A 46,110-nucleotide genomic window follows, 5' to 3' on the forward strand; every position below is an offset into this window, starting at 1 on the left:
GGGGGGCCCGGCCCCCCCCCGCCGCCCACCACTGCGAACAGGATCAGAGCCCGAGACCGCGAGCGATCAGCATCCGCTGCACCTCGGACGTGCCCTCGCCGACCTCGAGGATCTTCGCGTCCCGGTAGAACCGGCCCACCGCGGACTCGTTCATGAAGCCGTACCCCCCGTGCACCTGGGTGGCGTACCGGCTGTTCTCCATCGCGGCGTTGCTGGCGTTCAGCTTGGCGATCGCCGCGTACCGCTTGAAGTCCGCGCCGGCCAGCATCCGGGCGGCCGCGTCGTAGTAGCCGAGCCGGGCCACGTGCGCCCGCATGTCCATGTCGGCGATCAGGAACTGCACGGCCTGGTTGTCACCGATCGGCCGGCCGAACGCGGTGCGCTGCTTCGCGTACGCCACCGACTCGTCCACGCAACCCTGTGCCAGTCCCACCGCCAGCGCCGCGATCGCGATCCGGCCCTCGTCAAGGATCCGCAGGAACTGGGCGAGACCCCGGCCGCGCTCCCCGAGCAGATTGGCGGCCGGCACCCGCACCTCGTCGAACGACAGCTCATGAGTGTCCGAGGCGCACCAGCCGACCTTCGAGTACTGCGGCGCCACGGTGAACCCCGGCGTGCCCGACGGCACGATGATGGTGGACAACTCCTTGCTGCCGTCGGGGTTGCGCCCGGTCACCGCCATCACCGTGACCAGGCAGGTGATGTCGGTGCCGGAATTCGTGATGAACGCCTTCGTCCCGTTGATCACCCACTCGCCGGTCGCCTCGTCGAGCACCGCCCGGGTCGTGGTGCCGGCCGCGTCGGAGCCGGTGCCGGGCTCGGTCAGGCCGAACCCGGCGAGGGCCTCCCCACTCGTCAGCCGGGGCAGCCAGCGCTCCTTCTGCTCGTCGGTCCCGTACCGATAGATCGGCATCGCACCGAGGGAGACCGCCGCCTCCAGGGTGACCGCCACCGAGCTGTCCACTCTGGCCAGTTCCTCGAGCGCGACACAGAGCGCGAAGTAGTCGCCGCCCATGCCGCCGAACCGTTCGTCGAAGGGCAGGCCGAAAAGACCCATCTTGCCCATTTGGCGCACGATCTCGTAGGGGAAGGTCTCGCGCTCGTAGTGCTCGGCGATCACCGGAGCGACCTGCTCCCGCGCGAACTGGCGCACGCTGACGCGCAGCTCCTCGTACTCGTCGCCGAGCCGGAAGTCGACCATGACGAAGCCTCTCTCTACACAGGAGTGACGCCGTGCCGGCGCCGGGAGAACGCGCGATCCCGGCCGCGGGCCGCGGCGAACCGCCTGACCAGCTCCGCTCGCAGATCGGCCGGCTCGACGACGGTGTCCACGACGAGCTCACTGGCCAGGCGCATGATGTCGATGTCGCGCTCGTACTCGGCGCGGCGGTCGGCGACGAAGGCGGCCCGTTCCTCCGGGTCCTCGATCGCCGCGATCTTGTTGGCGTAGACCGCGTTCACCGCGGCCTCGGCGCCCATCACCGCGATCTTCGCGGTGGGCAGGGCGATCGTGGCGTCCGGGTCGAAGCCGGGGCCGGCCATGGCGTAGAGACCGGCACCGTACGCCTTCCTGACCACCACGCAGATCTTGGGCACCGTGGCCTCGGAGATCGCCGTGATCATCTTGGCGCCGTGCCGGATGATGCCCTGCTTCTCGACGGCCGTGCCGACCATGAAACCGGGCACGTCGGAGAGGAAGAGCAGCGGCACGTTGAAGGCGTCGCAGAGCTGCACGAACCGGGCGGCCTTGTCGGCCGAGTCGACGAAGAGCACGCCGCCCTTGAACATCGAGTTGTTGCCGACCACGCCGACCACCTCGCCGTTCAGGCGGGCGAACCCGACGGTCAGCTCACGGGCCCAGAGGGCGTGGATCTCGAAGTACGAGTTCTCGTCGACAAGCCCCTTGACGTACCTCCGCATGTCGAAGGCCTGGCGCTCGCTCGCCGGGACCAGCGCGGCGAGATCCCCCTTGCCCGCCTCGGCGGCGGCAGCCGACGGCGGCTGCTGCGTCCAGTTGGCCGGCAGGTACGACAGATAGTTCCGCACCACGTCGAGCGCCTCGCGCTCGGTCTTGCAGAGGAAGTGGCCGACGCCGGACTCGGTGCAGTGCACCCGGGCGCCACCCATCGCCTCCAGCGTCGTCTTCTCCCCGGTGACCATCTCGACCATCCGGTCGGAGCCCAGGTACATGCTGGCGTTGCCCTCGACCATGGCGACTACGTCGCAGAAGGCCGGGATGTAGGCGCCGCCCGCGGCGGACGGGCCGAAGAGCGCGCAGACCTGGGGGATCGACCCGGAGGCACGGACCTGGGTGTGGAAGATCTTCCCGGCGCCGCGACGGCCGGGGAAGAGGTCGATCTGGTCGGTGATCCGGGCACCGGCCGAGTCGACCAGGTAGACCATGGGTACGGCCTCCCGGTACGCCCGCTCGATGATCCGGACGATCTTCTCGACCGTCCGGGCGCCCCAGGAGCCGGCCTTGACCGTCGAATCGTTCGCCATGACACAGACGTCCCGGCCGTCGATCCGCCCGGACCCGGTGATCACGCCGTCGGCGGGCAGGCCCTCGGCCAGACTGTTCGCGTAGAGGCCGTCCTCGACGAACGTGCCCTCGTCGATCAGCAGTGCGATCCGCTCCCGGGCGAACAGCTTGCCCTTGGCGGCGTTGGCGTCGTGGTACCGCTCGGCGCCGCCGGCGAGCACCCGCTTGCGCACTGCCGCGAGCGCGTCGCTGTCCATGCGTTCCCTCCGCATCCCGGCGAGCTCGCCGGCCTTAACGGTCGTTAGAACTTAACGAGCGTTAGGCTAGCCCATCGGCGCACCCGGCGGCAACGCACGAACGGGAGCCCCCGCAAGTCGCGGAAGCTCCCGTTCGTCCTGACTACGACCAGCGCTGTGGAGGAGCGCCGGCCGCGTTTCAGCGCAGGCTGTTCAGCAGGCCGAAACCGGTGAGGCGGCTCAGCGTGGTGTTCTCCGAGGTGCGGCCACCGTTGCCGTCGCCGTACGCGGCCGGAGCCTCGTCGCCGTAACCGTCGTCCATGACGTCGGTCGGCTCCTCCACAGCGTCGGGGGCCTCGTCGCCGTAACCGTCGTCCATGACGTCGGCCGGGGCCTCGTCGCCGTAACCGGCGTCGTCGGGCAGCTCGCCGGCGTCGCCACGGACGTCACGGTCGTGGTCCTTCGGGCCGTAGCCGGCGTTGTCGCCCTTGACGTCACCGCCGGGGGCCGCCGGGCCCTCGTTGTCGCCCTTGACGTCCTGGACGTCCTGGACGTCCTTGCCGCCCTTCACGTCGGTACCGATGACGTTGGCGCAGTTGGCGCTGCTGTGCGAGGCACCGAGGAACGACAGCGAGTTGCCGCAGACGTTGATCGGGACGGTGACCGGCGCGCCGTAGTGGCCGCCGCCGAGAATCCCCAGGTGGCCGACGCCGCCCTGGTGGATGTCGTGCCAGTCGCCGCCGTGGCCAGACTTGTCACCGCCCGCGTGGTGGCTGCCGAAGTGGCCGGCCGTCGGGGCGATGTGCCCACCCGGGACGAAGTTCCCGATCCCGTGGTTGCCGCCCAGGCTGTGCGCACCCGGCACGAGGCTGCCCATGCCGTGCCCACCCGGCACGAAGTGGCCGGCGCCGTGGTTGCCCAGCACGTGGCTGCTGCCGAGGCTGGACCGGGAGCCGGTGCCGTGGGCCAGGTTGTGCGCCATGTTCCCGACGGTGTTGTTGCCCAGCAGGTGGCTGCTGCCGTCACTGGACCGGGAGCCGGTGCCGTGGGCCAGGTTGTGCGCCATGTTCCCGACGGTGTTGTTGCCCAGCAGGTGCGTACCGGTGCCGTGGTTGCCCGGCAGGTAGTTGCTGGCACCGTGGTTGCCCAGCACGTGGGTACCGGCACCGTGGTTGCCGAGCACGTGGTGGCTGGCACCGTGGTTGCCCAGCATGTGGCTGCCGGAACCGTGGTTGCCCAGCATGTTGTTGCCGCCGAGGTTGCCCAGCACGTGGCTGCTGCCCAGCGCGTGGCTGCTGCTGAGGCCGGACCGGGCACCGGTGCCGTGGGCCAGGTTGTGCGCCATGTCGCCGACGGCGTTGTTGCCGAGCAGGTTGCTGCCGCTCTCCTGCCGGACCGACTGCCCGCCCTGGTCGGGGCCGGCCTGAGCGGCAGCGGCGGGAGCGAGCAGCAGGGCGCCGGCGGCGAGCACACCGATGCTGAGAGTCTTACGAACCCACGTCTTCTTCATCAGGTAAGAAATGCCTTTCACGAATGGTCAGCAATGAATTTCCGCGTACTCAATTGCTTGGTCCTGGAACCTTGAATCCGGGCGCAGCGGTGCCCCGGCTCTTCTCGTGGTCTGACCCCACCTCTCGGCGAACGCCCGTGGCGCATCGATGAGCTGTGGTGCGGTGATGTGCTGCCCGAGCCGTCGGCCGATTCGCCGCCTGTGCGCAAGCGGTTCAGGAATCGTGACCCGGACACTCGGCGTCGAACGCCGGCGTGCGGGTGGCGGCAGCAAGCCGCCGATCCATCACTAGTCAGGTGAGACGGTCGGTTCACCGGCATCGTGCTGCCGGACCTCGACATCGTTCGCGACCGGGGACCGGTGGTCGGCCACCGCGCCGCTCGCGACCCGAGCCGGAAGAACGGCCACCGGGCCGTACTCCGGGGACGGTCCCGGCCCGCTGGCCGGGATGCCGCTGACTGTCCCGAGGTTCATCCGCGCCGGGGTGGGCCCGTCGTCGACGGGCGCCTCCTCGCGGACCGTCTCCGTGGTGGCCGGCCGGGCGGCCGGGACACGACGGTGGACAGTGGACCGGGACGCGGCCTTCGCGTGCCGGGCCGGCGACAAGCCGGCCGGAGCACGGTGGGCCCTGATGCTGTGATTCGCCGAGACGTGCGCCGCCGCCCGGGTGGCCGGCCGGACGTCACCGGCGGCCGTCGGCCGCACAGGTTCGGTCGCGGCGGCCGGGGCCGCGGAGTCTTCGGCCGGGGACGGCACGGCCACCGGCGGAAGGTCCGCCTCGGCGGCCGGCTTCGCCGGCTCGGTCACGGGTTCCGTGGCGTCGTCCGCCGGTTCGGGCCGCGTCCGGTCACCCTGCTCGCCGGCGCTGGTACGCGCGGGAGCGGGCTTCGTGCGCGGTTCCGTACCCTGCGGGTCCGCGTCGATCACGGTTCCGTAGTACGTCTCGTCGGGCAACTCCACCGGCCGGGACAGCATCCGCTCCGCTGTCGTGAGGATCGACGCCACGACGCGCCGGTGGATTTTCGGTGCGGACTCGTACTCCAGCGGCTGGACGGCCGCCTGCAGGAGTTCGCCGACCAAGGGTTCGTTGCCGGACACCGGCGCGACACTGTGCGACATGGACTCGGACAGCGAGCCGGCGGGCTCGACGTCGTGGTCCGCGGCGTGTGCGGCGGTGCCGGTGAACAGCCAGGCCACTCCGGCCAGGCCACCGATGACCAGTGCACGCAGGACCCACCGTGAGCCGGCGTGTCCTGCGCGGCGCTCCGGACGCCGCTCCACCCCCTGGCTCGGGGGCGGCATGAGCGTGGAGCTGCCGGCAGGGATCGACCGGGACAGGCGTGCCGTGCGCGTCGGGCGCTCGACCTCCCAGCCCGTCATGATCACCCCTCGTCGTCGACGCCGGCCGTTGGCTGCACCGCCCTGAACCTGTGCGAACAAGGCGATATTGGCCACTCGGTATTGGTAACGACGCGAGCGAACGAGAAGTCACGCGGACAAAAAGGAAAAATGGTCGCAGGGAAAGGGCTTCGAAATCACGCCAGCCGGGTACGCGGCCCGGCTCGCAGAACACCCGACGGAAGTTGCCGGCCGACCACCTGTTCGGCCAGTTCAGCCGCTTCCAGAAGACGATCCAGGTCGATTCCGGTGTCGATGCCCATGTCGTGCAGCATGTGGACGACCTCCTCGGTGGCGACGTTCCCCGAGGCGCCCGGCGCGTACGGGCAGCCGCCGAGCCCGCCCGCACTGGCGTCGAACTCGGTCACCCCGAGATCCAGCGCGGTCAGGATGTTCGCCAGGCCCGTACCCCTGGTGTTGTGGAAGTGCAGCAGGTCCGGCCGCACCTCGGCGAGAAGGTCACGCACCCGGCGCGGGGTCGCCATGCCCGTCGTGTCGCCGAAGGCGATGCGGTCCGCGCCGTCCGCACGCACACGCGCCACGATCGCCGCCACCCGCCCGGGGTCGACATCTCCCTCGAAGGGGCAGCCGAAACTGGTCGCGACGATCACCTCCAGCGTCGCGCCCGCCTCGTGGACCAGCGGGATCAGCCCGGCGATGTCGTCCAGCGACTCCTCGGTGGAACGGTTCAAATTGCGCCGGTTGTGCGTGTCACTGGCCGACACCACCACCTCGATCTCCCGGAAACCCGCGGCGATCGCCCGCTGCGCGCCCCGGGTGTTGGGGATCAGCGCCGAGTAGCGCACCTCCGCGTTGTGCCAGGCCTTCGCCCAGACCTCGTCGGCGTCGGCCATCTGCGGAATCGCCTTCGGATGCACGAACGAGACCGCCTCGATGCGCCGCACCCCCGTGCCACTCAGCGCGTCCAGCAACCGGATCTTGTCGGCCGCCGGCACCGGGTCCTCGTTCTGCAGGCCGTCCCGCGGGGCGACCTCACGGATGCTCACCGAAGTCATGACTCACCTCATCCGGGAAACGATGCCGGTGTCGTAGTCGCCGGAACGGAACTCCGGGTTCTCCAGCAGCTCGGCGAAGAACGGCAGGTTGTTCTTGGGACCGGCGATCTCGAAGCCGGACACGGCAGCCCGGGCCTTCGCGATCGCGTCGTCCCGATCGGCGCCGAAAACGATCAGCTTCGCCATCAGCGAGTCGTAGTTCTGGCTGACCGTGTTGCCCGCGGTGTAACCGGAATCCACCCGCACGCCGTCGCCGGAGGGCTCCACCCAGGTGGTGATCGTGCCGGGTCCGGGGAAGAAGCGCTTCGGGTCCTCGGCGTTCACCCGCAATTCGATCGCGTGTCCTGTTTGTCGTTGTTGCAGCGTGGGCTCGTCGCCCGACGCGATCAACAGTTGCTGCTCGACCAGGTCGATGCCGTGGATCAGCTCGGTGATCGGGTGCTCGACCTGGAGCCGGGTGTTCATCTCCAGGAAGAAGAACTGGCCTGTCGCCGGGTCCAGCAGACACTCCACTGTGCCCGCGTTGCGGTAGTTCACCGCCTCACCGGCCGTCACCGCCGCCGCCAGCAGCCGCTCCCGCAACTCCGGGGAGACAGCCGGGGACGGCGCCTCCTCGACCAGCTTCTGATTGCGCCGCTGCACCGAGCACTCCCGCTCGGAAAGGGCCACCACCCGGCCGTCGGCCAGGCCGAGGATCTGCACCTCGACGTGACGCACCCGGGGGAAGAACCGCTCGATCAGCACCGAACCGTCACCGAACATCCGCTCGGCGAAGGAGCGCACCTTCTCGTACTCCTTGCGCAGCTCATCACCGTCACCGGCGACCGCCATGCCCATGCCGCCGCCGCCCGCCGCAGCCTTCACCATCACCGGGAAGCCGATCTCCGCGGCCGCGGCCAGCGCGGCCTCGGCGCTCTCCGCCGGCTCCTGCGAACCCGGCGCGACCGGCACACCGGCGGCAGCCATCAGGTTGCGCGCATTGATCTTGTCACCCATCGCGCTTATCGCGTCGGCGCCTGGTCCGACCCACACCAGGCCGCTGGCCTCGACCGTACGGGCGAAGTCCGCGTTCTCACTCAGGAAACCGTAACCAGGATGGATCGCCTGGGCGCCCGTCGACTTGGCCGCCGCCAGGATCGCCTCGGCGTTGCGGTAACTCAGTGCCGGATTCGCCGGGCCGACACAGACCGCCTCGTCCGCCTCGGCGACGAACGGCAGGTCCGCGTCGGTCTCGGAGTGCACCGCGATGGTCCGGACACCCAGCCGGTTGGCGGTCCGGATGATCCGGCGGGCGATCTCCCCCCGGTTCGCGATGAGCAACGACTCGATCATTCCGCTCCTTTGCGGGTCCGCGCCCTTGTGGGGCGCCCTCGCGGCGCCGCCCGTGGTGCGGCCGGCGCCGGTGACATGTGCGAGTACGTGCGCGCCCGCGGACCGCGCCTGCGGTGCGCGCGGGTCAGTGCCCGGCCAGGGCGTGGATCGTCGCCTCGCGCAGCAGGTCGGCGCGGCGCCGGCGCTCCACCTCGCCACCGAGGAACGGTGTGGAGTTCATCAGGCCGAACGCGGCGTGCGCCAGCACCCGGGCCTCCGGCGCGGCCAGCTCGGGGCGCACCCGGGAGAGCACCGCGACCCACTCCTCGACGTAAAGCCGCTGCAACCGGCGGATCTGCCGGCGCGGCTCGTCGGGCAACCGGTCCAGCTCGTGCAGGTGCAGGGCGATCACGGCCGGGTTGGCGAGCGCGAAGTCCACATGGAAGTCGATCAAGTCGGCGAGTGCCGCCTCGGCGTCCTCCGAGTGGTGGGCCACCCGCTCCCGGCCGCCCGCGAGCAGGCTCTCGCTGACCGGGATCAGCGCGGCGACCAGCATCGCCTCCTTGCCGGCGAAGTGGTGGTAGAGGGCTGGGCCGGTGACGCCGGCAGCGGAACCGATGTCATCCATCGACACACCGTGATAGCCGCGGGAGGCGAACAGGCCGACCGCGATCTCGAGGATCTCGTCGCGGCGAGACCGCCGCCGAGGCGCCGGAGGGGTGGTCCGGTGCTGTTGTTCTACCGTCGTCACCCGGCAACTGTAACCCGACGTCAAGCCCTCACTTAACGGTCGTTCAGCTCTTTTTCGCGTCGCGTGCCCCCGCCAGAAGATCAGTTGCTGTCTGCCGGGCCTGCGCGTCGGGAGCCATCCCGGCCAGCGCCGCCTCCAGCAGTTCGACAGCCTCGTCCGGGTCACCCGACCGGAGCAATGCCTCGGCGAGCATGCAGGTCACCCGATCGGCGTCCTCGGCAGCCCCGATCTCGCGCAGCCGTTCCGGCGCACCGCGCAGATGCGGCACCGCCTCGGCGGCCCGGCCGCGGCGCATCAGCATGTTGCCGACCTCGAAAGCGAAGATCGACCGGCCCCACCGCACGCCCGGTTCCGCGGCCAGTTCCTCGGGGAGTGACGCGTACCTCTCGGTGACCGCGCCGATCAGCTCCTCGGCCGCGGGCACCTCGTCCGCGTAGTTCAGCGCCATCAACCGGCGGCGCAGCACCCGCAGCTCACCGGCCAGGTCACCGGCCTCCCGCAGCGACTGCGCGGCGGCCTGGAACGTCAGCGCCGCCTCCCGGTCGCGATCGAGGTCGTAAAGGAGGCCGCCGGCCTGCTCACCGACCTGTCCCCGCCCGGCCGGGTTGTCCGCCAGCCGCTCGATCAGCTCCCGGTAGACCTCGAGTGCCCGGTCGGTGTCGCCGATCTCCCGGTAGAGCCCGGCCAGGAGGAACCGGCAGTTGTCAGCCGGCTCCTCGGCGCCAAGGCCCACGAAGCCCAGCAGCGCCTCCTCGGCCACCTCGACGGCCTCGGCGGGCCGGCCGGTCGCCTCGTAGGCCAGGGCAAGATCGTGCCGGGCGAACACGCCGGCCTGCTCCTCACCGTGCTCGGCGCAGAGAGCGATCGCCTCCACCAGGTCGTCGACCGCCTCGGCCGGCCGGTCGAGCGCGAGCAGGGCCCGCCCGCGCTGGAGCCGGGCGACGAGTTCCGGACCGGCGATGCCGGCCGCCAGCACCTCGTCGAACGCGGCAACCACCTCGGCCGGATCGTCCGTCAGCTGCCCGACCGTGACGGCCGCGTGCCCGCTCATCCGAGCCGGACCGTGCACCTGGTAGAACTCCCACGCGACCCGCCCCGCCGCCAGCGCCTCCTCGCGCCGATCGGCCGCCACCCGGTTGCGCGCCCGCACCAGAGCATGCCGAGCCAGCCGCCGCCGAGCCGTCCCGTCCCCGCCCGCGCCGCCCTGCCCGCCGGCTGCGATGCCGCCCGCCTCCTCGGACTGCGCGCCGGGTGCGGCGCCGCCTGCCCCATCGCCGGACGCGGCGGATGCCTGACCAGCGGCCGCGCCGGCCTCATCCGCGTTGCCCTCGTCCGCGCCCGCCTCATCCACGGTCGCGCCGGCCAGGGCGTCGGCCCGGTCGCTCGCCTCGTTGGCCGCGGCCGGGTCGCCGAGCACGAGGTACATCGTGGACAGGCGGAGCAGTGCCGCGGCTTGCTCGGCAGGGTCGCCGTGCTCGTCCTGATGAGCGACGTCCGCCAGCACCGCGTCGAGGCCGCCCTCCGGGCTGCCGGCGAGGCCGCGCACCAGCGCGGAGGCGGCCCGCAGCCGGCTTGCCTCCCCCGGCTCCCCGATCGCCTCGAACAGCTCGATGGCCCGCTGCAGCGCCGCGATCTCTGCGTCGGTGTCGTCCCTCGGCTGAAGCCGTCGAGCCCGCGCACGCCAGAACCGGGCCGCAAGACGCGGGTCCATGAACTCGCCCGAACAAGCCGCGGAGCCCGGCTCCGCCTCCGCCGACGCGCCCGAACCAGCCGCGGGACCGGCATCCACCGACCCACCCGAAACAGCCGCACGGGCGGCATCGACCGACCCACCCGAACCAGCGGCACGGGCCGCATCCACCGGTGCACCGAAGCGGGCCTCGATCGCGTCCACGACGGCCGCGAACTCGTCCTCGCGATCGTCGAGCCAGAGCGCGTCCGCGAGATCCAGCAGCTCCTCGGTGGTCGCCGTGCCGGGCATCTCGACCGCCGGGGCCGCCGCGGCCCGGGTAGGGAGTGACGTCCCGGCGGCGGGCGCCGGGACCGGGGCCGGGCGGGCCGTCGGGGAGAGCCGCACCTCGATGCCGTAGGGCGCCTTGTCGATCGTGTCGCGGATCAGGCGGCTCTGATGGTCGGTGCCGTTGCGGGCGTCGAATCGGGCGGCCAGGTCGGTGGCGAACGTGGTGAGCTCGGCGGCCAGCTCCGCGGCCGTGGTGTCTGGTTTGCCCGTGCGGCGGATCGGGGCATCGCCGTGACCGAGTTCGGTGATCCGACGCAGCAGGAGGGCCGAGTCGGCGGCGAACCACATCGCGGCCGACGGCGACGGGGCGCGGTCGAGCCAGTCGATGTGCCGTTGCAGGATCTCCAGGCCGCGGTGCTCGTTGCCGCTGCGGGCACAGAACTCGATGTGGTCGCCGATGCCGCTCAGGTCGGCCAGGTTGTTCCGCTCGATCAGGTAGGACCGGCGGTGCGCATCGGCCGCCTCAGCGGGCCGGCCGGCCAGCAGGTAGGCCACCATGACCTCGCTGAGGATGCTCTGTGGCTGCTCGTTGCAGGAGAGGTGGCCGGCGAGCACCGGTTCGGCGAGTTCGACCGCCTCCGCGTACTTTCCCTGGCCGACCAGGTGGTTGGCGAGCGAGCTGGGGTCGCAGCCGGCGCAGTCGGAGAGCGAGTCGCGCGGGGCGGCCTGCCATTTCTCGAACCAGGCCTGCGCCTCCTCGGTGGCGCCGACGTGGTCGGCGACCAGGTAACGGTGCTTGTAGACCGGCTGCATGCCGTGCCCGGCCTCGCGGTAGCGCCGCTCCATGTCGTCGAGCACCGCGTAGGTCCGAGCCAGCGGCACCTCGGGGAAGTCGGTCATCGAGCTGGCCATGTTCTTGAAGAGCCAGAGCAGGTTGTGCGTCCACTGCCCGTGGTAGTCGGCCGGCTTGCGGTCGAAGTCGGCCACGCACCAGGAGAAGGCCGGGAACGATTTCACCGGCTCGCCGCCGTAGATGTACGCCGTCGTCGCGAACAGTCGTGTGTAGAACGCCAGCGCCGGGTCACCGGCGCCGTCCACCTGCCGCATCACCTGCTCGACCAGGGCGATCTGGGCGGCACCGTACGGCAGGTCCTGTGCCTGGGACAGCAGGTCCCACAGTTCGTCGGCGGTCTTCACGCGGAGGCCTCCCCGGGGACGGCCCGCTCCAGCAGGCCGAGGAACGACGTGGTGAGCAGCGCGGCGTCGGCCGGCCGGATCGGATGGTGGCCGAGCATCAGCGCCTGACCGTAGAGCGTCTCCACGGCGAGGCCGGCCAGCTCGGGGTCGGCGATCGCGGCGATCCGCCGGACCAGCGGGTTGCGATGGTTGAGCACGAGCTGCGGGCGATCGGTCGGCACGGTGCGGGACAGCGCGTCGAGCACCCCGCCCCAGAGATCGTCGGCCTGCTCGCGGCTGCTGGTGAACTCCTCCTGGAAGGCGGCTGCCCGGCTCACCAGGTAGAGCGCGGGCAGGGTGACCGGGTCGAACGCGCGGATGACGACCTCGCAGCCGAGCCGGTCTAGCCGGCGTTGCGCGGCCGCCAGGAACGGGCGCAGCAACAGCTCGGCCGCCGCGTCGACGGGCAGCAGCCGGGTGGTCAGGTCGGACGGGTCGAGCCGCTCGGCGCGCACGTCCGGGTCGAGGGCGGCGAGCCGCTCGATCAGCTCGGCGTCGTAGACGTAGCCGCCGTTGATCAGCGCCACGTCCTGCGCGCCTGCCACGGCGGCGAGCTGCCGGAACTCGTCGTCGGTCGACGCGTACCGCAGGACGCCGTGCCGGGCGTGGAACTCGGCGAGGGTGACCTCGCCCATGTTGGTCTGCATCGGGTACCACTGCTCGACCAGGCGCAGCATCTCGTCGTCGTGCAGGGCCAGCGATTTCACACCGAGATGGTGGATCCGCAGGAACTCCGCGAGGCGGCGCGGGTCGGTCGCGGACAGCCGAACCAGCCAGCCACGCAGCTGGTCGGCGATGGCGTCCCGGGTCTCGGCGAGCTGGCCGTCGTCGTAGAGCGCCTCCCGGCTCGCGGTCGGCCGCAGCTCGCTGCTGTCCACCACGCAGCGGGCGAAAAACGCCCACTCGGGGAGCAGCCCCTCGACGCGCTCGGAGAGCAGCATTCGTTTCAGGTAGACCCGGTGACCGCCGCGGTTGGCCGGGTTGACCGGGGTGGGCAGCACGAATGCGACGCCGCTGAGGCCTGCGGCCGGCACATCCAGGTCGATCACGTCGAACGGGCGGAAGCCGAGCGTGCTCTCCGCGTAGGCGAACCGATCGGCACGTGACTGCTCCCAGGGCGGGGCGCCGCCGGTCACCGCGTGGCCGTCGACGGTCACGGCGACCGGGAGCAGGGAGCCGTAGAGGGTGGCGAGCTCGGCCACCGTCGTACCCCTGAGGAACTGTTCGGCGCCGCGCCGCGGCAGGAGGGTGACAGTGGTCCCCGGCTCGCGGTCCGGCCCGGGACGCACCTCGTAGCGGCCGTCGGAGTGCCCGGTCCAGAGGACCGCGGGCGCGTCGCCCCGGCGGGTGTGCACCCGGATCTCGTCGGCGACCATGAAGCAGGAGAGCAGGCCGATGCCGAACTGGCCGAGGAACTCGTGCCGGGCGAAACCCAGCTCGTCGCGTTTGGAACTGCGGCCGATCGTCGCGAGCAACTCGTGCACCTGCGCCTCGGTGAGACCGATGCCGTTGTCGCTGATCCGCAGGCCGTCCCCGGTGACGATCTCCACCCGGCCGGCGTGATCGGGACCGACCGCGGTGATCGCGTCGACGGCGTTCTGCAGAAGCTCACGGATGTAGACGCGGGGGCTCGCGTAGAGGTGGTGGCTGAGCAGGTCGACGATGCCCCGGAGATCGACCTGGAACGTGTTGCTCACGATCGAGCACGCTACCGGGCGGCACCGACAGAAACGGTGGCGCGCCCGGCAGCGCGTCTCAGCTGAGGCCGCCCGGCTCCGCGCCGCGGGCGATCGGGGCGCGGACCAGGTTGCCCCATTCCGTCCAGGAACCGTCGTAGTTGCGGACCTGCGGGTATCCGAGCAGGTGGTGCAGCACGAACCAGGTGTGCGACGACCGCTCGCCGATCCGGCAGTACGCGATGATGTCGTCCCCGGACTCCAGTCCGAGCTCGTCGGCGTAGATCTTGACGAGTTCGTCGTGCGGCTTGAAGGAGCCGTCGTCGTTCGCCGCCGACTTCCACGGCTTGCTGACCGCGCCCGGGATGTGGCCGCCGCGCAGCGCACCCTCCTGCGGGTACGCCGCCATGTGGGTGAGTTCGCCGGTGTACTCCTGCGGCGAGCGCACGTCGACGAGCGGCCGGCCACTCGCGATGTGTCCCATCACCTGGTCGCGGAAGGCCCGGATCTCGGCGTCGTTGCGGACCGGCACCGGGTACTGCGCGGCCGGCCGGACCGTCTTGTCCCGGGTCAGCGTGCGGCCCTCGGCTGCCCACTTCTGCCGCCCGCCGTCGAGCAGCCGCACGTCGCGGTGACCGAAGAGACTGAAGACCCAGAGGGCGTACGCCGCCCACCAGTTGAAGTTGTCCCCGTAGAAGACGATCGTGTCGTCGCGGCCGATGCCCTTCGCCTCGCACATCGCGGCGAACGCGGCCGGGTCCAGGTAGTCCCGGGTGAGCTGGTCGTTCAGCTCGAGGTGCCAGTCGACCTTCACCGCACCCGGGATGTGCCCGGTGTCGTAGAGCAGCACGTCCTCGTCCGACTCGACGACGACCAGGCCGGGCGTGTCCAGGTTCGCGGCGAGCCACTCGGTGGTGACCAGTTTGTCGGGATGCGCATAGGCCTGAAGCGCCTGCGCCGGATCGTTCGGTACGGACATGGTTGTCACGCTAGCGCTTTCCGGCCCGTCCGGTTTCGGACCCGGCACGGACGACACGGAGATTCGACGGTGACGTCGGAACGGTTTCGTTCTATGATCACCGCGATCGATCAACACCGCCCCTCGTCCGGCCCATCGGCACGCTGGTTCGCCGCGAAAGGTGACGACATTGCATCTGTCCTGGCTGGCGCGGGTCGGCCTCACCCTTCTTGTCACCGGCACGACCACCGCCGTGGCCGGGCCGGCCGAGGCTGCGTCCTTCAGTTACGCGACCGCCGGCACCACGAAGGTCAACTTTGAGGCGGACCACGGCGCCAAGAACGCCGTGGTGATCACCCGGTCCGGGCGGGCCGTCACCATCGACGACCGGGTGCGCCTCAAGCCCGGTAAGGGCTGCAAGCAGGTCAAGGGCGACAAGACCCGGGTGCGCTGCACCACGAAGAAGACGCCCACGGCCGTGTCCGTCAAGGTCCACGATCGCAACGACTCGGTGGTCAACAAGAGTGACCTGCGGCTGGTCGCGGTGGGCGGCCCCGGCCACGACAAACTGGTCGGCGGGCCGAAGGCGGACGTGCTCCAGGGCGACGACAACTGGTGCGACACCAGGTCCAAGCACGGCAACGACAAGATCTACGGCGGTGCCGGGAACGACAAGATCTACGCCGACGACGGCGCCGATTACGTCTCCGCGGGCAACGGCAACGACACTGTGCACGGTGACAGCGAGTGCGTCAGCCACCGCAACTACCCGGGCAACGACGTCCTCCACGGTGGTAGCGGCAACGACAGCCTGTTCGGCGCGGCCCGCGACGACAAGCTGTACGGCGGCCACGGCCACGACTTCATCGCCGGATCGACCGGCCGCGACCGCCTCGAAGGCGGCGCCGGGAACGACCAGCTCTACGGCGACGTGAACGACCGTTCCGCAGTGGCCGATGTGATCCTCGGCGGGTCCGGCCGGGACTGGGCGGACTACGGCGCCTACAAGAAGGCCGTCACCGTCGATCTGGACGGTGCGAGCGGCGACGACGGCGCGCCGGGCGAGCGCGACACGGTCGGTGCCGACGTCGAGATCCTCACCGGCGGTTACGGCAACGACCGCCTCGTCGGCAACGCCGCCGCCAATGAGATCAACGGCTGGGGCGGTCACGACGTCATCCACGGCCGTGGCGGCAACGACCAGCTCAACGGCTGGGACGGCAACAACAAGGTCTACGGCGAGGAGGGCGCCGACACCCTCACCACCTATTCGGGCGCCGGCCACCTCGACGGCGGGCCGAGCAACGACATCTGCTCGTCGAACCCCGCCTTCACGCTGGTCGGCTGCGAAGAGCTGCGGCCCTGGTGATTCAGGGCGGGTATTCGTCGACCCCGACGTCGAGCGAGTTCAGCACGTGACCGGCGACCCGGCGGTGCCCGCCCTCGGATGTCGTTGCCGCCGGCCGCGAAGCTGACCAGATCGGGCCGCATGTCCAGGGTCGGCTCGAGCTGCTCGGCGAGCACCTGGTCGAACAACCGGCCGCGGATCGCGAGGTTCGCGTACTGGAAGGCCGGGCCGATCTCGACGGCCAGGCGGGTGGCGACCAGGTCGGCCCATCCCCGCGTGACCCGATTGCGACAGCCGGTGCCCCTTGTGGACATCACGGGTGTAATCACCGCGGCCCTCGGGTAACCGATCCGTAACTGCGACGGAGGGGCGGGTGGCATGGTCAGACTGGTCGCGGACGCGATGACCCGGCAGGTCGTCTACCTTCCCGAGGACACCACGCTCGACGAGGCCGCGCAGGCCATGCGTGACCAGGGCATCGGCGACGTCGTGGTGACACACGGCCCGACCATGGCCGGGATCGTGACCGATCGCGACATCGTGGTGCGGGCCGTCGCCGAGCAGCTGCCGCCGGCGACCACGACGCTCGGCGACGTCGCCACCCGTGAACTGATCATGATCGAGCAGAGCGCCACAGTGGAGGAGGCGGTACGCGCCATGCGCAGCCGTGGCGTACGCCGCCTGCTCGTCTGCGACGCGGACCGCAACGTGGTCGGCATCCTCAGCCTGAGTGATGTGGCCCTCCTGCCCACGTCCACCGCGGCGTAGAGGTTCCCCGCGTAGGGTCGGACCTGTGACTGACATGCCACCCAAGCTCGCCGAGATCGTCGATGAGTTCGCCTCCGCACCGCGCGAGGTCGTTCTCGAGATGCTGCTGGAGTTCGCGGACGCCGTGCCGCCGCTGCCCGGGTCGCTGGCCGGCCACGAGGGCATGGAACAGGTGCCGGAGTGCCAGACCCAGTTCTTCCTCAAGGCCGTGGTGCAACCCGACCGGACCGTGACGACCCACTTCGACTGCCCGCCGGAGGCGCCCACCACCCGCGCGTTCGCCGGCATCCTCGCCGAAGGGCTGGCCGGGGCGGACGCCGAGGAGGTCCTGGGCGTACCCGATGATCTCTATGCCCGGATGGGTCTCACGCAGGCCATCAGCCCGCTGCGGATCCGCGGCGGCACGGCCATCCTGGGCCGGCTCAAGCGGCAGGTCGCCGAACAGGTGGCCGGCGCGAAGGCGGAGTGAGTGGACATCCAGGTCTGGTCCGACGTCGTGTGCCCGTGGTGCTGGATCGGCAAGCGGCGGCTGGAGAAGGCCGTCGCGACGTTCGGCGGCTCGATCACCGTGACCTACCGGGCCTACCAGCTCGACGCCGGCCCGGTCCCCGAACCACTGCCGATCAAGCAGGTGATGGCCGCCAAGTTCGGCGGGGCGGCCCGCGCCGAGCAGATGTTCGCCCATGTCACCTCGATCGCGGCCACTGAGGGCCTGACCCTGGACTTCGACCGGGCGATCGCCGCCAACACGTTCGCGGCGCACCGGCTGATCGCCTGGGCAGCCCTGCGCGAACGGCAGGCCGACATGCTCGAGGCACTCCAGGTCGCGCACTTCTCCGGCGGCGTCGACATCGGCTCACTGCCGGCGCTCGCCGCGGTCGCCGGCTCGATCGGGCTCGACCCGGCCGACGCCCTGGCCCACCTGGAATCGGAGGCCGGCAGTGCCGCCGTCCGGACCGACCTGGCGGAGGCGCGCGAGCTCGGGATCACGAGCGTGCCGACCTTCGTGATCGACGGGAAGTACGCGGTGCAGGGCGCACAGGAGCCGGCGACGCTTCTTGCCGCCTTCGAGGAGATCGCCCGCCGAGAGGCCGTCGTCTGACGAGGTCGCCGGTTCTCACCCTCGGCGGCCGCGCTTTCGACGCTGCTCATGGGGTCGCCGCACTTCCGGTGCCGCCCATGCGTCGCCGCACTTCCGGTGCCGCCCATGCGTCGCTGCGCGTCGATGTTGTTTCACGTGGAACGACATCGAGCATCGTGACTATCCTGCTTCGCGGGCCAGTCCGTCGATCACCACGGCGCCGGGCAGCGCCCCGAGGGCCGGGCCGGCGATCGCGATCTTGCTCTGCCGCACGCCGGAGCCGATGATCACGTGCGGTGTGGCCACCACCCGGGAGTCGACCAGAATCGGCCACGATGCGGGCAGGCCGATCGGGGTGATCCCGCCGTACTCCATGCCGGTCAGCGACACCGCCTCGTCCATCGGCGCGAAACTCGCCTTCCGCACGTCCAGGTGCTTGCGCACGACGCCGTTCACGTCGGCCCGGGTGGTCGCCAGCACGATGCATGCGGCGTACCGGGTGACGTCGCCCCGGCGGCCGGCAACGATGACGCAGTTGGCGGACTCGGCGAGCGCCACACCGTACGCCTCGCAGAAAGCGGCGGTGTCCGCCAGGCCCGGGTCGATCGGCGCGACGAGCACCTGGTCGGCGTCGATCGGCGCCTCAACCGGCCAGACCTCCAGGGCCTTCGCGACCGGTGCGGCGAGCAGATCCAGGCGGGACTGTGCGGATTCGGTCTGCAGACTTCCCAACATGTCAGTAATCCTCGTCCCGGCCGGCCGGGACCCCGTCACCGGGGCCGTTCCCCGGTCCGCCCGGCTTCCTCAGATTCTGCGCGATCTTGCCGACCTTCTGGGTTTGTGGAGGACCGTCGGAGTGCACGCGTCGGGACCGTGAGTGGCCTCGCCCTGCTCACCGGCGCGACAGCCCTGGTCGCCGCCGCTGGCGGTCATCGATCATTTTTCGCGACCCTGCTGCTCGGGCTGCTCGCCGGCGGGATGGCGCACGCCCTCGTCGTGGAGATCCAGCGCCAGGCCCGGCGCGGAGCCCGCGCCTGGGGCCGGCACGACAGCGTCAACGCGATCCTGCTCGCCTGCTGGGCGGTGAGCGCCGTAGCGCTGACCACAGCCGACTCCCTGCCGGTGCGGATCCTCGGCTGCGTGCTCGCACCCGGCTACGCCGCGGCCGGCGCCTATTTCGTGGTGGAGCGCCTGCGCACCCTGGCGGCAGCATCCGCAGTCGCCGCAGACCCCGCCGGCACAGCACCTGCATCCGGCGCTGCGGCACCCTCCCGGCCCGCGGAGGGCTTTGGCGCGGCACCTTCCCGGCCCGCGGAGGGCTTTGGCGCGGCACCTTCCCGGCCCGCGGAGAGCTTTGGCGCGGCACCTTCCCGGCCCGCGGAGAGCTTTGGCGCGGCAGCCATGCCGGCGGCGGCGTCCGGGGTCGAGCCGGTCCTGCCCGCACCTGCCGCCGGCGAATCCACGGTGGACCCCGCGACGGCCGCGTGATCCGACGGGGTGGGCAGGACCACCATCAGGGGTGGCACCGGCACGCCGTTCGTCTCGATGGGCAGTTCGGGGACCGGTAGCCAATCCACACCGAGCGGCTCCGGCCCGAATCCGTCGTCCTCGCCGGCACGTGGCTCCCCGTCGGCGACCGTCACCGTGAAGACCGACGTCATGCCCGAGGGGTAGGGCATCTCGAGCACGTAGCGGGCGTCACCGACCACCAGGCCGGTCTCCTCGAAGACCTCGCGGCGCACCGCCTCCTCGGCCGTCTCACCGGGGCGCAGCCCGCCGCCCGGCAGGGTCCACCACTCGCCGCCGCCGGAACGACGGCTGCGCTCGTGCACCATCAGCACCCGGCCATCCCGGACGATCACGGCAGCTGCACGTTGTCGTTGGCTCACGAATCGCAGGCTAACCGCAGCGACCGCGGTGTGCAGGAGTGATTCATTCCTCTGTGGATGACGTCAGCCATCGAAGAACTCACAAATGCGCCTCTACTGCTTCGGAACGGTGACCAGCAGATATGTCCGCTCGACGAGCACCTGCCGGGTGAGCTGGATGCCGGTGCGGTCGGCGAGGAACGCCAATGCCGGTCCAGTGGGTTCCGTCACGTCCGTACCCCCGATGAGGCCGGCGTCCCGCATCGCGGGCACGAACTCGCCGGGCCGGTCGCCGCCCCAGCGTTCCGGGTTGCGTGAGTCGAAGTCGAGGAGCACCTGCTCGTCGCGGAGCACGAGGAGCCGTCCACGCCGGGTGTCGTCGCTGCGGTAGGCGAGGACGCTGCGTCCGGCCGACAGCGGCCGCACGATGTCGCGGGTGACGCCGAGACCGCCGTTGTCCTCGACGATGACCGTCCAGTCGCCGAGCCGGGCCAGCCCGACGAAGAACCGCCGCGACGCGTCGACCTCTCCGTTCCCGGGCCCGACCAGCTGCTGCCATGCGACCCGTTCCAGTTCGGTGCCCCCGAGCTGTTCCAACACCTGGTTCGGCGTGAGTCCCTGCACCAGCGTGAAGCAGAAGCCGGCCGCCAGATCCTGGTCCCGCAGCGGCCACGACAGGTCGGCGGCCGGATCGACGGACGACGTGACCTCCGGCACAGCGACCCCCGGTGATCCACAACTGCCCACCCCGAGAAGGGCCAACCCTAGAACAAGTGCGGAACGCCGATTCACCGAGCCAGTAGATCAAAGCCGCGCCACCCCCGGCCCCCGGCCCGCTCACAAGCCCGCTGAGCCCTCAACACCCACCAGCCACGGGTCCTGAGGGGGGAAGCGCGGACGCGGCCCGCACAGGCGGCGTCCGCCGGTCGCGTCACCGCCAGGTGAGGCCCAGCGGCAGGTCCCTCAGCAGAATCGGGTTGACCTCCGCGACATTGTTGTAGTGGAACCACATCTGGAGACCGCTGACGACATGATCGGGTGCTTCTGATCGTCAGTCATCAGGAAGTATTCGTCGGAGTCTTTGGAACTGGCGATATGGACGTCGGCCGACAAGGGCGCGCCCTTGCTGATCTCCAGGATGTCGGCCCGCTGCTTGATCAAGTCAAAGCTGCGGAACAGGATGTGGAACGCCGCATCATGCGGGAGATGTCGCCGGTGACCCGACGGATCGATCAGGTACAGCTCGTCCATCACGATGCCGTCCGTGTCGGTGATGAGCGAGCAGGCGAGAGCGGGACGCGGCGCCGGCAGGCCGGGCGCCGCCGACGCCACAGCCGGAACCAGGCCACCGTTTCGAGATCTGGCTGACCGAGGTCGCCCACATCGGCAATTCTCTGCGGCGCCATAGCCACACGGATCACCATCGCGCGGGCTTGAAAAACAACTCGGCCGCTGGCAGCCACGCGCGACCATCAGTGAGATGGTCGCAACAGGATGGGCTTGAAAGTGGAGCCCAGGGGACTTGAACCCCTAACCCCCGCCTTGCAAAGGCGGTGCTCTGCCAGTTGAGCTAGGGCCCCGCTCGCTTCGTCAGCGAAGATCGGGAGCGGTGGTCGCCTCGTGCCACAGAGCCCGCTCGTCGCTGGACTCCCTGACCTTCTTCACCACCAGGAAGGTCGCGCCAGCAACACCAGCAATGATCAGGAGCTTCTTCAGCACGAAGACTTTCCCCTCACTAGTGACGGACCAGCCAAGTACATACCAAGTACCAAGTAACCAACCGCAACCAAGCAAAGCCCAGCCGCAGCCATGCAACGAAGCGCGAGCATCCCGTCCACCGCAGCCCCCGCAACGCGGGGCGTCCGGGGGCTCGGCCCCCGGAGCAGACATGACGCAATGCCCCGGCCCGCGTTTTCTGCGGGCAGAGGCATGCGCATTGCGTGGGGCTAGCTGGAATCGAACCAGCGACCTCAGAGTTATCAGCTCTGCGCTCTAACCGACTGAGCTATAGCCCCCTCAACTGCGGACTGAACATTACCGCACCGGGTTGCGAGCCTCCAAAGCGGGGGTGGCTCACAACCCGGTGCGAATGTCAGTCCCGTTCGGCGAGAGTCAGCTCGACGCCGCCGACGAGGTCGGCACAGACGTTGTAGATGAACGCGCCGAGAGTGGCCAGGGCGGTGAAGAGCACCACGTTGACCGCTCCGATCAGCATCGACGTGCCGATCACGCCCCAGGCGGTGATCCGGAAGGACTCACCGGTGCTGGCCTCCGCGCCGCCGCTGGCGGTGACGAGGTCCTTGAGGCTGTTGTTGACCGAGCTCCACACGCCCATGGTGTCCAGGGCGAGGTAGAGCACCGAGGTCGCGACCACGACGACGATGAAGAGCACGATCGAGACGGCGAACGCGAACTTCATCACCGACCAGGGGTCGATCCGCTTGAGGTTCAGCCGGGCCCGGCGGGGTCCGCGTGCCGCGGCCGAGGAGACCGTGGAACGGGCGGAACGCACCGCCTCGGAGACACGGGCGGCACCGACCGCTGCCGATCCGGCGGCGGCCGGCGGACCGGAGCGCTGCTTGGCGGCGGTGTTCGGCGCGGCCGCCGACTGGGCCGCGGCGGGCCCTCCGGCGGGACGCTGCGGGCCGGTCTGGCCCTGGCTCGGGGTCTGGCTGCCGCCGGTGCTGGAACGTCCCTGTGTGGTCGTCCCGGGCGCTGCCCCCTTGCCCTTGGTGACGACGGGCACGGCGGCCGATCCCTTCACCGCGGACGGACCGCCGGGCCGCTTGGTGTCGGCCTGGCCGTCCGCGGCCGCTGCCGGCTCACCCGGTGGCGGGGCCATGCCCGGCGCCCGGGTGAACTTCGGCGGGGACGGCGCATCGGCGGGGACAGCGGCGCGCCCTGCGGTCTCGCGCCCGTTCGCTGCGGCTGCGTCCTTTTTCGCCGCATCGTCCGGAGTCGCTGAGCTCCCCGGGCCCCCCGACTTCGCCTGTGTCTCCGGCATCAACTAGTCCTGTTCGTCAGGCTCGTCGGCATTGCGAGCAAGCGCCACGATGGTTACACCTTCAGGGAGGTCCATCAGCTTGACCCCCATTGTGTTCCGATCCCTCGTCCGCCGTACAGGCTTCACGGGAGTCCGGATGACACCACCATTGCTGGTGATGGCAAACAGTTCATCCTCCGGGCTGATCACCAGAGCACCGACAAGTCCACCACGACGCTCCGTGATCTTGGCGGTCAGCACCCCCTTGCCGCCGCGGCCCTGCACGGGATACTCCTCGATCGGCGTGCGCTTCGCATACCCACCGTCAGTGGCGACCAACACATCCATGCCCTCGCGCACCACTTCCATCGCGAGCAGCTCGTCGTTGTCACTGAAGCGCATGCCGATCACACCGGAGGTCGCGCGGCCCATCGGACGCAGTGCCTCGTCGGTCGCGTTGAAGCGGATGGCCTGCGCCTTCTTGGAGACCAGCAACAGGTCGTCCTCGGAAGCCGCCAGCGCCGCGCCCACCAATTCGTCATCCTCCCGCAGGTTGATGGCGATGATGCCACCGCTGCGGTTGGAGTCAAATTCCTCCAGGCGCGTCTTCTTCACGAGACCATTCTTAGTGGCGAGCACAAGGTATGGCGCGACCTGGTAGTTCGGGATCTGGATGACCTGGGCGATCTGCTCGTCCGGCTGGAAAGCCAGCAGGTTCGCGACGTGCTGACCCTTGGCCACGCGCATCGCTTCGGGAAGTTCGTACGCCTTTGCCCGGTACACCCGACCCTTGTTCGTGAAGAACAGGATCCAGTCGTGGGTCGAGATGACGAAGAAGTGCGAAACGATGTCGTCCTGACGCAAGGTTGCGCCGCTCACGCCCTTGCCGCCGCGCTTCTGGGACCGGTACATGTCGGTCTTCGTGCGCTTGGCATAACCGGTTCGTGTGATGGTCACCACAACGTCCTCGCGCGCGATGAGGTCCTCCATGGAGACCTCGCCGTCGAACGGGATGATCTGGGTGCGCCGGTCGTCGCCGAACTTCTGCACGATCTCGCCGAGTTCCTCGGAGATGATCGACCGCTGCCGCTCCGGCCGGGCGAGGATGTCCTGGAGGTCGGCGATCTCAATCTCGATCTTGACGAGCTCGTCCACGATCCGCTGCCGCTCCAGGGCGGCCAGGCGGCGCAGCTGCATGTCGAGGATCGCGGTGGCCTGCACCTCGTCGACGTCGAGCAGCTGCATCAGGCCCTGACGCGACTCCTCCACAGTGGGCGAGCGCCGGATCAGGGCGATCACCTCGTCGAGCATGTCGAGCGCCTTGGCCAGACCACGCAGGATGTGCGCGCGCTCCTCGGCCTTGCGCAAGCGGTACGCCGTACGCCTGCGGATGACCTCGATCTGGTGCTCGACGTAGTAGCGGATGAACTGCGCCAGGTTCAGCGTGCGGGGCACGCCGTCGACGAGCGCCAGCATGTTGGCGCCGAACGTCTCCTGGAGCTGAGTGTGCTTGTAAAGGTTGTTCAGCACGACCTTGGCGACCGCGTCGCGCTTGAGCACCAGGATCAGGCGCATACCGGTACGCCCGGAGGACTCGTCCCGGATGTCCGCGATGCCGGTGAGCTTGCCCTCCTTGACCAGCTCGGCGATCCGCTCGGCCAGGTTGTCCGGGTTCACCTGGTACGGCAACTCGGTCACCACGAGGCACGGCCGGCCGCGCGGGTCCTCCTCGACCTCGACGACCGCGCGCATCCGGATCGTGCCGCGACCGGTGCGGTACGCGTCCTGGATCGCCTGCTGGCCGACGATCAGGCCGTACGTCGGGAAGTCGGGGCCCTTGACCAGCTCGAGCAGCGCCTCGAGGGTGGTGGCCTCGTCGACCTCCGGGTTGTCCAGGCACCACTGGACGGCCGAGGCGATCTCCCGCAGGTTGTGCGGCGGGATCTTCGTGGCCATGCCGACCGCGATGCCCTCGGAACCGTTGACCAGCAGGTTCGGGAACCGGGCCGGCAGGATCGTCGGTTCCTTGGTGCGCCCGTCGTAGTTGTCCTGCATGTCGACGGAGTCCTCGTCGATGTCCCGCAGCATCTCCATGGCGAGCGGCGAGAGCTTCGACTCGGTGTACCGCATGGCTGCCGGCGGGTCGTTACCGGGCGAGCCGAAGTTGCCGTTGCCGTCGATCAGCGGGTACCTCAGGGACCACCGCTGCCCCATCCGGACCAGGGCGTCGTAGATCGACGAGTCACCGTGCGGGTGGTAGTTGCCCATCACGTCGCCGACGACGCGCGCGCACTTGACGTAGCCGCGGTCAGGCCGGAAACCGGCGTCGTACATCGCGTAAAGGATCTTGCGGTGCACCGGCTTGAGGCCGTCGCGGACGTCGGGGAGCGCCCGGCCGACGATGACGCTCATGGCGTAGTCGAGGTACGAACGCTGCATCTCGACCTCGAGGCCGACGGGCTCGACCCGCTGGGTCACACCACCGCCGGCATCGTCCTGGATCTCGTCGCCGTCCGGGGGCTCGGGAGTGTCAGTCACTGTTAACCCTTACTCAAGGTGATACCAGGCAAGTGCGGCCAAAACCGGCAAAATGCTGTGGATAACTTTGTGGAAAGTACCCGTACGCTGTGGATACGGCTCAGATGTCGAGGAACCGAACGTCCTTGGCGTTGCGCTGGATGAACGACCGGCGGGCCTCCACGTCCTCACCCATCAGCACGCTGAACAACTCGTCCGCGACGGCCGCGTCGTCGAGTGTGACCTGACGCAGGGTCCGGGTGTCCGGGTCCATCGTGGTGTCCCAGAGCTCCTGGAAGTTCATCTCGCCGAGACCCTTGAACCGCTGGATGTCGTCCGGCTTGGCGTTCGCCTTCTTCTGCTGGCGCAGCGCGATCAGGCCGTCTCGCTCGCGGTCCGAGTACGCGTACTGCGCGTCGTCACCACGCTTGTTCCACTTGATCTTGTAGAGCGGCGGCGACGCCAGGTAGACGTGGCCCTGCTCCACCAGCGGCCGCATGAAGCGGAACAGCAGCGTCAGCAGCAGCGTCTGGATGTGCTGGCCGTCGACGTCGGCGTCGGCCATCAGGATGATCTTGTGGTACCGCAGCTTCGAGATGTCGAACTCGTCGTGGATGCCGGTGCCCATCGCCGTGATCAGCGCCTGGACCTCGTTGTTCTTCAGCACCCGGTCGATCCGGGCCTTCTCCACGTTCAGGATCTTGCCGCGGATTGGCAGGATCGCCTGGATGCGGCTCTCCCGGCCGGACTTCGCCGAACCACCGGCCGAGTCACCCTCGACGATGAACAGCTCGGTCTCGCGCGGGTCGGTGGACTGGCAGTCGGCCAGCTTGCCCGGCATCGAACCGGACTCCAGCAGCGACTTGCGACGGGCCAGCTTGCGGGCCTGCTGCGCGGCGATCCGGGCGCGAGCCGCCTGGTCCGCCTTCGTGATGATCAGCTTGGCGTCCGCCGGGTTCCGGTCGAACCAGTCGGCGAGCTGCTCGTTCGCCACCTTCTGCACGAAGCTCTTCATGTCGGTGTTGCCGAGCTTCGTCTTGGTCTGGCCCTCGAACTGCGGCTCCCGCAGGGTCACCGAGATGATCGCGGCGAGGCCCTCGCGAATGTCCTCACCGGACAGCTTCTGGTCCGCCTTGAGGAACTTCTTCTCGATGCCGTACCGGTTGACGATGCTGGTCAGCGCGGCACGGAAACCCTCTTCGTGCGTGCCGCCCTCGTGGGTGTTGATGCGGTTCGCGAACGTGTAGACCGACTCGCCGTACGACTCGTTCCACTGCATCGCGATCTCGACGCCCATGCCGGCGTCGTTGTCCTCGGTGCCGAACTCGATCACCGACTTGTGGATCGGGCTCTTCGTCGCGTTCAGGTGGCGGACGAAGTCGGCGATGCCGCCCGCGTACATGAAGCTGACCTTACGAGGCTCGCCCTCGTCCTCCAGCGACTCGGACCGCTCATCGGTGAAGTTGATGGTCAGCCCACGGTTCAGGAACGCCATCTCCTGGAGCCGGCGGTAGATCGTCTGGAAGTCGAACTCGACCGTCTCGAAGACGTCCGGGTCCGGCCAGAACTGCACGGTCGAACCGGTCTTGTCGGTCGGCTCGCCCTTGTCCAGCGGGCCCGGCACGGAGTGGTCGTACTTCTGGCGCCAGACGGAGCCGACCTTGTGGATCTCGACAGCCATCTTGCGGGAGAGCGCGTTGACGACGGAGACACCGACACCGTGCAGACCGCCGGAGACCTTGTAGGCCTGGCCGTCGAACTTGCCACCCGCGTGCAGGACGGTCAGCGCGACCTCGACGCCCGGCTTCTTCAGCTTCGGGTGCAGGTCGACCGGGAAACCACGGCCGTTGTCGGTGACCGAGACCCCGCCGTCGGCGAACAGAACGACGTCGATGGTGTCGCAGTAGCCGGCCAGAGCCTCGTCGACCGCGTTGTCCACAACCTCCCAGACGAGGTGGTGCAGGCCGCGCTCACCGGTCGAACCGATGTACATACCGGGACGCTTGCGAACTGCCTCGAGGCCCTCGAGCACGGTGATCGACTCAGCACCGTACTCCTGCTTGTTCTCTGACACCCTCGGCCACTTTCTCGCTGCGGACCCATCGGCCCCGCAGCGGGGTTGGCGGGCGCCTGGCAGCAGCCGGCCACGCACGTGTGGCACCGGGGACGACACCCGCGGGGAGAGGCGGACCACCGGTGGAACCGTGCGCGCCGGTCGCCGCGGACGGCCCGCGGATCGTGATCGGCTGAGAAAACCGCGTAGCGTGACGATGGTGTAGGCCCGCCGCCGCCGTGCACAGTTTTCCCGGTCGCTGTCGATTCTACTCCGCCGAAGCGAGTTGGCGAGGGTGCGGCACCCCTTCCGGGTGCCTGAGAGTCCCGTAGCGCGATTTGGGTCGCTACCCACGTGTTCCCCTACACGCAACTACCGCCCACCGCAATGGCAACTGATACGGCTGTCTCGCCGGCCGGGCGCGCCTGCCGGGTCCGACCGGCACTCACTGCGACACTGCTCGACAGCGGCACGGGGTGGTGTCGTAACCTCGCCCGCGCGGGCCGGTGACACCGGACGGCCGCATGACACAGTCCGAGGAGGGGTGGCCCCGATGGCTCACGACAAGGGCCTGGACAACGTCGCCGTGCACTGGCCGCGGACCAATCAGTACTACGACCCGGTGGCGCCGGCCGAGTTCGTCGACTTCGGGACGATCGCCGACCGCCCCGAGATCGCGGCACCCACCGGCGCGCTGGCTCTGCACATCGCGAAGACCGGCACGGTACGCGCGACCGCGTACACCGAGCTCGTCGATCTTCTGCTGGGTCTGGAAGGCGTGCTCTACGCGACCGACGCGGCCGCCGAGGACGAGGACCCGGTGATCGACCCGGACGGCTGCGCCTGGATCGCCGGCGGCCTGGAACGCTTCGTCGAGGGCCACGACCAGTTCGGCGACCTGGTCACCTTCGACTCGGTGGCCGCGGTCATGCGCACCGCGATCGCCGGTGGACGCCTCGCCGACCAGCAGCTGCGCTGGCTCGAACACCGCCTCACCGCGCTGCGCGACGACGCCGGCAACGCCCCGCACTGGAGTTTCGCCCGCACCGAGCTCGCCGTCCTGGCCGGCTTCTACCGCCGCTGCGCCGAACGCGGTTTCGCCGTCTTCGCCGACTACTGACCCGCCGCCTTTGCCGTCTTCTGAACCGCCGCCTTTGCCAGCCTCTGACCCGCCGTCTTTCGGCGGCTTCTGAACCGCCGCCTTACGCCGGCTTCGGACGCCGTCTTCGCCGGCTTTCGACGTGGCGTCCCCGCCGGCTATCGACCCAGCCGGCGGGTCTTCGGCTGGCGGAGCACCGGCGTCAACGCGGCCGACACGATCAGGACGACCACGCCCGTCGCAACCCAGAACACCTGCGTACGGTCGGACGCCGCGCGCTCCACCCGGGCACTCTGCGTGGGCGACGCGACGAGCAGCTCGTTGCCGCTGCACAGCGACGTGGTGCCGGCCACGGCGTGCACCCGGTAGCGCCCGCCCTCGTGGAAGCGGTATCCACAGGCCGCCTCGGTGTCCGATGTGGTCAGCGTCACCTCGGCGCCCGCCGATCCCTTGACCACGGCTTCGACGGCGAAGCGGACGTGCTCCACACCCTTGCCCCGCGACACCGATCGCACCACGCCGTCGAACGCGAGTTCCGCATCCGCGAGCCCGGCCTTGCAGGAACACGCCCAGGCCGGGCTCGCGACAACCGGTGTCAGCCCGATCACCAGGAGCAACAGAACAAGCAGCCGTCGTACGATCATGTCTGTTCCGACGCTCCGAGCCGCCAGAAGGTTGCACCCCGCACCGGATTCCGGTCGATGCCCTGCCCGGTTCACCGGGCGGCCACGGTGCTCAGCCGGAGGGGTGTCCCGATGGTCTTGTCAAGCAGCGAGTACGGGCTCTATCGCCGTTTTGTGCTGGTAGAGGTCGACTTCGGAGCGGGCCCAAGATGCCGACGCGGCGGCAGGCGCGGCGTGTTGTTGCTTGCCCCGGCTCTGTCGCGGTCTCTGGATGGTTGAGCCGCGGTCGGCGGATGGAGGCGCCGCAGTCGGCTGCGGTGGGTCTGCGCCGCGGTGTTGATCTGCTAGCGCTACGAAATCGCTGTGATCATGGGGTTAAGACCGCGATTTCGTAGCGTTAGCAGATCAACATCTCGACACCGGCGGCGTGGTCGGCGCCACCGGGGCCAAACGCGGGAACTGCGTGTGCGGGGCAGCATCGGCTGGCCCGCGATCGGTTTCGGGCAGCCGCGGTGCTCAGCCGGGGCCGGCCCAGCCACGGGGCTCAGCCGGAAGCCGGGTCCGCCACGGGGCTCAGCCGGGGGCCGGGTCCGCCATGGTGCTCAGCCGAGGAGGGCGGGGCCGGGCGCGGTGCTCGGCCGGGGCGGGCCGAGCGCGGTGCTCGGCCGAGGCGGGTCGGAGGCTTCAGCCGTAGGTGTCGCGCGGGCCCCGGCCCTGCACCCGGCGCGGGCCCCGGCTCCAGGACGGCGCCGCCGGGCCGTGGATGTTGAGTTTGGTGACCACGTTGTGGCCCACTTCGCCGGCGATCTGCCGCAACAGCGTGGCGGCGAGCATGCGCAGCTGGGTGGCCCAGGCCGTCGACTCGGCCTCGACGGTCAGGACGCCGGCCTCGAGTTTCACCGGGCGGCTGTGCGCGGCGATGTCTGGGCCCACCACCTTCTCCCAGGAACCGAAGACGGTGGCTTCGGCCTTGGGTTTCTCCCAGCCGCGGGCCTTCATCAGCCGTTGCAGCATGTCACCGAAGAGCTGCGGGTCGCGCGGATCAGGCCCCGGACCGGAGTAGCCGCGCAGTCGCCGCTCACCACTCCCGCCCTTGGCCCGTTTCCGCGGCTGCCGGGCGGATTCGCGGCGATGGGCCAGGGCCGCGTCGAGCACCGCCCGCGCCAGCTCCGGCCCCGCCAAAGCATCAGCGTCAGCCACGGCGGCACCTCCGTCCGGCACGGCAGCGTCCGCACCGTCCGACGCCGCGGCACCCACACCGGGCGGCACCGCGGCACCCACACCGGGCGGCTTTGGCGCATCCGCGCGCGCGGCGGCACCGGCCCGGGCAGGACCACCCGAAGCCGCACCGAACGGACCGGACCCGCCACGAAGGGCCTGGTCAGAGGCCCTTCCGCGACTGTCCACAGGCTTGCCCCCAGGCACGTTGCGACCACCGCGACGGCCCTCGGCCGCGGAGTTGTCCACAGGCTGTGTATTGCCCGTACTCGTGCGGTCCTGTCCGGATCGTCCACCGGCCCGCCACTCCGGGGTGGCCGCCCAGCGATCGGCCGGACGTCGCCCATCACTCTCAGCGGGCGCTGTCCGGCCCGGATCACGCGCACCCTGCCCCGGGGCACCCCAGAGATCCCCGAGCGCCTCACCGAAGAGCTGAGGGGGCTCGTAGGGCACGTCCGGCTCGTCGACGGTCCATTCCTCCTCGGGCCAGCCCTGCTCGGCCCAGGATGACCGATCGTGATCAGTCGGCACGGGTCACCGTCCCTGAGGTCACGTCGTACCGGGCACCGTGCAGGGATGCCGGGACGTCCTCGGGGACCGCGCAGGTCACCAGCAGTTGGGACGCGTCCGAGACGAGGCCGGCCAGGCGTTCGCGGCGGCCCGCGTCGAGTTCGGCGAAGACGTCGTCCAGGATCAGGACCGGCTCGATGCCGTCCGATCGCAGCAGGTCGTAGGCGGCCAGTCGCAGCGCCAGCGCGAACGACCAGGACTCGCCGTGGCTCGCGTAGCCCTTCGCCGGCAGCTCGCCCAGGCTCAGCGAGAGGTCGTCGCGGTGCGGGCCGACCAGGGTGGTGCCCCGTTCGATCTCGGCGGTCCGACGCTCCTCCAGCGAGGCGAGCAGAGCCTCCCGCAGGGCCTCGCGGTCCGCGGTCAGGGCGTCGCCGAGCCGCGCGGCATAGGTGATCGAGGCCGATGCGCGGCCGGCTGCCACGGCGTCGTACGCCTTCGTCAGGTGCGGCCCCAGCGCGGCTGCCAGTTCGAGCCGGCCGGCCAGCAGTTCGGCACCGTGATGCGCCAGGTGCTGGTCCCAGACCGCAAGCGTGGACAGGTCCTGACCGCGCGACCCGCCGACCTTGCGGGTCAGATAGGCGGTACGCAGCAGAGCGTTGCGCTGCTTCACCACCCGGTCGTAGTCGGCGCGCACCCCGGCGAACCGCGGCTGGCGGGCGACGAGCAGGTCGTCGAGGTAACGCCGCCGCTCGGACGGGTCGCCGCGGACGAGTTCCAGGTCCTCCGGGGCGAACAGCACCATGCGCAGCGCACCGAGCACCTCGCGGGGGCGGCGCACCGGCGAACGGTTCAGGCGGGCCCGGTTCGCCCGGCCCGGCACGATCTCCAGCTCGACGAGAAGCTCGCGCCCGTCGTGCACGACCGCGCACCGGATCACCGCCGAGGTCGCGCCGGCCCGGACCAATGGGGCGTCCGTGGCCACCCGGTGACTGTCCAGGGTGGCCACGTAGCCGAGTGCTTCGATCAGGTTCGTCTTGCCCATGCCGTTCTGCCCGACCAGCACGGACACGCCGGGGTCGAGATCAACGGCCACCCGCTCGTACGAGCGGAAGTCGGTGAGCTCGACCCGGCGTACGTGCATGGATCAGCGCTTGACGGCGTGGCCGCCGAACTGCTGGCGCAGCGCGGCGACGGCCTTCATCGCGGGAGAGTCGTCCTGACGCGACTCGAAGCGCGTGAAGATCGACGCGGCCAGGACGTGCGCGGGCACGGCGAGCCGGACCGCCTCGTCCACGGTCCAGCGACCCTCACCGGTGTCCTCGACGTAGCCCTTGAGGTTGGCCAGCGTCGGGTCCTCGTCGAGTGCCCGGTCGAGCAGGTCGAGCAGCCACGACTTGACGACGCTGCCCTCACGCCAGCTCTTGATGACCGCCGGCACGTTGTCGACAAGCTCGGACGCCAGCAGGATCTCGTAACCCTCGCCGTACGCCTGCATCATGCCGTACTCGATGCCGTTGTGGATCATCTTGGCGTAGTGGCCGGCGCCGTGCGTGCCGGCGTGTGCGAAGCCGAACTCACCGGCCGGCTTGAGCGCGTCGAAGATCGGCCGGCAGTGCGCCACCTGCTCGGCGTCGCCGCCGACCATCAGCGCGTACCCGTTGGTGATGCCCCAGACGCCGCCGGAGACACCGACATCCAGGTAGTGGATGCCCTTCTCCTTCAGCCGGGCCGCCCGCGGGCCGTCGTCGGTGAACTTCGAGTTTCCGCCGTCGATGACGATGTCGCCCGGGGAGAGCAGCTCTCCGAGCGCGTCGATGGTGTCTTCAGTGATCTTGCCGGCCGGCACCATGGTCCAGACCACACGGGGACCCGACAGCTTCTCGACCATCTCGGCCAGGCTGGCGACGTCGCGCTTGTCCGCGTTGTGGTCGAATCCGACGACCTCGTGCCCCGCGGCACGCAGTCGTTCTCGCATGTTGCCACCCATTCGGCCGAGACCGATCAGGCCGAGTTGCATGGTCTTCCCCCTAGAAGTGCGAATGTTCCTCGCCCAGTATCAGCGCGTTACCCGGATCGGCATGATCAGATAGCGGTAACCCGGGATGATTTCGCCACTTTCGCCCGCGGGGGAGATCACAGCGGGCTTGAACGCGTCGACGAACGACAGCAGGGCGGTCGGTGCGCCGAGGTTCTGCAAACCGTCGATCAGGTATTGCGGGTTGAAGCCGATCGTCAGCGGCTCACCGGTGAAGGTGGCCTCCATCGCCTCGCTGGCCCGCGCCTCCTCGGTCCCACCGGCCTCGACCACCAGACCGTCCTCGCTGAAGCTCAGCAGCACCGGGGTGGTGCGCTCGGCGACGAGCGCGACGCGACGGACCACCTCGACCAGCGACGAGACGGCCACCCGGGCCTCCGCGTTGTGCGCCGCCGGGAAGAGCGAGCGGACCGGCGGGTAGTTGGCCCCGTCCAGCAAACGGCTCGTGGTGCGGCGGGTGCCACCGGCGAAACCGATCATGCCCTCGCCGGCACTGCCCTGCGCCAGGGCCAGGTTGACCGAGCCACCGAGCGGACCGAGCGCCTTGGCCGTGTCGTTCAGGGTCTTCGCCGGGACCAGAGCGTTGATGCTGATCTCGGGGTCGTCCGGGTTCCACTCGATCTCGCGCATGGCGAGCCGGTAGCGGTCCGTCGCGAGCATCGCCATCGACGAGCCGTTCAGCTCGATCCGCACACCGGTCATCATCGGCAGGGTCTCGTCCCGGCCGGCTGCGATGGCCACCTGGGAAACCGCTGAGGCGAACGTGGCGGCGTCGACGGTGCCGGTGCTGGACGGCATCTCCGGAAGGGCCGGATAGTCCTCCACCGGCATCGTGGGGAGGGTGAAACGGGCACTGCCGCAGACGAGCTCCAGGTGCGCACCGACGGCGGCGATGTCCACCGGCTTGCCGGGCAGTGCCTTGGTGATCTCAGCGAGCAGGCGGCCGGAGACCAGAGCCGCGCCGTCCGCGTCGGCCTGCACCTCGACACTCACCTGGCTCGAGACCTCGTAGTCGAACCCCGAGACCTGCAGCCGCCCGTCGGTGACCCGCAGCAGGACGCCGGCGAGCACCGGAACCGACGGACGGCTCGGCAGGCTCTTGGCTGTCCAGGCCACGGCGTCGGCAAGTGCGTCTCGCTCCACCCGGAACTTCATGCTGTCCTCCGCGATGCTTCCTCGAACGGGGGCGTCGACCCCACTGAACTCTATGGCTCCGGCGGTGCCGGCGTGCGCCCGACCCTCGGTGCTGCGCAGTCGAGCCGGGGCGTCGAGGAGCCGCAACGGGCTCATCCACACCATCCACAACGCTGATGATTGTTTTTTGTTCTCTATTAAAGAGATAACTAGTCGTCTTCATCGGTGCTGTGCATACTGTGGAGAACTCGAGTTTCCGCTGGTCACAGGGTTATCCACCGGTGACTCACAGGTGGATAACCAGGGTATAAACCCCCGTCTGCGTCCACAGCCTCGATCGTGGCGGGCGTTGTCCACCGCTGTCCACAGGCTATCCACCGGTTATCCACCGGATTTATCCCCCGCCCTGTGCATAACGTCGGGACGCTTCAGCCCCGTCGTCCCCAGAACCTTCAACAGGATATCCACAGGCATCCACAGGCTGTGGGCAAAGATGTAACTCCTTGTGTCTGTCCACATCGATTTCCCCAGTCTCTGTCCACATCTGTGGGTTTCACTGTCGGGCTCTGTCCACCGGTTGGGGACAAAGCCTGTGGACGCCTGTGGATTAGTGTGGATAACGTTGGCACGAAACCGATCCGTTCCGACGTTGACAAGTAGCCGTTTTCCGTCCTCGCTTTAAGGGTCTTGTAAGCGTCGATTCCTGCGCTGAGCTGCGATGATCTGGGTATAACCTGTGGACGAGCCGGTGCATAACTCGACCCGTTTTGGAGTAGTCGCAGGTTAAGTGCCTGTGGGTATGTGGCCACAGTGGTTGCACAGCCTGTGGGTAACCGAATTCGGCCGTCCCGCGGTGCCGAAGCGGATCCGGCCGACGGCGGGAGACTTCCCGTTGATCTCGGCAGCCTGTGGACAACTTGTGCCCGTACCCCGGTGATTGGCCCTTTTGGCTGTTCAGGGCCTGTGCACAAACTCGGCTCCCGGTGCGTTCCAGCTGTGGACATGCCGAAGAGGCGCCCGGTGGGTCAGCGCCTGTGTGTGCCGGTACGGCGAGGGTGGATCAGGTGTTCTGCTTGATCCGGTTGGTCAGCTCGGCGATCTGGTTGTAGAGCGAGCGCCGCTCCGCCATGTGCTGCCGGATCTTGCGGTCGGCGTGCATGACCGTGGTGTGGTCGCGGCCGCCGAAGGCCTGCCCGATACGGGGCAGGGAGAGATCGGTGAGTTCGCGGCAGAGGTACATGGCCACCTGGCGCGCGTTGACCAGGACCCGGCTGCGCGAATGGCCCCGCAGGTCCTCCAGGGAGACGCCGAAGTAGTCCGCGGTGGAGACCATGATCTGGTCGGCGGTGATCTCCGGGCCGGCGCCGTCCGGCATGAAGTCGCGCAGGACCTCCTCGGCCAGCGAGAGCTGAACCGGTGACCGGGTGAGGCTGGCGAACGCGGTGACCCGGATCAGGGCGCCCTCGAGCTCACGGATCGAGTTGGAGACGCGCGAGGCGATGAACTCCAGCACGTCGTCCGGTGCGTACATCCGTTCCTGCGCGGCCTTCTTCTGCAGGATCGCGATGCGCGTCTCGAGGTCGGGCGGCTGGATGTCGGCGAGCAGGCCCCACTCGAAGCGGGTCCGCATCCGGTCCTCGAGGGTGGCCAGCTGGCGCGGCGAGCGGTCCGAGCTGATCACGATCTGCTTGTTCGCGTTGTGGAGCGTGTTGAAGGTGTGGAAGAACTCCTCCTGCGTCCGCTCGCGGTTCTCCAGGAACTGGATGTCGTCGATCAGCAGGATGTCGACGTCGCGGTACCGGCGCTGGAACGCCTGCGTCTTGTCGTCCCGCAGGCTGTTGATGAAATCGTTGGTGAACTCCTCGGTCGACACGTAGCGCACCGAGCGGGCGTGGCCCAGGGTGGTGGCGTAATGACCGATGGCGTGCAGGAGGTGCGTCTTGCCGAGTCCGGAGCTGCCGTAGATGAACAGCGGGTTGTACGCCTTCGCCGGCGACTCGGCGACGGCGACCGCGGCGGCGTGCGCGAAGCGGTTGGACGAGCCGATGACGAACGTCTCGAACATGTACTTCGGGTTGAGCCGGTTGCCGTCGTTGCCGCCGGGGCGGGGTGAGGCGCCGGGACCACGCAGGTCCAGCGGCGGGCGGCCGGGGCCGTTGTCGCCGCGGGTCGGCATCGCGTCGTCGCGGCGGTCCGGGCCGGCCATGCCGGGGCGCTCGTCCGGGCGGCGCTGGTTGTCACGCAGGTGTGCCGGGTCGGCCGCCATCCGGTGGACGTTGGAGTCGTTCGGCGACGGCGGCTCCGGCGCCTTCTCCGCCGGGCGGGCCGGCGGGCGGTTCATCGGCGGCTGCGGCATCTGCGGCGGCAGCGGGTCGGCGAAGAGCGCCTCCTGGCCGTCGCGCGCGGTGGGCACGCTGCGGGAGTGCTGTGCGGATCCGGTGGGGTACGGCTCCTGCGGGTACGCCGGTTCCGATGCGCGTTGCTGTCCCGGATAACCCGGAAGCTCCGGCTGATAGGGGCCGGCGTCGTTGTAGCGCGGGGGTTCGGCATAGTGCCGGGGCTGCGGCTCCATCGGTGGCTGCGCGGCCTCCAGCGGAGTGCCGTAGACGGTGCCGGGCATGCCCGACCCGTCCTCCGGCGGGCGCACGGTGACCGCGACCTGTATCGGCCGGCTCAGCCGGCGGGTGAGGGCCTCGGTGATCGCCGCGCGAAGCCGGGATTCGATGACATCACGGGTGTACGTGTCCGGAACTGATAGGAGAGCAGTGTCCTCGACTATCGCCCGGAGCCGGACTAGCTGAAGGTAGGCGCGCTGCTGCGGTGAGGCGATCTCGTCGGACAACTCGCCCAGAGTTGCCTTCCAGACCTCACCAAGGTCGACCTGATCGGCCACCGCCGCGCCACCCCCATCGCCACCGACCCCCGGTGGACCTTGTGTCCGGCCTTTCCGCCTGTGCCCGTCGGCGCCCGTGCAGGCGCCCGTCGGCCCCCCAACCCAGCACAGCTGTCGTGCTGAACACGCACGGCGCCACCGACTATCCACAGGTTATCCACAACCTGTGGCATTGCCAGTGACCGCTCCCGGCCGGATTGGTCGGCAGATTTACCGGAGCCTGTAGTGGCGCGGGCTGAAAACAGGCTCACCGTGGCGAACGATCCACCTGCTTGTCCGGTTTTGGCCGCCGCTTCGCGGTGTGCGAACGGCCGATGAGACCAGCAACCGCGCACGCTAACAGCGGTGACACACGGACTACAACCGCCGACCTGACCGCACACCGCCCGTGCGCGGGAAAAGATTCACTTTGTGCGCGGAAAGACCTGACACCTGTGTTTCTGCCGGACCCGTCGGCGTGCCGGACAAGGATATGGTTGACCGTCGGAGAGCCTCTCCGTAGGGTTGGGCGGTTGCTCCGCCGCACTCTGCTAAAGTGGCGTCTTGCAGCGGATGCCCCCTGGACTAAAGCACGAAGACGGAGTTTTCACGTGAGCAAGCGCACCTACCAGCCGAACAATCGCCGGCGTGCCAAGACCCACGGCTTCCGGCTGCGCATGCGCACCCGTGCCGGTCGCGCCATTCTCTCTGCCCGCCGTGGCAAGGGCCGTGACAAGCTGTCGGCCTGATCCGACACTTGGTCCGGCCAGGATGCCCAGGTAGTCGTGCTAGCCGCAGCGCAACGACTGCGGCGTAGTACGGACTTCGCCGCAGCGATTCGTGGTGGCCGTCGAGCCGGTCGCGGAACCCTGGTCGTTCACCTGCTTGTCGATGAGCCGGCGTTCGCCTCACAGGCGCGCGCCGGCTTCGTCGTATCCAAAGCGGTGGGCAACGCGGTGGTCCGCAACAAGGTCCGCCGCCGGCTGCGTCACCTGGTCCGGCCACTGCTCGCCGAACTCCCCGAGGGTGCTTCCCTGGTGGTCCGGGCGTTGCCGCCGGCCGCCGGTGCGACACAGGCGATCCTTGCCGCCGATCTGGAGGGTGCCGTCGCCGCCGCCCGCCGACCCCGGCGGCCGCGATGAGCGTCGCCGCCCGGCTCCTGACCGCAGCCGTCGTCGCGTACCGTCGATACTTGAGTCCGGTGCTGCCGGCACGCTGTCGGTTCTATCCCTCATGCAGCGCGTACGCCCAGGAGGCACTGGTGCGGCACGGTGCGCTCAAAGGGACGGGCCTCGCAGTCTGGCGGCTCCTGCGCTGCCACCCTTTCCACCCTGGCGGGTACGACCCGGTGCCTGAGCGGATCCGTCACCGTCCTGCCGATGTGACTGGAGCTTAGATTGAGTCTCGACTGGATCTACAACGCCATCTCGTGGATCCTCCTGCGCTGGCATGCCCTGTGGGACGCCATCGGCGTACCGGACGGCCGTGTGCTCGGCACCAACTGGGCCTGGATCCTGGCGATCATCTTCCTGGTCGTGACGCTGCGGATCATCCTGTTCCCCGTCTTCGTGAAGCAGATCAAGAGCCAGCGCGCGATGCAGGCGCTGCAGCCGAAGGTCAAGGCGCTTCAGGAGAAGCACAAGGGTGACCGGGAGACGCTCCAGAAAGAGATGATGGAGCTGTACCGGACGGAGAAGGCCAACCCGCTCATGGGCTGCCTTCCGATGTTCCTGCAGATCCCCGTCTTCTTCGGCCTCTTCCACGTGCTCCAGCACCTGGACCCGAGCATCTCGGAGAAGTACAAGCTGCTGTACGGCTGGTCGCTGGAGCAGTTCGACAGCGCCGCCAACGCGCACCTGTTCAACGCGCCGATCAGTGCCAAGTTCGGTTCCAGCGCCGCCGAGCTCGCCGCGGTCGACGCTGACGGCACCACCGTGAAGATTCTGGCCGGCATCCTGGTCCTGATCATGATGGGGACGACGTTCCTCACCAGCCGGCAGATGATCCTCAAGACCGGCTGGGCCGAGGACCCGCAGCAGAAGATGATCCAGCGGCTGATGCTGTACGGCATCCCGTTCTCGCTGCTCATCTCCGGCGCGCTGTTCCCGATCGGTGTCGTCATCTACTGGGTCACCAACAACCTGTTCACCCTGGCGCAGCAGCAGTGGGTGCTCCGGAAGTTCCCGCCGATCCAGATGAACAACGGCAAGAACACCTCGTCGGCCCGGCCGGCCTCCTCCGGCGCGCGTGCCGGCATCAAGAGCCCGGTGCAGCCGGCCCGCGCCGGGGGCCTCTTCGGCCGCAAGCCCGCCCCCGAGCCGGTCGTCCCGGCCGTGGACACCAAGGCGCTGGCCCCGAAGCCCGGTGCCAAACCGGTGAATCCGAAGAAGGGCACCCGGCCGGCGAACAAACCCAAGGGATGATCGCAGCTCAGGCCCGGACCGGGCCTGAGCGCTCCCCTCGGCAGCCACAGACCTCCCCGCGAAGCGGGAAACATCGGACACAACGGAGATGAGACCGTGACCGACACCAGCACTCCCCCTTCCGCCGAGCCGGCCGAGGCCGTCGCTGAGCAGAGCACATCTGCTGAGCCCACGGAGGCGAAGAAGTCGGAGAGCGTCGCCTCGGACAGCGACCTGTTCCGCCAGAGCGAGATCGCGGCGGACTACGTCGAGGGTCTGCTGGACATCCTCGACTACGACGGCGACATCGACGAGCTGGTCTCGGCCGGCCGCCCGATGGTCGAGGTGGTCGGTGGCCGGCTGCAGCCGCTCGTCGGCCAGCGCGGCGCCACACTCGAAGCCCTCCAGGAGCTCACCCGCCTGGCGATCTTCCGGGCCACCGGTTCCCCGAGCCGGCTGCTGCTCGACATCGGCGGCTACCGCGCGGCCCGCCGCAAGGAACTGGCCGCCGTCGCCCGCAACGCGGTCGAGAAGGTCAAGGAGCACGGCGACCCGGTCCGCCTGGAGCCGATGTCGGCCTTCGAGCGCAAGTGCGTGCACGACGTCGTCAACGCGCTCCCGGGTGTGCAGAGCGAGTCCGAGGGCGTCGAGCCCAACCGTCGCATCGTGGTGCGCGCGGCGGACTGACCATGACAGACCCACGCTCCGGCGCGGGTGACCTCGGCCCGGGCCTCGACGCGCCCGGGCCGTCGTCTTTCCCGCTCACAGATCCGCCGGCTTCTTCGCCGGCTCTCTCGCTCACTGAACCGCCCGCTGAGTTTCAAGCCGCGGCTGCGGAAGTGTTCGGTGAGCGGCTCGCCCTGGCCGGCCGCTACGCCGAACTGCTCGGCACCGACGGTGTCGTCCGCGGCCTGATCGGTCCCCGGGAAGCACCCCGGCTCTGGGAACGCCACCTGATCAACTGCGGTGTCATGAACCCGTTGATCCCCTCCGGCGCCTCGGTCGTCGACGTGGGGTCCGGTGCCGGTCTGCCCGGTCTCGTGCTCGCGGTCGCCCGGCCCGACCTCGCCATCACGCTTGTCGAGCCGCTGGCGCGGCGCACCGCGTTCCTCGACGAGGCAGTCGAATTCCTCGGCCTGGACAACGTCACCGTGATCCGCGGCCGGGCCGAAGAGGTCGCGGGTCATCTCGAGGCCGACATCGTCACGGCCCGCGCGGTGGCCGCCCTCGACAAACTGGCCGGCTGGTGCCTGCCACTGGCGAAGGTCGGTGGCCGGCTGCTGGCGCTCAAGGGCGCCTCCGCGGCGGACGAGATAGCCGAACACCGCGGGGCGCTGGCGGGTCTTGGTGGGGGCGACGTGACGGTACGCCTCTGCGGCGTCGGCCTGATCGACCCGCCGGCCACGGTGGTCGATGTGGTGAAGGAGCGGCATGTCGCGGCGGGGCGGGCCGTGAAGGCGAGCTCGCGGGCCGCTGGTGCCGAGCGTGGTGGGCGGCGCAAGGGTTCCCGGCGGAGGTAGCCGGCCGAGTGGACGGCCGAGGCCGGGCGCGGGGCGGACGGTTGTCCTGCCCCGCGTTGGCTTGCGGCCTTGGATTGCGAGTTCCGGGTACGCGTTGCGGTCGCGGCCTTGAGTTGCCGCGCCGACTGTCCATGCTGTGGTTCACCCGTCCGGGGATTGGGTGGACTGACCGAAAGTGAATGTAGGTCGGACCGATTGGGGCGGTCTGCCTCCTGCGGTTCGCGCTGGTCGGGCGTTGGTGGAGATGGGGATTTGGAGCGCCTGAACGGCACTGTGGCGCCCGAAGCCGTAGTGGTCGAGTGTGGGGCGGGGTGCGGTGATTCCGGGGCTGAGGGCGAACTTGGGGCGGCGGGATGGTTTGGGTGCTTTTGTGGATGTCCTCGCGCGTACAAAAGCGATTTCAAGCCTGCTTTGAAGCCGGCTGGCGCTGAATCCGGGGTTTCGCTTTCGCTCATCTCGGGAGTGATGATCTTTCGGAACGCGGCGCCGGTGGGTGATGCTCGCGGGTTGCGCTCGACTCATCAGCTTTCGGACCATGGCGACACATGCCCGGCACACGTAGGCTGGCTGGGCGTCGATAGTCTGGACCAGATTCCTCCAGCCGGGACCAACGTTCTGCCGGCCAACCCGTTCCTAGTCAACAGGGATAAAGCGGTGCATGAGTACGGTGTTTCACGTGAAACCGAGTCGCCTCTCGACAGGCCGTCGGGAATGAGCGTGGGCGGACCGCACGCAGGCGAGCAGAACGTTCCGCTGCCTCGTGCGGGCGGATATGGCCCACCTTCGCAGTACGGCTATGGCTCTCCCTCCAATCCCGCCGCGACGCCCGTTCCGGCGTCGCCGTCCTCGGGCGGGCCTATCACCGATGAGTCGGTTCAGCCCGACGAGCATGTTTCACGTGAAACGCCGGGCGGGGTTGAGGACGATCCGCCCCTTGCCATGGAAGCGTTGCGAGCTGTGCAGATCCTCAACCCGAGCGGCGAGATTGTCATGCCGCGCCCAGACCACCCCAGGGTGATTTGCGTCGCCAACCAGAAGGGCGGCGTCGGGAAGACGACCACGACGGTGAACCTGGCGGTGGCGCTTGCCCTGCACGGCAACCGCGTCCTGGTGGTGGACCTCGACCCGCAGGGAAACGCCTCCACCGGACTGAACGTGCCGCACCACGCCGGCGTGCCGGACGTCTACGACTGCTTGATCGACAACGTGCCGCTGGCCGAGATTGCCCAGGCGGTCGAGGGCATTCCGAACCTCTTCTGTGTACCGGCGACGATCGACCTCGCCGGCGCCGAGATCGAGCTGGTCTCGGTCGTCGCCCGGGAGTCCCGCCTTGCTCGCGCGATCGCCGGGCACCCGGAGAAGTTCGACTACGTCTTCATCGACTGCCCGCCGTCGCTCGGCCTGCTGACGGTCAACGCCCTCTGCGCGGCGCAGGAGGTGCTGATCCCGATCCAGTGCGAGTACTACGCGCTGGAAGGCCTCAATCAGTTGATCAACAACATCAACCTGGTACGGCAGCACCTGAACCCGACCCTGGACGTCTCTACGATCCTGCTGACGATGTACGACCGCCGCACGCGCCTCGCGGACGCCGTCGAGCAGGACGTCCGGAACCACTTCGGGACGAAGGTTCTGAACGCAGTCATTCCCCGAAACGTGCGAGTCTCGGAGGCTCCGAGCTACGGCCAGTCTGTGATGACCTACGATCCGGGATCACGGGGTGCAACAAGCTATTTCGAAGCCGCCCTGGAGATCGCTATGCGTGGGGTCAACACAGGAGGCACGGAATGAAGAACCGTCCGCGGGGTGGCCTGGGCCGTGGCCTGGGCGCGTTGATCCCCACGGCGCCCGCTGCCGACACGGCAGCACCCGCCTCCGTTCCCACCCCCTCGGCTCCGCCGTCGGACATCGCGGTCGCTGATCCGGCGCCGGCTTCAGGCTCGGTCTCGGCCTCGGCTCCGGCCGCCCCGCCGGCACCCGTTGCTGTGCTCGATGAGGACCAGCTGGCACCGGTCCCGGGCGCCCGGTTCGCCGAACTGCCGGTCGCCAGCATCGAGCCCAACGCGAAGCAGCCCCGGCACGTCTTCGACGAAGAGGCCCTGGAAGAGCTGAAGACCTCCATCCAGGAGGTCGGTTTCCTTCAGCCGATCGTGGTCCGCGACATGGGCGACGGTCGATATGAGTTGGTCATGGGCGAGCGTCGCTGGCGGGCCGCGCAGGCCGTCGGCAAGGAGACGATCCCGGCGATCGTGCGGGACACTCCCGACGACGCGATGCTGCGGGACGCTTTGCTCGAGAACATCCACCGGGCCAACCTGAACCCGCTCGAAGAGGCGGCCGCGTACCAGCAGCTGCTCGAGGAATTCGGCGCCACGCACGAGGAACTGGCACGGCGCATCGGGCGGAGCCGGCCGCAGATATCGAACACCATACGGCTCATGAACCTTCCGGCCCCGGTCCAGCGCCGGGTCGCCGCGGGCGTGCTGTCCGCCGGACACGCGCGGGCATTGCTCGGCCTCGACGACTCCGAGGCGCAGGAGAAGCTCGCCCTGCGGATCGTGGCCGAAGGGCTCTCGGTCCGGGCCACCGAGGAACTGGTCCAGCTGGCCGTCTCCGACGGTCCGGTCAAAAAGGCGGCCCCGGCCCGCCGGGCAAAGGTGCACGCACCCGCGCTGAACGATCTCGCCGATCGGTTGTCGGACCGGTTCGACACCCGGGTGAAGGTCGACATCGGCCGGAACAAGGGGAAGATCACCATCGAGTTCGCCACGGTCGATGACCTTGAGCGGATCGTCGGGATGATCGGTGTCGAGGAAGAAGGAGCCCGGGGGGACGGGGCTTCGCCTTCTGAGTAGTTTCTTTGGCGGATGGTGAGCGCGTGCCCTTGGGGTGCGCGCTCTTTGCTTTTTGCTCACCGGTTTTGGCGTTGGGGGACGTGAAAGGGTCTTCGCTCGGTTCTCCCAGAACGATTCTCCTGGGGTTTTGGAAGGTCTTGCTGGGGCCCTGATGTGGGTTTGGTTGTCGCTCTGGGTGGCTGGGCGGGTGCTTAACGTGTTGCGCCTTTGATCTCGGGCTTGGCCGCTATTGGTTCTTGCAGCTTCACTGGTATGCCCGAGTGCCTTCTTCATGATCGTCCTGCGGGCGGCTGGCGCTTCAGAAGGGTGCGGTTCGGCGCGTCCGGGGGGTTGCGGAGGGCCCGAGCCGAGCTATCAATTCTTCGTCACTCTGGGTCGGCTTCGGGAGTCGTCGCTTCCTTGAACTCGATCGTCTCGCTTGCGGAAGGTGCCGGCTTGCGGAAGGTGCCGGCTCGCGGAAGGTGCCGTGTCGGGGAAATGCGGATCAGCCGGGATTCGCTGGTTCGGTGTCGGATGCGCGATGGCGGGCACTTGATCCCATCGTGGTGGACGTCGCCCACGAGAGGTTGGCTGTGGTGTGGTCGGCTGCGGTTGATTGCCGTGACTTCGGTCCGGCCGCAGGACGCCGTGGGTCGATGAAGCGAGGTCTTGTCGAGAGCCGGCACAGTCTTCGATTCCGGCTGATGCCCGTGTGTCGCGTGCCGCCCGAGTTCGCGTGATGCTTCCTTCCGCCCCCTGGCCGGCCTACTCGGGTACGCGTCGCTTCGCGGTGGACCCCGATTGCAGGATTCGCCTGGCATGATCCGTACCGAGAGTCGCCTTCCTGCGCCGCTGATGTGTCGCACGGTCTGCGGATCGCTCGGGTTCGCAGGTTCGCAGGGTCCCGTGAGTTCGGTGGGTTTCTTGAGCTTTCGCGGCGGGCTTCATGGCTGGCCCGACTGCGCTCGCGGCACCTTGCGGCATCGCAAGTCGGGGATTGGCCTTGAGTGGTTCGGGTAGCGCGGATTGTGCGGCGCTCCTGGGTTGAGCCACGCCTTGACCGGTCTCGAGCGCTGGGTTCGCTGCCGGCAGATGGCGCAGCCTTCACGCCTGACTCGCTGAGTCGCTGAGTCGCTGAGTCGCTGAGTCGACAGCACTAGCCCTAGGCGCTCCCGTCGCAGAAGGCATGCTCCACGAGCTCTCTCGGCAGGCGCGTACCGTTCTAGCGTTCGGCTCGGGTATCCAGGTCTGCCAGAGTGCGGGAATCAGGTATCGCGCGCAGGCGGTCACCACGCAAGACCGACGACTACGTTCTCTTCGCCATAGTCAGCGAGGTCGTCGCCTGATGGTGTGGGGCCGTGATGGAACACGGCTGCCCGGAGTGGTCCGTGCCCTTCTTAGGGCTGCGTTTCAGACGGCTGGAGGAAGGCCGTTCTTTCATCCGTGCTGGAGCCGGGCCTCCTGTGCCTGTTGGCCAGAGCCGAGTACGAGCATTCTCGGCGATCCCCATTTGGTGTAGTTGGACACCGGGCCGCATGCCATCCCGTGCGGTCGCGGCGATGCTGGCGAAGTTGAGCTGAGGCAGGCACATGCGCCTCATGCGGTGGAGGTGGCTGCCGCCTCATGCGGTGACGGCAGCGATGCTGGTGGAGTCGAGCTTGGGTAGGCACATGCCGCCTCATGCGGCGGCGGCCGGTGATGGGAGTCGAGCTCGGCCAGGCTTCCCAATGGGGTGGAGGCTGCGATCTGTTCTTGGTTGTCTGCCTGGTGCCGTCTGCCTGGTGCGGCAGGACGCGGTCTTTCAGCTCGGTCAGGCCACCAGTGCCAGCGGCGACCGCTGTGCTCGGCCGACGTGGGTGCGATCGTGCGACGGGCGCATGTTTCACGTGAAACGGTGCTGAGAAAGTGGCGTCGCTGGTTCCGCTCCCCTCAGAGGTGGAGATTCAGAGTGGATGGGTGGCTGCGGTCGCTACTTCAACCCGCCCGCCCGCGGCTGCCGCATGCTGAGAGGCCTGGCGGCTATCCAATGGAATGCTCAGGGCGGTAAGCAGTAGGTGGGTTCGGCCGGCTGAGCCGAGTTGTGCGAGCGGAGTCGCCGTTCGCCGCCCGTCGTCAGCTGTTCCCTGTCCCTGTTCCCCGTCCGCTGTGTCCGGGTGAGATGAGCCTCGCCGGTTGTTTGACGCAGCTGATCGCCCCGTGCAGTTGCAACGCCGGCAAGCTCCCGGCGTGCTTGAGGCGGGTAGCTGACGTCTACGCGATCTGTCGGGCGCGGCCCACGTGGGTCATGCGCGTATGTCCGGGACGGCTCGCAGCCCATGGGGATGAGGTGCCGCGGGATCCTGTTAGTAGGCATTCGTGGTGCAGGCGGCAACGACTACGGCAGCTTCGCCTCTAACCAGAGACGGAGGTTGGAGTGCTCGCCTGCGATTTGGCGCCCTCATCACGTTGCCGGCCTCCGATCCGGTCACCGGTCTTGCTCAGGGTCAAGGCGATGTCGTTCTTGGGCCCGCTCGGGTAGCGCTGGCGGATTCGCGGACGCGACTGGATCATCCGGTGGCCGGGCCGGGCCGGGCCGGGCTGAGCTGGGCTGAGCTGGGCTGAGCTGGGCTGAGCTGGGCTGAGCTGGGCTGAGCTGGGCTGAGCTGGGCTGAGCTGGGCTGAGCTGGGCTGAGCTGGGCTGAGCTGGGCTGAGCTGGGCTGAGCTGGGCTGA

General features: G+C 69.1%; 38 protein-coding genes, 2 tRNA genes and 1 pseudogene. 14 read left to right on the forward strand and 27 right to left on the reverse strand.

The genetic code is table 11. The annotated features are described in order from the left end of the window. Positions 1 to 43: 43 nt before the first annotated feature. The 10 genes from LPA41_RS38885 to LPA41_RS38930 all read right to left on the reverse strand — a co-directional run bounded on the left by LPA41_RS38885 (position 44) and on the right by LPA41_RS38930 (position 14,555). Positions 44 to 1,201 carry an acyl-CoA dehydrogenase family protein gene (locus tag LPA41_RS38885; protein WP_229076507.1) on the reverse strand — a complete coding sequence of 386 codons (1,158 nt, stop codon included), beginning with the start codon at positions 1,199 to 1,201 and terminating at the stop codon, positions 44 to 46. Between the two features lie 14 nt (positions 1,202 to 1,215). Then, complete coding sequence (locus tag LPA41_RS38890; RefSeq protein WP_229076508.1) at positions 1,216 to 2,739, reverse strand: acyl-CoA carboxylase subunit beta; 1,524 nt, start codon at positions 2,737 to 2,739, stop codon at positions 1,216 to 1,218. A 178-nt stretch (positions 2,740 to 2,917) separates the two neighbouring features. Beyond that, positions 2,918 to 4,228 (reverse strand): chaplin family protein, encoded by a 1,311-nt coding sequence (locus LPA41_RS38895; RefSeq protein ID WP_229076509.1) that lies wholly within the window; start codon positions 4,226 to 4,228, stop codon positions 2,918 to 2,920. 288 nt (positions 4,229 to 4,516) lie between these two features. Further along, positions 4,517 to 5,608 carry a hypothetical protein gene (locus LPA41_RS38900; protein WP_229076510.1) on the reverse strand — a complete coding sequence of 364 codons (1,092 nt, stop codon included), beginning with the start codon at positions 5,606 to 5,608 and terminating at the stop codon, positions 4,517 to 4,519. A 155-nt stretch (positions 5,609 to 5,763) separates the two neighbouring features. After that, entirely contained in the window at positions 5,764 to 6,642 is an 879-nt protein-coding gene (locus tag LPA41_RS38905; RefSeq protein ID WP_229076511.1) for a hydroxymethylglutaryl-CoA lyase, read from the reverse strand. A gap of 3 nt (positions 6,643 to 6,645) precedes the next feature. After that, positions 6,646 to 7,974, reverse strand: a complete 1,329-nt coding sequence (locus LPA41_RS38910; RefSeq protein WP_229076512.1) for an acetyl/propionyl/methylcrotonyl-CoA carboxylase subunit alpha — start codon at positions 7,972 to 7,974, stop codon at positions 6,646 to 6,648. Between the two features lie 124 nt (positions 7,975 to 8,098). Further along, complete coding sequence (locus tag LPA41_RS38915) at positions 8,099 to 8,704, reverse strand: TetR/AcrR family transcriptional regulator (protein ID WP_229076513.1); 606 nt, start codon at positions 8,702 to 8,704, stop codon at positions 8,099 to 8,101. Positions 8,705 to 8,747: 43 nt separating this feature from the next. Continuing rightward, positions 8,748 to 11,861, reverse strand: coding sequence for a tetratricopeptide repeat protein (locus LPA41_RS38920; protein WP_229076514.1), 3,114 nt, complete (start codon positions 11,859 to 11,861; stop codon positions 8,748 to 8,750). After that, the gene (locus LPA41_RS38925) at positions 11,858 to 13,597 is read right to left on the reverse strand and encodes an HSP90 family protein (protein ID WP_229076515.1); all 1,740 of its coding nucleotides are present in this window, start codon (positions 13,595 to 13,597) and stop codon (positions 11,858 to 11,860) included. Before LPA41_RS38925 ends, LPA41_RS38920 begins: the two co-directional genes overlap by 4 nt. A gap of 58 nt (positions 13,598 to 13,655) precedes the next feature. Beyond that, positions 13,656 to 14,555 carry a sulfurtransferase gene (locus tag LPA41_RS38930; RefSeq protein WP_229076516.1) on the reverse strand — a complete coding sequence of 300 codons (900 nt, stop codon included), beginning with the start codon at positions 14,553 to 14,555 and terminating at the stop codon, positions 13,656 to 13,658. A 169-nt stretch (positions 14,556 to 14,724) separates the two neighbouring features. Here LPA41_RS38930 and LPA41_RS38935 point away from each other — a divergent pair, with 169 nt between their 5' ends. Next, positions 14,725 to 15,903, forward strand: coding sequence for a calcium-binding protein (locus LPA41_RS38935; RefSeq protein ID WP_229076517.1), 1,179 nt, complete (start codon positions 14,725 to 14,727; stop codon positions 15,901 to 15,903). Here LPA41_RS38935 and LPA41_RS43470 read toward each other — a convergent pair. Next, entirely contained in the window at positions 15,801 to 16,196 is a 396-nt protein-coding gene (locus tag LPA41_RS43470) for a GDSL-type esterase/lipase family protein (RefSeq protein WP_374238275.1), read from the reverse strand. The genes LPA41_RS38935 and LPA41_RS43470 overlap by 103 nt on opposite strands. A 64-nt stretch (positions 16,197 to 16,260) precedes the next feature. On the opposite strand from LPA41_RS43470, the gene LPA41_RS38945 reads away from it, so the two are divergent. From LPA41_RS38945 to LPA41_RS38955, 3 genes are read left to right on the forward strand one after another with little or no spacing between them, the layout of a single operon-like run. Then, a complete protein-coding gene (locus LPA41_RS38945) occupies positions 16,261 to 16,650 on the forward strand; it encodes a CBS domain-containing protein (RefSeq protein WP_229076518.1) in 390 nt (129 codons plus the stop codon). 25 nt (positions 16,651 to 16,675) lie between these two features. After that, positions 16,676 to 17,119, forward strand: coding sequence for a SufE family protein (locus LPA41_RS38950; RefSeq protein WP_229076519.1), 444 nt, complete (start codon positions 16,676 to 16,678; stop codon positions 17,117 to 17,119). Beyond that, a complete protein-coding gene (locus LPA41_RS38955) occupies positions 17,120 to 17,752 on the forward strand; it encodes a DsbA family protein (RefSeq protein ID WP_229076520.1) in 633 nt (210 codons plus the stop codon). A 159-nt stretch (positions 17,753 to 17,911) separates the two neighbouring features. On the opposite strand, the gene LPA41_RS38960 is transcribed toward LPA41_RS38955, so the two are convergent. After that, positions 17,912 to 18,466 carry a YbaK/EbsC family protein gene (locus tag LPA41_RS38960; protein ID WP_229076521.1) on the reverse strand — a complete coding sequence of 185 codons (555 nt, stop codon included), beginning with the start codon at positions 18,464 to 18,466 and terminating at the stop codon, positions 17,912 to 17,914. Positions 18,467 to 18,604: 138 nt separating this feature from the next. Between LPA41_RS38960 and LPA41_RS43145 the strand changes: the two genes are divergently transcribed. Further along, complete coding sequence (locus tag LPA41_RS43145) at positions 18,605 to 19,219, forward strand: hypothetical protein (protein ID WP_229076542.1); 615 nt, start codon at positions 18,605 to 18,607, stop codon at positions 19,217 to 19,219. Positions 19,220 to 19,338: 119 nt separating this feature from the next. Here the strand turns inward: LPA41_RS43145 and LPA41_RS43150 are convergent. The 9 genes and pseudogenes from LPA41_RS43150 to gyrB all read right to left on the reverse strand — a co-directional run. After that, positions 19,339 to 19,566: pseudogene (locus tag LPA41_RS43150) on the reverse strand (NUDIX hydrolase); the annotation flags it as partial. 147 nt (positions 19,567 to 19,713) lie between these two features. Beyond that, positions 19,714 to 20,316: a DUF6461 domain-containing protein gene (locus LPA41_RS38975; RefSeq protein ID WP_229076522.1), complete on the reverse strand. Its 603-nt coding sequence runs from the start codon at positions 20,314 to 20,316 to the stop codon at positions 19,714 to 19,716. A gap of 246 nt (positions 20,317 to 20,562) precedes the next feature. Continuing rightward, on the reverse strand, positions 20,563 to 20,931 hold the full coding sequence (locus LPA41_RS38980) for a hypothetical protein (RefSeq protein ID WP_229076523.1): 369 nt from the start codon (positions 20,929 to 20,931) through the stop codon (positions 20,563 to 20,565). A gap of 175 nt (positions 20,932 to 21,106) precedes the next feature. Beyond that, a tRNA-Ala gene (locus tag LPA41_RS38985) sits at positions 21,107 to 21,179 on the reverse strand. 10 nt (positions 21,180 to 21,189) lie between these two features. Then, positions 21,190 to 21,318 carry a DLW-39 family protein gene (locus tag LPA41_RS38990; RefSeq protein WP_229076524.1) on the reverse strand — a complete coding sequence of 43 codons (129 nt, stop codon included), beginning with the start codon at positions 21,316 to 21,318 and terminating at the stop codon, positions 21,190 to 21,192. 222 nt (positions 21,319 to 21,540) lie between these two features. Then, positions 21,541 to 21,614, reverse strand: a tRNA-Ile gene (locus tag LPA41_RS38995). Between the two features lie 77 nt (positions 21,615 to 21,691). Next, the gene (locus LPA41_RS39000) at positions 21,692 to 22,603 is read right to left on the reverse strand and encodes a DUF3566 domain-containing protein (RefSeq protein WP_229076525.1); all 912 of its coding nucleotides are present in this window, start codon (positions 22,601 to 22,603) and stop codon (positions 21,692 to 21,694) included. Positions 22,604 to 22,606: 3 nt separating this feature from the next. Beyond that, on the reverse strand, positions 22,607 to 25,120 hold the full coding sequence (gene gyrA, locus LPA41_RS39005) for a DNA gyrase subunit A (RefSeq protein ID WP_374238273.1): 2,514 nt from the start codon (positions 25,118 to 25,120) through the stop codon (positions 22,607 to 22,609). Between the two features lie 100 nt (positions 25,121 to 25,220). Continuing rightward, positions 25,221 to 27,173 (reverse strand): DNA topoisomerase (ATP-hydrolyzing) subunit B, encoded by a 1,953-nt coding sequence (gene gyrB, locus LPA41_RS39010; protein ID WP_229076526.1) that lies wholly within the window; start codon positions 27,171 to 27,173, stop codon positions 25,221 to 25,223. A 532-nt stretch (positions 27,174 to 27,705) separates the two neighbouring features. Between gyrB and LPA41_RS39015 the strand changes: the two genes are divergently transcribed. Next, positions 27,706 to 28,272, forward strand: a complete 567-nt coding sequence (locus tag LPA41_RS39015) for a hypothetical protein (RefSeq protein WP_229076527.1) — start codon at positions 27,706 to 27,708, stop codon at positions 28,270 to 28,272. Positions 28,273 to 28,409: 137 nt separating this feature from the next. Here LPA41_RS39015 and LPA41_RS39020 read toward each other — a convergent pair whose 3' ends face one another. From LPA41_RS39020 to dnaA, 6 genes are all read right to left on the reverse strand, one after another. Further along, on the reverse strand, positions 28,410 to 28,895 hold the full coding sequence (locus LPA41_RS39020; RefSeq protein WP_229076528.1) for a hypothetical protein: 486 nt from the start codon (positions 28,893 to 28,895) through the stop codon (positions 28,410 to 28,412). Positions 28,896 to 29,558: 663 nt separating this feature from the next. Further along, positions 29,559 to 30,074, reverse strand: coding sequence for a DUF721 domain-containing protein (locus LPA41_RS39025; protein WP_374238274.1), 516 nt, complete (start codon positions 30,072 to 30,074; stop codon positions 29,559 to 29,561). A gap of 538 nt (positions 30,075 to 30,612) precedes the next feature. Continuing rightward, positions 30,613 to 31,743: a DNA replication/repair protein RecF gene (gene recF / locus LPA41_RS39030; protein WP_229076529.1), complete on the reverse strand. Its 1,131-nt coding sequence runs from the start codon at positions 31,741 to 31,743 to the stop codon at positions 30,613 to 30,615. A gap of 3 nt (positions 31,744 to 31,746) precedes the next feature. Continuing rightward, entirely contained in the window at positions 31,747 to 32,643 is an 897-nt protein-coding gene (gene gnd, locus LPA41_RS39035) for a phosphogluconate dehydrogenase (NAD(+)-dependent, decarboxylating) (RefSeq protein ID WP_308036670.1), read from the reverse strand. 15 nt (positions 32,644 to 32,658) lie between these two features. After that, the gene (gene dnaN, locus LPA41_RS39040; RefSeq protein ID WP_229076540.1) at positions 32,659 to 33,792 is read right to left on the reverse strand and encodes a DNA polymerase III subunit beta; all 1,134 of its coding nucleotides are present in this window, start codon (positions 33,790 to 33,792) and stop codon (positions 32,659 to 32,661) included. A gap of 1,039 nt (positions 33,793 to 34,831) precedes the next feature. Next, complete coding sequence (gene dnaA, locus LPA41_RS39045) at positions 34,832 to 36,664, reverse strand: chromosomal replication initiator protein DnaA (RefSeq protein WP_229076531.1); 1,833 nt, start codon at positions 36,662 to 36,664, stop codon at positions 34,832 to 34,834. 590 nt (positions 36,665 to 37,254) lie between these two features. Between dnaA and rpmH the strand changes: the two genes are divergently transcribed. The 8 genes from rpmH to LPA41_RS39085 all read left to right on the forward strand — a co-directional run bounded on the left by rpmH (position 37,255) and on the right by LPA41_RS39085 (position 43,420). Then, positions 37,255 to 37,392 carry a 50S ribosomal protein L34 gene (rpmH, locus tag LPA41_RS39050; protein WP_014695313.1) on the forward strand — a complete coding sequence of 46 codons (138 nt, stop codon included), beginning with the start codon at positions 37,255 to 37,257 and terminating at the stop codon, positions 37,390 to 37,392. A 36-nt stretch (positions 37,393 to 37,428) separates the two neighbouring features. After that, positions 37,429 to 37,785 (forward strand): ribonuclease P protein component, encoded by a 357-nt coding sequence (gene rnpA, locus LPA41_RS39055; RefSeq protein ID WP_229076532.1) that lies wholly within the window; start codon positions 37,429 to 37,431, stop codon positions 37,783 to 37,785. Continuing rightward, on the forward strand, positions 37,782 to 38,039 hold the full coding sequence (gene yidD, locus LPA41_RS39060; RefSeq protein ID WP_229076533.1) for a membrane protein insertion efficiency factor YidD: 258 nt from the start codon (positions 37,782 to 37,784) through the stop codon (positions 38,037 to 38,039). Before rnpA ends, yidD begins: the two co-directional genes overlap by 4 nt. Position 38,040: 1 nt before the next feature. Beyond that, complete coding sequence (yidC, locus tag LPA41_RS39065) at positions 38,041 to 39,066, forward strand: membrane protein insertase YidC (RefSeq protein ID WP_229076534.1); 1,026 nt, start codon at positions 38,041 to 38,043, stop codon at positions 39,064 to 39,066. 96 nt (positions 39,067 to 39,162) lie between these two features. After that, a complete protein-coding gene (locus LPA41_RS39070) occupies positions 39,163 to 39,732 on the forward strand; it encodes a R3H domain-containing nucleic acid-binding protein (RefSeq protein WP_229076535.1) in 570 nt (189 codons plus the stop codon). A gap of 2 nt (positions 39,733 to 39,734) precedes the next feature. Further along, positions 39,735 to 40,565, forward strand: a complete 831-nt coding sequence (gene rsmG / locus LPA41_RS39075; protein WP_229076536.1) for a 16S rRNA (guanine(527)-N(7))-methyltransferase RsmG — start codon at positions 39,735 to 39,737, stop codon at positions 40,563 to 40,565. 654 nt (positions 40,566 to 41,219) lie between these two features. After that, complete coding sequence (locus LPA41_RS39080; RefSeq protein WP_308036668.1) at positions 41,220 to 42,356, forward strand: ParA family protein; 1,137 nt, start codon at positions 41,220 to 41,222, stop codon at positions 42,354 to 42,356. Next, positions 42,353 to 43,420 (forward strand): ParB/RepB/Spo0J family partition protein, encoded by a 1,068-nt coding sequence (locus LPA41_RS39085; RefSeq protein WP_229076537.1) that lies wholly within the window; start codon positions 42,353 to 42,355, stop codon positions 43,418 to 43,420. The genes LPA41_RS39080 and LPA41_RS39085 overlap by 4 nt, the downstream gene beginning before the upstream one ends. Positions 43,421 to 46,110: the final 2,690 nt, after the last annotated feature.

The sequence above is a fragment of the Actinoplanes sp. DH11 genome, assembly GCF_020873875.1.
Classification (GTDB): domain Bacteria; phylum Actinomycetota; class Actinomycetes; order Mycobacteriales; family Micromonosporaceae; genus Actinoplanes.

Coding starts and splice junctions, on each gene's coding strand:
- LPA41_RS38885 (WP_229076507.1), bottom strand. CDS start 1,201: ATGGTCGACTTCCGGCTCGGCGACGAGTACGAGGAGCTGCGCGTCAGC.
- LPA41_RS38890 (WP_229076508.1), bottom strand. CDS start 2,739: ATGGACAGCGACGCGCTCGCGGCAGTGCGCAAGCGGGTGCTCGCCGGC.
- LPA41_RS38895 (WP_229076509.1), bottom strand. CDS start 4,228: ATGAAGAAGACGTGGGTTCGTAAGACTCTCAGCATCGGTGTGCTCGCC.
- LPA41_RS38900 (WP_229076510.1), bottom strand. CDS start 5,608: ATGACGGGCTGGGAGGTCGAGCGCCCGACGCGCACGGCACGCCTGTCC.
- LPA41_RS38905 (WP_229076511.1), bottom strand. CDS start 6,642: ATGACTTCGGTGAGCATCCGTGAGGTCGCCCCGCGGGACGGCCTGCAG.
- LPA41_RS38910 (WP_229076512.1), bottom strand. CDS start 7,974: ATGATCGAGTCGTTGCTCATCGCGAACCGGGGGGAGATCGCCCGCCGG.
- LPA41_RS38930 (WP_229076516.1), bottom strand. CDS start 14,555: ATGTCCGTACCGAACGATCCGGCGCAGGCGCTTCAGGCCTATGCGCAT.
- LPA41_RS43470 (WP_374238275.1), bottom strand. CDS start 16,196: ATGTCCACAAGGGGCACCGGCTGTCGCAATCGGGTCACGCGGGGATGG.
- LPA41_RS38945 (WP_229076518.1), top strand. CDS start 16,261: ATGGTCAGACTGGTCGCGGACGCGATGACCCGGCAGGTCGTCTACCTT.
- LPA41_RS38960 (WP_229076521.1), bottom strand. CDS start 18,466: ATGTTGGGAAGTCTGCAGACCGAATCCGCACAGTCCCGCCTGGATCTG.
- LPA41_RS39000 (WP_229076525.1), bottom strand. CDS start 22,603: ATGCCGGAGACACAGGCGAAGTCGGGGGGCCCGGGGAGCTCAGCGACT.
- LPA41_RS39015 (WP_229076527.1), top strand. CDS start 27,706: ATGGCTCACGACAAGGGCCTGGACAACGTCGCCGTGCACTGGCCGCGG.
- LPA41_RS39020 (WP_229076528.1), bottom strand. CDS start 28,895: ATGATCGTACGACGGCTGCTTGTTCTGTTGCTCCTGGTGATCGGGCTG.
- recF (WP_229076529.1), bottom strand. CDS start 31,743: ATGCACGTACGCCGGGTCGAGCTCACCGACTTCCGCTCGTACGAGCGG.
- dnaN (WP_229076540.1), bottom strand. CDS start 33,792: ATGAAGTTCCGGGTGGAGCGAGACGCACTTGCCGACGCCGTGGCCTGG.
- yidD (WP_229076533.1), top strand. CDS start 37,782: ATGAGCGTCGCCGCCCGGCTCCTGACCGCAGCCGTCGTCGCGTACCGT.
- rsmG (WP_229076536.1), top strand. CDS start 39,735: ATGACAGACCCACGCTCCGGCGCGGGTGACCTCGGCCCGGGCCTCGAC.
- LPA41_RS39085 (WP_229076537.1), top strand. CDS start 42,353: ATGAAGAACCGTCCGCGGGGTGGCCTGGGCCGTGGCCTGGGCGCGTTG.